Annotated in this window: 58 protein-coding genes (2 of these 58 cut by a window edge); 24 read left to right on the top strand and 34 right to left on the bottom strand. The window is 71.8% G+C overall.

Annotated features, from left to right (window positions below):
- Both NNW99_RS32955 and NNW99_RS32950 read right to left on the bottom strand, forming a co-directional pair.
- Positions 1–173, bottom strand: the beginning of a protein-coding gene (locus NNW99_RS32955) for a YbaK/EbsC family protein (RefSeq protein WP_215122791.1). 385 nt of this gene lie to the left of the window's left edge; only the first 173 of its 558 coding nucleotides appear in the window; the start codon lies at positions 171–173; its stop codon lies beyond the left edge, outside the window.
- A 43-nt stretch (positions 174–216) separates the two neighbouring features.
- Positions 217–789: an XRE family transcriptional regulator gene (locus NNW99_RS32950; RefSeq protein WP_215122790.1), complete on the bottom strand. Its 573-nt coding sequence runs from the start codon at positions 787–789 to the stop codon at positions 217–219.
- Between the two features lie 101 nt (positions 790–890).
- Here NNW99_RS32950 and NNW99_RS32945 point away from each other — a divergent pair, with 101 nt between their 5' ends.
- A complete protein-coding gene (locus NNW99_RS32945; RefSeq protein WP_215122789.1) occupies positions 891–1,748 on the top strand; it encodes a DMT family transporter in 858 nt (285 codons plus the stop codon).
- Between the two features lie 2 nt (positions 1,749–1,750).
- Here NNW99_RS32945 and NNW99_RS32940 read toward each other — a convergent pair whose 3' ends face one another.
- A complete protein-coding gene (locus tag NNW99_RS32940) occupies positions 1,751–2,548 on the bottom strand; it encodes an acyltransferase (RefSeq protein ID WP_215122788.1) in 798 nt (265 codons plus the stop codon).
- A 112-nt stretch (positions 2,549–2,660) separates the two neighbouring features.
- Between NNW99_RS32940 and NNW99_RS32935 the strand changes: the two genes are divergently transcribed.
- On the top strand, positions 2,661–3,188 hold the full coding sequence (locus tag NNW99_RS32935; RefSeq protein ID WP_215124538.1) for a gamma carbonic anhydrase family protein: 528 nt from the start codon (positions 2,661–2,663) through the stop codon (positions 3,186–3,188).
- Positions 3,189–3,250: 62 nt separating this feature from the next.
- On the opposite strand, the gene NNW99_RS32930 is transcribed toward NNW99_RS32935, so the two are convergent.
- From NNW99_RS32930 to NNW99_RS32915, 4 genes are all read right to left on the bottom strand, one after another.
- Positions 3,251–3,877 carry a DedA family protein gene (locus tag NNW99_RS32930; RefSeq protein WP_215122787.1) on the bottom strand — a complete coding sequence of 209 codons (627 nt, stop codon included), beginning with the start codon at positions 3,875–3,877 and terminating at the stop codon, positions 3,251–3,253.
- A gap of 71 nt (positions 3,878–3,948) precedes the next feature.
- On the bottom strand, positions 3,949–6,336 hold the full coding sequence (locus NNW99_RS32925) for a phosphoketolase (protein WP_215122786.1): 2,388 nt from the start codon (positions 6,334–6,336) through the stop codon (positions 3,949–3,951).
- Positions 6,337–6,449: 113 nt separating this feature from the next.
- Positions 6,450–8,939, bottom strand: coding sequence for a beta-glucosidase (locus NNW99_RS32920; protein WP_215122785.1), 2,490 nt, complete (start codon positions 8,937–8,939; stop codon positions 6,450–6,452).
- Positions 8,940–9,084: 145 nt separating this feature from the next.
- Entirely contained in the window at positions 9,085–10,932 is a 1,848-nt protein-coding gene (locus tag NNW99_RS32915) for an RICIN domain-containing protein (protein WP_251057990.1), read from the bottom strand.
- 349 nt (positions 10,933–11,281) lie between these two features.
- On the opposite strand from NNW99_RS32915, the gene galU reads away from it, so the two are divergent.
- A complete protein-coding gene (gene galU / locus NNW99_RS32910; RefSeq protein ID WP_215122783.1) occupies positions 11,282–12,271 on the top strand; it encodes a UTP--glucose-1-phosphate uridylyltransferase GalU in 990 nt (329 codons plus the stop codon).
- A gap of 71 nt (positions 12,272–12,342) precedes the next feature.
- Here the strand turns inward: galU and NNW99_RS32905 are convergent, their stop codons facing one another.
- A complete protein-coding gene (locus NNW99_RS32905; protein WP_189724504.1) occupies positions 12,343–12,795 on the bottom strand; it encodes a DUF4442 domain-containing protein in 453 nt (150 codons plus the stop codon).
- 174 nt (positions 12,796–12,969) lie between these two features.
- On the opposite strand from NNW99_RS32905, the gene NNW99_RS32900 reads away from it, so the two are divergent.
- Together NNW99_RS32900 and NNW99_RS32895 are read left to right on the top strand one after the other, a co-directional pair.
- Positions 12,970–13,977 (top strand): hypothetical protein, encoded by a 1,008-nt coding sequence (locus NNW99_RS32900; RefSeq protein ID WP_215122782.1) that lies wholly within the window; start codon positions 12,970–12,972, stop codon positions 13,975–13,977.
- Positions 13,978–14,062: 85 nt separating this feature from the next.
- A complete protein-coding gene (locus NNW99_RS32895) occupies positions 14,063–15,349 on the top strand; it encodes an MFS transporter (protein ID WP_215122781.1) in 1,287 nt (428 codons plus the stop codon).
- On the opposite strand, the gene NNW99_RS32890 is transcribed toward NNW99_RS32895, so the two are convergent.
- Together NNW99_RS32890 and tuf are read right to left on the bottom strand one after the other, a co-directional pair.
- A complete protein-coding gene (locus NNW99_RS32890) occupies positions 15,311–16,156 on the bottom strand; it encodes a spermidine synthase (protein WP_215122780.1) in 846 nt (281 codons plus the stop codon). The genes NNW99_RS32895 and NNW99_RS32890 overlap by 39 nt on opposite strands.
- Before the next feature lie 89 nt (positions 16,157–16,245).
- Positions 16,246–17,415, bottom strand: coding sequence for an elongation factor Tu (gene tuf, locus NNW99_RS32885; protein ID WP_215122779.1), 1,170 nt, complete (start codon positions 17,413–17,415; stop codon positions 16,246–16,248).
- 334 nt (positions 17,416–17,749) lie between these two features.
- Here tuf and NNW99_RS32880 point away from each other — a divergent pair, with 334 nt between their 5' ends.
- On the top strand, positions 17,750–18,541 hold the full coding sequence (locus NNW99_RS32880) for a TVP38/TMEM64 family protein (RefSeq protein ID WP_215122778.1): 792 nt from the start codon (positions 17,750–17,752) through the stop codon (positions 18,539–18,541).
- Between the two features lie 39 nt (positions 18,542–18,580).
- Here the strand turns inward: NNW99_RS32880 and NNW99_RS32875 are convergent, their stop codons facing one another.
- Positions 18,581–19,756 carry a thiolase family protein gene (locus NNW99_RS32875; protein ID WP_215122777.1) on the bottom strand — a complete coding sequence of 392 codons (1,176 nt, stop codon included), beginning with the start codon at positions 19,754–19,756 and terminating at the stop codon, positions 18,581–18,583.
- A gap of 113 nt (positions 19,757–19,869) precedes the next feature.
- On the opposite strand from NNW99_RS32875, the gene NNW99_RS32870 reads away from it, so the two are divergent.
- From NNW99_RS32870 to lnt, 5 genes are all read left to right on the top strand, one after another.
- Positions 19,870–20,340, top strand: coding sequence for a helix-turn-helix domain-containing protein (locus NNW99_RS32870; RefSeq protein WP_215122776.1), 471 nt, complete (start codon positions 19,870–19,872; stop codon positions 20,338–20,340).
- 159 nt (positions 20,341–20,499) lie between these two features.
- Positions 20,500–21,375 (top strand): undecaprenyl-diphosphate phosphatase, encoded by an 876-nt coding sequence (locus tag NNW99_RS32865; RefSeq protein WP_215122775.1) that lies wholly within the window; start codon positions 20,500–20,502, stop codon positions 21,373–21,375.
- Positions 21,376–21,471: 96 nt separating this feature from the next.
- Entirely contained in the window at positions 21,472–21,651 is a 180-nt protein-coding gene (locus NNW99_RS32860; protein ID WP_215122774.1) for a hypothetical protein, read from the top strand.
- Positions 21,652–21,743: 92 nt separating this feature from the next.
- Positions 21,744–22,214, top strand: coding sequence for a nuclear transport factor 2 family protein (locus tag NNW99_RS32855; RefSeq protein WP_215122773.1), 471 nt, complete (start codon positions 21,744–21,746; stop codon positions 22,212–22,214).
- 69 nt (positions 22,215–22,283) lie between these two features.
- Positions 22,284–23,858 (top strand): apolipoprotein N-acyltransferase, encoded by a 1,575-nt coding sequence (gene lnt / locus NNW99_RS32850; RefSeq protein WP_215122772.1) that lies wholly within the window; start codon positions 22,284–22,286, stop codon positions 23,856–23,858.
- Here the strand turns inward: lnt and NNW99_RS32845 are convergent.
- Together NNW99_RS32845 and NNW99_RS32840 are read right to left on the bottom strand one after the other, a co-directional pair.
- Entirely contained in the window at positions 23,782–24,687 is a 906-nt protein-coding gene (locus NNW99_RS32845) for a Gfo/Idh/MocA family protein (RefSeq protein WP_215122771.1), read from the bottom strand. The genes lnt and NNW99_RS32845 overlap by 77 nt on opposite strands.
- Positions 24,688–24,700: 13 nt before the next feature.
- Complete coding sequence (locus tag NNW99_RS32840) at positions 24,701–25,885, bottom strand: FAD-dependent oxidoreductase (protein ID WP_215122770.1); 1,185 nt, start codon at positions 25,883–25,885, stop codon at positions 24,701–24,703.
- A gap of 85 nt (positions 25,886–25,970) precedes the next feature.
- Here NNW99_RS32840 and NNW99_RS32835 point away from each other — a divergent pair, with 85 nt between their 5' ends.
- The 3 genes from NNW99_RS32835 to NNW99_RS32825 all read left to right on the top strand — a co-directional run bounded on the left by NNW99_RS32835 (position 25,971) and on the right by NNW99_RS32825 (position 27,735).
- Positions 25,971–26,561 carry a TetR/AcrR family transcriptional regulator gene (locus NNW99_RS32835; protein ID WP_215122769.1) on the top strand — a complete coding sequence of 197 codons (591 nt, stop codon included), beginning with the start codon at positions 25,971–25,973 and terminating at the stop codon, positions 26,559–26,561.
- 42 nt (positions 26,562–26,603) lie between these two features.
- Positions 26,604–27,116: a DinB family protein gene (locus NNW99_RS32830; RefSeq protein WP_215122768.1), complete on the top strand. Its 513-nt coding sequence runs from the start codon at positions 26,604–26,606 to the stop codon at positions 27,114–27,116.
- Between the two features lie 112 nt (positions 27,117–27,228).
- Positions 27,229–27,735, top strand: coding sequence for a hypothetical protein (locus NNW99_RS32825; RefSeq protein ID WP_215122767.1), 507 nt, complete (start codon positions 27,229–27,231; stop codon positions 27,733–27,735).
- A gap of 13 nt (positions 27,736–27,748) precedes the next feature.
- Here the strand turns inward: NNW99_RS32825 and NNW99_RS32820 are convergent, their stop codons facing one another.
- The 5 genes from NNW99_RS32820 to fabG form a co-directional block, all read right to left on the bottom strand.
- Positions 27,749–28,249, bottom strand: coding sequence for a hypothetical protein (locus NNW99_RS32820; RefSeq protein ID WP_215122766.1), 501 nt, complete (start codon positions 28,247–28,249; stop codon positions 27,749–27,751).
- A 127-nt stretch (positions 28,250–28,376) separates the two neighbouring features.
- Positions 28,377–29,060, bottom strand: coding sequence for a uracil-DNA glycosylase (locus NNW99_RS32815; protein WP_215122765.1), 684 nt, complete (start codon positions 29,058–29,060; stop codon positions 28,377–28,379).
- A 93-nt stretch (positions 29,061–29,153) separates the two neighbouring features.
- On the bottom strand, positions 29,154–30,740 hold the full coding sequence (locus NNW99_RS32810) for an ABC transporter substrate-binding protein (protein WP_215122764.1): 1,587 nt from the start codon (positions 30,738–30,740) through the stop codon (positions 29,154–29,156).
- 190 nt (positions 30,741–30,930) lie between these two features.
- Positions 30,931–31,689: an SDR family oxidoreductase gene (locus NNW99_RS32805; RefSeq protein WP_215122763.1), complete on the bottom strand. Its 759-nt coding sequence runs from the start codon at positions 31,687–31,689 to the stop codon at positions 30,931–30,933.
- A 12-nt stretch (positions 31,690–31,701) separates the two neighbouring features.
- Positions 31,702–32,463, bottom strand: a complete 762-nt coding sequence (fabG, locus tag NNW99_RS32800) for a 3-oxoacyl-ACP reductase FabG (RefSeq protein WP_215122762.1) — start codon at positions 32,461–32,463, stop codon at positions 31,702–31,704.
- A 229-nt stretch (positions 32,464–32,692) separates the two neighbouring features.
- Here fabG and NNW99_RS32795 point away from each other — a divergent pair, with 229 nt between their 5' ends.
- Positions 32,693–33,118, top strand: coding sequence for an excalibur calcium-binding protein (locus tag NNW99_RS32795; protein ID WP_215122761.1), 426 nt, complete (start codon positions 32,693–32,695; stop codon positions 33,116–33,118).
- 24 nt (positions 33,119–33,142) lie between these two features.
- On the opposite strand, the gene NNW99_RS32790 is transcribed toward NNW99_RS32795, so the two are convergent.
- Positions 33,143–33,556, bottom strand: a complete 414-nt coding sequence (locus NNW99_RS32790) for a DUF3037 domain-containing protein (protein ID WP_215122760.1) — start codon at positions 33,554–33,556, stop codon at positions 33,143–33,145.
- Complete coding sequence (locus NNW99_RS32785; protein WP_215122759.1) at positions 33,553–34,308, bottom strand: HipA family kinase; 756 nt, start codon at positions 34,306–34,308, stop codon at positions 33,553–33,555. Before NNW99_RS32785 ends, NNW99_RS32790 begins: the two co-directional genes overlap by 4 nt.
- A gap of 196 nt (positions 34,309–34,504) precedes the next feature.
- On the opposite strand from NNW99_RS32785, the gene NNW99_RS32780 reads away from it, so the two are divergent.
- Positions 34,505–34,972: a Rieske (2Fe-2S) protein gene (locus NNW99_RS32780; RefSeq protein ID WP_215122758.1), complete on the top strand. Its 468-nt coding sequence runs from the start codon at positions 34,505–34,507 to the stop codon at positions 34,970–34,972.
- Here the strand turns inward: NNW99_RS32780 and NNW99_RS32775 are convergent.
- Entirely contained in the window at positions 34,959–35,609 is a 651-nt protein-coding gene (locus NNW99_RS32775; RefSeq protein WP_215122757.1) for a cysteine hydrolase family protein, read from the bottom strand. The genes NNW99_RS32780 and NNW99_RS32775 overlap by 14 nt on opposite strands.
- A gap of 137 nt (positions 35,610–35,746) precedes the next feature.
- Between NNW99_RS32775 and NNW99_RS32770 the strand changes: the two genes are divergently transcribed.
- On the top strand, positions 35,747–36,217 hold the full coding sequence (locus NNW99_RS32770) for a pyridoxamine 5'-phosphate oxidase family protein (RefSeq protein ID WP_215122756.1): 471 nt from the start codon (positions 35,747–35,749) through the stop codon (positions 36,215–36,217).
- 27 nt (positions 36,218–36,244) lie between these two features.
- On the opposite strand, the gene NNW99_RS32765 is transcribed toward NNW99_RS32770, so the two are convergent.
- Positions 36,245–37,147: a LysR family transcriptional regulator gene (locus tag NNW99_RS32765; RefSeq protein ID WP_215122755.1), complete on the bottom strand. Its 903-nt coding sequence runs from the start codon at positions 37,145–37,147 to the stop codon at positions 36,245–36,247.
- Between the two features lie 75 nt (positions 37,148–37,222).
- Here NNW99_RS32765 and NNW99_RS32760 point away from each other — a divergent pair, with 75 nt between their 5' ends.
- Positions 37,223–38,182 carry a DMT family transporter gene (locus NNW99_RS32760; protein ID WP_215122754.1) on the top strand — a complete coding sequence of 320 codons (960 nt, stop codon included), beginning with the start codon at positions 37,223–37,225 and terminating at the stop codon, positions 38,180–38,182.
- On the opposite strand, the gene NNW99_RS32755 is transcribed toward NNW99_RS32760, so the two are convergent.
- The gene (locus NNW99_RS32755; RefSeq protein ID WP_215122753.1) at positions 38,173–39,534 is read right to left on the bottom strand and encodes an aminotransferase class I/II-fold pyridoxal phosphate-dependent enzyme; all 1,362 of its coding nucleotides are present in this window, start codon (positions 39,532–39,534) and stop codon (positions 38,173–38,175) included. The genes NNW99_RS32760 and NNW99_RS32755 overlap by 10 nt on opposite strands.
- 36 nt (positions 39,535–39,570) lie before the next feature.
- On the opposite strand from NNW99_RS32755, the gene NNW99_RS32750 reads away from it, so the two are divergent.
- Positions 39,571–40,257 carry a pyridoxamine 5'-phosphate oxidase family protein gene (locus NNW99_RS32750; protein ID WP_215122752.1) on the top strand — a complete coding sequence of 229 codons (687 nt, stop codon included), beginning with the start codon at positions 39,571–39,573 and terminating at the stop codon, positions 40,255–40,257.
- 63 nt (positions 40,258–40,320) lie between these two features.
- Here NNW99_RS32750 and NNW99_RS32745 read toward each other — a convergent pair whose 3' ends face one another.
- The 3 genes from NNW99_RS32745 to NNW99_RS32735 all read right to left on the bottom strand — a co-directional run bounded on the left by NNW99_RS32745 (position 40,321) and on the right by NNW99_RS32735 (position 43,248).
- Positions 40,321–41,292 carry a DMT family transporter gene (locus tag NNW99_RS32745; protein ID WP_215122751.1) on the bottom strand — a complete coding sequence of 324 codons (972 nt, stop codon included), beginning with the start codon at positions 41,290–41,292 and terminating at the stop codon, positions 40,321–40,323.
- Between the two features lie 218 nt (positions 41,293–41,510).
- On the bottom strand, positions 41,511–42,515 hold the full coding sequence (locus tag NNW99_RS32740) for a DMT family transporter (RefSeq protein WP_215124537.1): 1,005 nt from the start codon (positions 42,513–42,515) through the stop codon (positions 41,511–41,513).
- 139 nt (positions 42,516–42,654) lie between these two features.
- Entirely contained in the window at positions 42,655–43,248 is a 594-nt protein-coding gene (locus tag NNW99_RS32735; protein ID WP_215122750.1) for a Clp protease N-terminal domain-containing protein, read from the bottom strand.
- A gap of 181 nt (positions 43,249–43,429) precedes the next feature.
- Between NNW99_RS32735 and NNW99_RS32730 the strand changes: the two genes are divergently transcribed.
- Positions 43,430–43,858, top strand: coding sequence for an SRPBCC family protein (locus tag NNW99_RS32730; RefSeq protein WP_215122749.1), 429 nt, complete (start codon positions 43,430–43,432; stop codon positions 43,856–43,858).
- Between the two features lie 67 nt (positions 43,859–43,925).
- Here the strand turns inward: NNW99_RS32730 and NNW99_RS32725 are convergent, their stop codons facing one another.
- From NNW99_RS32725 to NNW99_RS32715, 3 genes are all read right to left on the bottom strand, one after another.
- Positions 43,926–44,561, bottom strand: a complete 636-nt coding sequence (locus NNW99_RS32725) for a PadR family transcriptional regulator (protein ID WP_215122748.1) — start codon at positions 44,559–44,561, stop codon at positions 43,926–43,928.
- Between the two features lie 94 nt (positions 44,562–44,655).
- Positions 44,656–45,660, bottom strand: coding sequence for a HEAT repeat domain-containing protein (locus tag NNW99_RS32720; RefSeq protein WP_215122747.1), 1,005 nt, complete (start codon positions 45,658–45,660; stop codon positions 44,656–44,658).
- A 7-nt stretch (positions 45,661–45,667) separates the two neighbouring features.
- A complete protein-coding gene (locus tag NNW99_RS32715) occupies positions 45,668–46,336 on the bottom strand; it encodes a HEAT repeat domain-containing protein (protein WP_215122746.1) in 669 nt (222 codons plus the stop codon).
- 158 nt (positions 46,337–46,494) lie between these two features.
- Between NNW99_RS32715 and NNW99_RS32710 the strand changes: the two genes are divergently transcribed.
- On the top strand, positions 46,495–47,313 hold the full coding sequence (locus NNW99_RS32710) for a PhzF family phenazine biosynthesis protein (RefSeq protein WP_215122745.1): 819 nt from the start codon (positions 46,495–46,497) through the stop codon (positions 47,311–47,313).
- Positions 47,314–47,375: 62 nt separating this feature from the next.
- Here the strand turns inward: NNW99_RS32710 and NNW99_RS32705 are convergent, their stop codons facing one another.
- A complete protein-coding gene (locus tag NNW99_RS32705; RefSeq protein ID WP_215124536.1) occupies positions 47,376–48,179 on the bottom strand; it encodes a CPBP family intramembrane glutamic endopeptidase in 804 nt (267 codons plus the stop codon).
- Between the two features lie 95 nt (positions 48,180–48,274).
- A complete protein-coding gene (locus tag NNW99_RS32700) occupies positions 48,275–49,792 on the bottom strand; it encodes a glutamate-cysteine ligase family protein (protein ID WP_215122744.1) in 1,518 nt (505 codons plus the stop codon).
- A 563-nt stretch (positions 49,793–50,355) separates the two neighbouring features.
- On the opposite strand from NNW99_RS32700, the gene NNW99_RS32695 reads away from it, so the two are divergent.
- The 3 genes from NNW99_RS32695 to NNW99_RS32685 all read left to right on the top strand — a co-directional run bounded on the left by NNW99_RS32695 (position 50,356) and on the right by NNW99_RS32685 (position 52,782).
- Positions 50,356–50,940: a hypothetical protein gene (locus NNW99_RS32695; protein ID WP_215122743.1), complete on the top strand. Its 585-nt coding sequence runs from the start codon at positions 50,356–50,358 to the stop codon at positions 50,938–50,940.
- 388 nt (positions 50,941–51,328) lie between these two features.
- Complete coding sequence (locus NNW99_RS32690) at positions 51,329–51,535, top strand: DUF5999 family protein (RefSeq protein ID WP_215122742.1); 207 nt, start codon at positions 51,329–51,331, stop codon at positions 51,533–51,535.
- Positions 51,536–51,747: 212 nt separating this feature from the next.
- On the top strand, positions 51,748–52,782 hold the full coding sequence (locus NNW99_RS32685; protein WP_215122741.1) for a LacI family DNA-binding transcriptional regulator: 1,035 nt from the start codon (positions 51,748–51,750) through the stop codon (positions 52,780–52,782).
- A gap of 27 nt (positions 52,783–52,809) precedes the next feature.
- Here NNW99_RS32685 and NNW99_RS32680 read toward each other — a convergent pair whose 3' ends face one another.
- The 3 genes from NNW99_RS32680 to NNW99_RS32670 all read right to left on the bottom strand — a co-directional run.
- Positions 52,810–53,874, bottom strand: coding sequence for an endo-1,4-beta-xylanase (locus NNW99_RS32680; RefSeq protein ID WP_215122740.1), 1,065 nt, complete (start codon positions 53,872–53,874; stop codon positions 52,810–52,812).
- A gap of 56 nt (positions 53,875–53,930) precedes the next feature.
- Positions 53,931–54,695, bottom strand: coding sequence for a carbohydrate ABC transporter permease (locus NNW99_RS32675; protein ID WP_251058150.1), 765 nt, complete (start codon positions 54,693–54,695; stop codon positions 53,931–53,933).
- Positions 54,696–54,760: 65 nt separating this feature from the next.
- Positions 54,761–54,896: the 3' end of a carbohydrate ABC transporter permease gene (locus NNW99_RS32670; RefSeq protein WP_215122738.1), read on the bottom strand. Its footprint extends 863 nt past the window's final position; 136 of the gene's 999 nt are visible here — the last part of the coding sequence; its start codon lies beyond the right edge, outside the window; the stop codon is at positions 54,761–54,763.

Below are 54,896 nucleotides of genomic sequence, written 5' to 3'. Positions count from 1 at the left end.
TCCACGAAGACGGCGGTGTCGGCCCACTCCGGGTCGGTGTCGACGTAGAGGATCTGGTCGGCGGGGACACTGCCCGGCCAGTGGCGTACGGCGTCGGAGACCGGGCCGGTGAGTTCGTCGAGGCAGGAGGGGGCCGGACGGGCGTCGTCGAAGTGTCCGATGGGTGCGCGCATGACCGCACGCTAACAACAGCGGACGGCCTCGGGGCCGGGCGTCTCAGGACACGGGCGGCACCGAGACGGCCATGACCATCTGCATCGGTACGTCGCCGGTGTTGCCGTACGTGTGCGGGACGTTGGCCTCGAAGTGGACGCTCGAGCCCGCGGGCACGCGGTACTCCACGCCGTCGGCGGTGAGGGTCAGCTCCCCCGCCGTGACATGGAGGAGTTCGGTGGTGCCGGCGGGGTGCGGGTCCGAGGGGCTGCTCTCGCCGGGCATGAGCAGCCAGTCCCACATCTCCAGCGGGCCGGGCGCCTCGGTGCCCGCGAGCAGCCGGTTGTAGCTGCCGGCGTCGGTGTGCCACAGCCGTACGGTCTGCTCGGCGGGGACGACGTGGACGTTCGGGCCCTTCTCGTGGTCGAGCAGAGTGGTGATGCTGACGCCGAGCGCGTCGCCGATCTTGACGACGGTGCCGAGGCTGGGGTTGGTGCGGGCCTGCTCGATCTGGATGAGCATGCCGCGGCTGACGCCCGCCCGGGCGGCGAGCACGTCCAGGGTGAAGCCGCGCACCGCGCGCCAGTGCTTGACGCTGCGCGCCAGGGACTGGGTCAGCAGCTCGAGGTCCGACACATTCCGTCCAATATTTTGTATGACACAGTGCAGCCGATTGCACTATGGTGTGGGTGGTTGACCTGATCGTTCACTGAACTGTACTGCGAGGCTTCCGGACCATGACAGCGCTCTTCGCCCTGGCCACCAGCCTGCTGTGGGGGCTGGCCGACTTCGGCGGCGGGCTGCTGACCCGGCGCACGCCCGCGCTGACGGTGGTCGTGGTCTCGCAGTCGATCGCGGTGGTCGTGCTCGGCGCGCTCGTGGTGGCGACCGGCGGCTGGAGCGAGGCGGGGCCGCAGCTCTGGTTCGCCGTGGCGGCCGGACTCGTCGGGCCGGTGGCGATGCTCGCCTTCTACAAGGCGCTGGCGCTGGGCCCGATGGGCGTGGTCTCACCGCTGGGTTCGATCGGCGTGGCCGTGCCGGTCGGCGTCGGCCTGGTGCTGGGCGAGCGCCCCGGCCTGCTGCAGTTCGTCGGCATCCTGGTGGCCGTCGCCGGTGTCTGTCTGGCCGGCGGCCCCCAGTTCCGCGGCGCGCCCGTGCAGCGCCAGGCGATCGCCCTGACCCTGCTCGCGGCGTTCGGTTTCGGCGCGGTGATGGCGCTGATCGCGGAGGCGTCGACCACGCTCACCGGGCTCTTCCTCGCGCTGTTCGTGCAGCGGGTGACCAACGTGACCGCCGGAGGAATCGCGCTGCTGGTGTCGGTGCGACGCGGATCGCCGGCGCTCCCGGCGGACGGCTTCCCCTGGCGCTCGCTGCCCGCGCTCGCCTTCGTCGGCCTCGCGGACGTCGCCGCGAACGGCACCTACTCGATCGCGGCGCAGCACGGCCCGGTCACCGTCGCGGCCGTACTGGCCTCCCTCTACCCGGTGGTGACCGCCGTGGCCGCGCGGGGACTCCTCCGGGAACGGTTGCGGGCGATCCAGGCCGCCGGTGCGGGACTGGCCCTGGTGGGGACCGTCCTCCTGGCGTCGGGCTGAGGTCAGGACCCCGGTTCCAGCTCCGCGAGACCGGTCGCCGCGTCCTCGTCCAGTTCGGCCAGCCGGGCCACCGTCTCCTCGTCCAGGTCGGAGAGCGCCCGCAACTGCTCGGGCGTGACGCCCTCCGGTATCGGTACCGGCGGCGGGGTGCGCAGCGGCGGCTGCCAGCCGTCGGCGGGGGTCCAGCGCCGTACGACACGGGCCGGCGCGCCCGCCACCACGGCATGGTCGGGCACCGTGCCCCGCACCACCGCGCCCGCGGCCACGACCACGTTCCGCCCGATCCGGGCGCCCGGCAGGATCACCGCGCCCGTGCCGATCCAGCAGCCGGGCCCGATCTCCACCGGTTCCATCCGCGGCCACTGCTTGCCGATGGGCTCGTGCGGATCGTCGTAGGAGTGGTTCGTGGACGTGACGTAGACGTACGGGCCGAAGTAGCAGTCGCTGCCGATGGTCACCGTCGTGTCCGCGATGACATGGCTGCCGCGGCCCAGGACGACGCCGTCACCGAGGCGCAGGATCGGGTCGGGGCCGAGATCGAGGTCCGGCATCAGGCCCGCCGTGAGGGTGACCTGCTCGCCGATGATGCAGTGGGAGCCGAGGTGGATCCAGGGCTCGCCGAAGACGGTGCCGAGCGGGAAGGCGAGTCTGGTACTGGTTCCCATCGCGCCGAAGCGGTAGCGCCCGGGGTGCTCGGCCGTCACGGAGCCCGTGCGCTGCGCCCAGGCCCAGCCCGCGTGGACGGCGCGCTGCACTAGGCCCCGCCGCCAGGATGAGAACGTGTTCTTGCGCTTCGGCACGAGGTCACCGTACTCAGCGGTAGCTCACCTCGCGGTGTCGGAGGCCTGTGATCTTCGCCCCACCGGGTGTCGTACGGTTTGCGCGTTGTCTACGACGTTTCTGGAGGCGGACATGGCGCAGCGGGCGATGATCACGGGGATCGGCGGCAGGGAGCCGCAGGTCGATCCGGAGGCGTTCGTGGCGCCGACGGCCTCGGTGATCGGCGGCGTGACGCTGGGTGCCGGGGCGAGTGTCTGGTACGGGGCCGTGGTGCGGGGCGACGTCGAGTCGATCTCGGTCGGCGCCAGCAGCAATGTCCAGGACAACTGCACGCTCCACGCCGACCCGGGGTTTCCCGTGACGGTGGGTGAGCGGGTGTCCATCGGGCACAACGCCGTGGTGCACGGGGCGACCGTCGAGGACGACTGTCTGATCGGCATGGGCGCGACCGTGCTGAACGGGGCCGTGATCGGCGCCGGGTCCCTCGTCGCCGCGCAGGCCTTGGTGCCGCAGGGGATGGTCGTGCCGCCCGGGTCCCTGGTGGCGGGCGTCCCCGCGAAGGTCCGCCGGGAGCTGTCCGAGGAGGAGCGGCAGGGGGTCACCCTCAACGGCACGATGTACGCCGAGCTGGCGAAGGCGCACCGCGAGGTGCACGCGTAGGTCGCGCGGCGGGTGCGGGGCCGTGGTGGCTTGTCGCGCAGTTCCCCGCGTCCCCGAGCGCGCTACTCCCCGGCGGCGACTGCCGGTGCTGCCTTCTTCGCCTTGCGCTTGAGCACCAGCATGGACGTGACACCGACCAGGACCGCCGCCACCAGGCCCAGCCACGAGAAGCGCTTCAGCCAGGACTCGGCGACGATGCCCACGTAGTAGATGACGGCCGTCGTGCCGCCGGCCCAGACGATGCCGCCGAGGACGTTGGCGATGAGGAACTTCCAGTACGGCATCCGGAGCACACCGGCCAGCGGGCCCGCGAAGATGCGCAGGAGGGCGACGAAGCGGCCGAAGAAGACCGCCCACATGCCCCACTTCTCGAAGGAGCGCTCGGCGGTGGCGATGTGGCCCTCGCTGAAGTGCCGGGGGAACTTCTTGCCCAGCCAGGCCAGCAGGGGCCGACCGCCCTTGCGGCCGATGGCGTAACCGATCGAGTCGCCGATGATCGCGCCGGCCGTGGCGCAGGCGCCGAGGACGACGGGGTCGATGTCGCCGTGCTGGGAGGCGAGCAGCGCGGAGGAGACCAGGATGATCTCGCCCGGCAGCGGGATGCCCAGGCTTTCCAGGCCGATGACCACTCCCACCAGTGCGTATACGGCGACGGCGGGTACGGTTTCGAGCCACTCCTGGACGTGCAACGCGGGTTCCTTTCCCTGAGCTTCCCTGCGGGCACGGGAAGCCTACCGGGTTGCAGGACGTGCCCCGCGACTCACGCGTTCCACGTCCACTCGGCGACTTCCGGCAGGTCGGTGCCGTGCTCGCGGATCCAGTCGTGATGGCGGGTACGGGCGTCGGCCATGCGCTGGCGTACGGCCGTGGCGCGCACCGCGAGGCCCGGGACGCGGTCGATGACATCCATCACCAGGCGGTAGCGGTCCAGGTCGTTGCGGACGACCATGTCGAAGGGCGTGGTCGTGGTGCCGGACTCCTTGTAGCCGCGCACGTGCAGCTGCGGATGCCCGGCGCGGCGGTAGGCGAGGCGGTGGATCAGCCACGGATAGCCGTGGTACGCGAAGATCACCGGCTTGTCGGTGGTGAAGAGACCGTCGTACTCGAAGTCGCTCATGCCGTGCGGATGCTCCTCGCGGGGCAGCAGCCGGGCCAGGTCGACGACGTTCACCACGCGGACCGCCAGGTCGGGCAGGTGCCGGCGGAGCAGGTGCGCGGCGGCCAGGACCTCCTGGGTGGGGACGTCACCGGCACACGCCAGCACCACGTCGGGTTCCCGGGAGCCGTCCTCGGTGCCCGCCCATTCCCAGGCGCCGGCGCCGCGGGCGCAGTGGACCCGGGCCTCGTCCATGGACAGCCAGTCGAAGCAGGGCTGCTTGCCGGCCACGACGACATTGACGTAGTCGCGGCTGCGCAGGACGTGGTCCGCGACGGACAGCAGGGTGTTGGCGTCCGGCGGGAGGTAGACCCGGACGGCCTCGGGGCTCTTGTTGAGGATGTGGTCGACGAAGCCGGGGTCCTGGTGGGAGAAGCCGTTGTGGTCCTGCCGCCACACATGTGAGGTCAGCAGGTAGTTGAGGGAGGCGATGGGGGCGCGCCACGGCAGTCGCCGGGAGGTGCGCAGCCATTTGATGTGCTGGTTGACCATCGAGTCGACGATGTGCACGAACGCCTCGTAGCAGGAGAACAGCCCGTGCCGGCCGGTGAGCAGATAGCCCTCCAGCCAGCCCTGGCAGAGGTGTTCGGAGAGGATCTCCATCACCCGGCCGTGCCGGTCGAGGTCCTCGTCGACGGGCAGCGTCCCGGCCTGCCAGGCCTTGCCGCTGGCCTCGAAGACGGCCTGGAGCCGGTTGGAGGCGGTCTCGTCCGGGCCGACCAGGCGGAAGTCGCGGCGGTCGGCGGTGTCCCGCATGATCCGGGCGAGGAGGTCGCCCAGGACCCGGGTGGGCTCGTGCGTGGTCGTGCCGGGCTTGTCGACCGGGACGGCGAAGTCGTCCAGGGACGGGACCGGCAGATCGCGGAGCAGCAGTCCGCCGTTGGCGTGCGGGGTGGCGCCGAGCCGCCGGGTGCCCTCGGGGACGCAGTCGAGGACGTCCGCGACCGGGCGGCCGTCGGCGTCGAACAGTTCCTCGGGCCGGTACGAGCGCAGCCAGTCCTCCAGCTGCCGCAGGTGTTCCGGGTTGTCGCGGACGCCGGACAACGGGACCTGGTGGGAGCGCCAGGTGCCCTCGACCGGCTCGCCGTCGACCTCGGCCGGGCCGGTCCAGCCCTTCGGGGTGCGCAGCACGATCACCGGCCACCGCGGGCGTTCGGTCGCGCCCTCCTCGCGGGCGGCGCGCTGTGCGTCGGCGATGCGGTCGAGGGCGGTGTCCAGGGCGTGGGCCATCGCACGGTGGACGGCGGCCGGGTCGTCGCCGCCGACATGGATGGGCTCGTGGCCGTAGCCGCGCAGGAGCGAGTCGAGTTCCTCCTCCGGGAGGCGGGAGAGCACGGTCGGGTTGGCGATCTTGTAGCCGTTGAGGTGGAGGACCGGCAGGACGGCGCCGTCGTGGACGGGGTCGAGGAACTTGTTGGCGTGCCAGGACCCGGCGAGCGGGCCGGTCTCCGCCTCGCCGTCGCCGATCACGCAGGCGACCAGCAGGCCCGGGTTGTCGAGGGCGGCGCCGTAGGCGTGGGCGAGGGAGTAGCCGAGTTCGCCGCCCTCGTGGATCGAGCCGGGGACCTCCGGGGCGACATGGCTGGGCACGCCGCCGGGGAACGAGAACTGCCGCATCAGCAGCTCCATGCCCGGCGCGTCCCGGGTCGCGTCCGGGTACTTCTCGGTGTAGCTGCCCTCCAGCCAGGAGTTGGCCAGGACCGAGGGCCCGCCGTGGCCCGGACCCCAGACGCACAGGGCGTCCAGCTCACGGTTCTTGATCACGCGGTTGAGGTGGGTGTGGACGAGGTTGAGCCCGGGTGAGGTGCCCCAGTGCCCCAGCAGTCGCGGCTTGATGTGCTCGGGCTTGAGCGGCTCGGTGAGCAGGGGGTTCGCCAGCAGATAGATCTGACCGGCCGCCAGGTAGTTGGCGGCCCGCCAGTGGGCGTCCAGCCTGCGCAGCTCCTCGTCGGTCGGTGCGGTCCTGCTGTCCTGGCGCGGGGCCTCGGGCATGAGTGACTCCCTGGGGTTTCTGCGACGGCCTCAGGAGGAGTACCAGTTTGTTCCGGTTCGATGCCAGGCGCCCGTCGGCCATGCGGCGGGGGCCGTTCGGCACCCGTCGTGTTTCAGCCGCCCACCCGTACGCTCGTGCGCAGCCGCCGATCCCGTGACGACGCCCCGATCCAGAGGATGCGCCGGCCGGTGCCGAGCACCCAGTCGTGCATCTTCGGGTCCCAGGAGGAGAGGGCGCGCGGCTCGACGCGTACGGTCACGCGCCGCTTTTCCCCCGCCCGCAGGGAGAGCCTGCGGTACCCGGCCAGGACGCGGACCGGCTGGTCGAGCCGGAGGTCCGGGGCCGGTCCCGCATACACCTGCGGCACGGCGACACCGTCACGCGGGCCGGTGTTGCGGACGGTGAAGGCGACATCGAGTCCGTCGGCGGTCCAGCGCGCGTCCGGATCCGTGTAGGCGAAGGTCGTGTACGACAGTCCGTGGCCGAAGGGGAACAGCGGCGCCACGTCCTCGGCGTCGTACCAGCGGTGGCCGACGTGGACGCCCTCCGTGTAGTGCTCGGTGCCGTTCACGCCGGGGTAGCGGCGGGGGTCCCCGGCGACGGGATGGTGGTCGTCGTCGGCGGGGAAGCTCTGGGTGAGGCGGCCGCCGGGATCGCGCTCCCCGAAGAGGACGGCGGCGGTGGCGGCCGCGCCTTCCTGGCCCGGGTAGTACATCTGGAGCACGGCGCCGGTGCGTTCCAGCCACGGCATCGACGTGGCGGAGGAGGTGTTGAGGACGACGGTGGTGCGCGGGTTGGCCGCCGTCACGGCCTCGATGAGCCGTTCCTGGTTGCCGGGCAGGGCGATGGTCGTACGGTCCTGGCCCTCGATGGCGTCCTCGTAGGCGAACAGGACGACGTCCCGGGCGGAGCGGGCGGCTCGTACGGCCTCCGCGACATCCTCGGCCCGGGTCGCGGCGGTGACGCGGCGCAGCCGGAACAGCTGGCCGGTGTCTCCGCCCGGTGCGGTGATCTTCAGCCGGTGCGTTCCCTTGGCCGGTTTCAGGGTCCTGCGGCGGACGGACAGGCCGTCGGCCGCGTGGGTGAGCAGGCCGCCCATGAAGTACTCGTCCCAGCCGGGCACCAGGGGGAACAGTTCCTCTCCGTCGAGGAGGACCTTCGGGCGGAGCGGGGGCGTGCCGGAGTAGTGGAGGACGAACGTCCAGTCGTCTCCGGCCTCGGCTTCGGTCACCGTGAGGGTGCCGTCGTACGTCCAGGTGCGGCCGGCGTCGACGCGCCGGCCCTCGGTGTCGAAGGCGGGGTCGAGCGCGCTGGGCGGGAGGGGCTTGCCGAAGGCGTCCTCGCCGAGGGCGTAGGTCACCCGTGCGGCGCGCGTCCGGATGCCGTCGAGGGGGCTGTCGGCGTGCTCGGGCACGACATGGGCGCTGCCGCCGCCGCTGACCAGGGGCCGGGCGCCGGTCGGCCCGATCACCGCGATGCTCCCGCCGGCGGTCAGGGGCAGGGTGCCGTGGGCGTTGCGCAGCAGGGTGGCGCCCGCCTCGGCGACCTCGCGTGCGACGGCCGCGCCCGCCTTCGCGTCGCGGTCGGGGCGGCGCGGGACGGTGTCGCCGAGCAGTCCGAAACGGTCCATGACGGTCAGGACGCGGCGTACGGCCCGGTCGACGTGGCGTTCGGGCACGCCGCCGTCGCGCACGGCCGAGGTGAGCGGCGTGCCGAAGTGGGTGCCGTCGGGCATCTCCATGTCGAGGCCCGCCATGAGGGCCTCGCGGGTGCTGTGCGCGGCGGACCAGTCGGTCATCACCCAGCCGGTGAATCCCCACCGCTCGCGCAGGACGCCGGTGAGCAGCTCCTCGTTCTCGCAGGCGAAGGTGCCGTTGACCTTGTTGTACGCGCCCATCACCGCGCCCGTGCCGGCCTTGACGGCCGCTTCGAAGCCGCGCAGCTCGGTCTCGTGCAGGGTCCGTTCGTCGACGCGCACATCCACCGAGGTGCGGTCGCGCTCCTGGTTGTTGAGCGCGAAGTGCTTGACGGTCGCGATGAGTCCCTCACCCTGGATGCCCTCGATCTCGGCGGCGACCAGATGCGCGGAGAGCAGCGGGTCCTCGCTGAAGGTCTCGAAATTGCGGCCCGCGTACGGGGTGCGGATGAGGTTGACCATCGGGGACAGCAGCACGTCCTGGCCGAGGGCACGCCCCTCCCGTCCGATGACCTGGCCGTAGCGCCTGGCCAGGTCGGGGTCGAAGGCGGAGGCCAGCAGGACGGGGGCGGGCAGGGCGGTGGCGTGCCGGGTGACACGGACACCGGCCGGGCCGTCGGCGAGACGCAGGGGCGGGATGCCGAGCCGTGCCACTCCGGGGACGTAGCCCGCCTGGCCGAGCGGGCGCGGGTCGGTGGCGCCGTGCAGCAGGGAGATCTTCTCGTCGAGGGTGAGCCGGGCGAGCAGCTCCTCGACCCGGGCGTCGGCGCTCCGGCCGCGTCCCTCCCGCGCGTGCGCACGGGAAGCCGGGGCGAACCCGCCGGTGGCCGCCGCGACCACGGCGACCGCCCCGCCGAGCAGACGAAGGGCGGACCGCCGGGGGAAACGGGAGACGGAGTCGGTCATGAACGCACTATGCGCCCGCCTCGCCGTCACCTTTCGCCGGACACCCGGTCAGGTCGGGTGAACTCACCTCTCGTACCGGGGCCGGGGTCACCCCGCCGGGTGACCCGCGGCCTGCCGACGGGTCACCCACCAGATGCCCCGGGCGCTACGGAAGCGTCGCGGCGTGCAAGGTCAGCGCGGTCCTTGCCACGTCGGCGGTCACCCGCCCGACCACCTCGGAGCCGGGCGCCGCACGCGGGTCGGGCTCGTCGCAGCAGCCCACCTGGGCGATCCGTGGCTCGTAGCGGTCCGGCGGTGGCTGCTGCTCGGACTTGGCCCGCGGGGACTCGGGCGGGTGTGCCGAGGGGGCATCGGCGTAGGGCCCCTTCTTCTCCTGGCCGTTCTCCCGCTTCTCTTGGCCGTTCTCCCGCGGTACGGCCCGGGAGTCCTCGGACCGCTCCTTCCGCGACTCCCCCGCCTCCTCGCGGGAGACCGCCGGTTCCAGCGCCCAGCGTTGCGCCTCGGATCCGTCGCGCCCGGTGACGATCACATGCCGGTTCTTTCCGGGGGCGACGGCCAGTCCCTTGCCGCCGCGCGGCAGGAGTTCGCCGCGCACGGTCAGGTCGTAGCGCACGACCCCGGCGTGCACGAGACATCCGGCCAGGCCGACCGACCGCTCGGCGGTGTCGGAGCCGAGGCAGAGCGTCGGGTCGGCGGCGCTGGTCAGCAGGCCGTCGTCCCGGTACGACCACAGCGGGGACCCGTCGGAGCAGGCGGTCAGCAGGACACGGGCGTCGCTCCGGAGCCGGCCGCCCCGGACGTCGAGGCACAGCCCGGCGTCGAGGTTGCGCAGCCGCCCGCGGGCCACTTCGGCGGGGTTGCCCGCGGACGCGGCCGACGGAGCGCCGTCGGCCGAGGACGACTCCCGGGACGACGCCCCCGCGCCGCCCGCGTCGACCGAATGACCGCTGACCGCTCCCCAGGTGACCTCGGGGCCGGCGGTACCGCCCTCCTCCGACCAGCCCCGGGCCGCGAGCAGGGTCGCGAGCAGCACGAGGGAGGTCAGCCCGACCGCGGCGGCCAGCGCCTTCGTGTGTTTCCTCGGGGTCCCGAGCCGGCCGCCCGCCGGCAGGGCGTGGGCCCGCGAGCGGTGCCGGCCACCGGCCGGGGATGCCGGAAGGGCGCTGGGGCCTCCGTCCCGGCCCGGCCGTGATGCGAGGTAGCGGCGGGCGCCCCAGCCGAGCACGGTCTCGACGAGCAGATCCTCCAGACCGCCCTCGAAATGGCTGAGTTGCTCGGCGGCGTGCCGGCAGTAGCGGCAGGCCATCAAATGCCGTTGCACATCCGGCAGCAGAGCCCCGCCGCGGCGCATGGGAACGTCCAGCAAGCGGTTGTAGTACCGGCATTCCTGTGTCGGCGCGAGTTCCCGGTGCGCCCGTACGCACCCCGTCCGGAATTGCTCGCGCGCCTGTTCCAGAGCGGCCGACGCGGTGCGGGGGTCGACCCCCAGCAGACCGGCCGGTACGGATATGGGCTCGGCCTCGACCTCCGTGTGCCAGAGCAGGCATTGGGAAGCCGCGGGAAGAGACCGGAACGCGCGTTCCGCCAGGCGCCGCCTTTCGGCTGTCGTGGACCGGGCGGCGCGCAGCCCTCGGGCGCCGACGGGTTTGCGGAGTTCCGGCAGTACGACGGAAATGCCGTCGTCGGCGGCCCACTCCCCGACCAGGTCCCGCACGGCCGCGAGCAGCCGGGGTCGCAGTGCGCCGACGCCCGGTCCGGCGAGCTCCCGGCGGAAAGCGGCCGCGGCCGCCATCGACGCCGAGTCCGCCGAGGACGCCAGACAGATCACGGCGTACTCATGGACGGCCCGCCAGTGCCGCGAGAGCAACAGCGCGACGGCGCGCGGGCCTTCACCGGGTTCGCCGACCCGGGCGAGAAGATTGCGGTCGGACTCCGCCGGCCCCGCTCCGGGTCGCGGCGGGTACGGCGGGCGTGGGGGGTACGGGGATTGCACGGAACCATTTCCTTCCAGCCGCAGACGGCATGCGAATTGCGCGTCCGTCGGAAAGCAGGGGCGTGATTGGTGCATACCTGGCCGCGTGAGCTGCGGACTCGGGTGTGAGGCGGCTCACCTTCGCACATGCGACTCACAGGTAACAAGGCGTTCGGATGACCCGAGTTCAAAACGCCGGCAATTCAGATATGTTACCGGCGGTATCCGTACCGGCATTCGAAATCCGCGCCGCTCAAGGCCTCAAGTTGTGTGCACACAAAGGCGGTTGGTCCACGAAATCTCCAACTCCACAGCGGACTCCCATGCGACTCTCGGCCCGCTCTCATCTCCGCGGGTCAGCATGGGCCGCATGATCGACCCCCACGCTTCCACGCCGGTCACCCCCGCCCGAACCACCGGCACCGCCCGCACCGTCCGCAAGGCGGTCGTCCCCGCCGCCGGCCTCGGCACCCGCTTCCTGCCCGCCACGAAGGCGACGCCCAAGGAGATGCTGCCGGTCGTCGACAAGCCGGCCATCCAGTACGTCGTCGAGGAGGCGGCAGCGGCGGGACTCGACGACGTCCTGATGGTCACCGGCCGGCACAAGCGGGCCATCGAGGACCACTTCGACCACGCCTTCGAACTGGAGCAGACCCTCGCCGCCAAGGGCGACACCGTACGGCTGGACGCGGTGCGCGACCCCGCCCTGCTGGCGAGCATCCACCACATCCGGCAGGGCGACCCGCTCGGCCTCGGCCACGCCGTGCTCTGCGCCCGCCGCCATGTCGGCGACCAGCCCTTCGCGGTCCTCCTCGGCGACGACCTGATCGACCCGCGCGAGACCCTGCTCAGCCGGATGCTCGACGTCCGCGACCGCCGGCTCGGCAGCGTGGTCGCCCTGATGGAGGTCCCGCTGGAGCAGATCCACCTCTACGGCTGCGCCGCCGTCGAACCGGCCGGCGAGGAGGACGTCGTCCGTGTCACCGGCCTGGTGGAGAAGCCGGCCCGGCAGGACGCGCCGAGCCGCTACGCCGTCATCGGGCGCTACGTCCTCGACCCGGCCGTCTTCGGTGTCCTGGAGCGCACCCCGCCGGGCCGGGGCGGCGAGATCCAGCTCACCGACGCCCTCCAGGAGCTGGCCGCGGGCGGCACGGTGCACGGAGTCGTCTTCAAGGGCCCGCGCTACGACACCGGGGACAAGGCCGACTATCTGCGCACGGTGGTCCGGCTGGCCTGCGACCGGCCCGACCTGGGGCCGGAGTTCGTGACGTGGCTCAAGGGGTTCGTCGCGGAGCTGGACGGCGCCCCCACCGTCCCCGCGCCCACCGTCCCCGCCCCCGCACGGCACATCGCCGCCTGAGGCAACGCGAGGGCCCCGGCCCGGGGTTCAACTCTCCCCTCGGCCGGGGCCTCAGTCACGCGAGGGCGGGCTCAGCCGTTGGGACGCAGCGTCCAGACGACCGTCATCTCACCGGTCACGGCGCCATCGGCCCGCTGGATGGCGATGGCCACCGGGAACTCGGGACGCCCGCCCGCGTCCAGTTCCGCGACGACCTCGGCGGCCGGGCGGCCGAGGGTCGCGGTCGCCGTGACCGCGCCCATCGCCAGCTTCTTGTAGGCGATCTCGGCACTGACGGCGAGCGGCACGGCACGCGAGAGCTGGTCCCCGAACGCGGCCAGCACGATCGCCCCGCTCGCGGACTCGCCGAGCGTGAACATCGCGCCGGCGTGCGGGCCGCCCACATGGTTGTGGTAGTCGCTCTGGTCCGGCAGGGACACCACCGCCCGCTCCGGCGTGGTCTCGAGGAACTCGAGGTTGAGGGTCCGGGCCATGGGCACCGTGGCGGCGAGCATCTCGCCGATGGACATCTGGTCTGCGCTCATGCCCGCATGTTACTCACGAGTAGAGACGACTGACCAGGCCTTGACCAGGCCGTGTGACGACCGCCGCATCGGTCCGCCGTACGCCGGTTCGCACCGCGTCGTCGCCGTGTTGCTACGGCTCCGTCCACAGGCGGTGACCGAATCGTGTCCGGAGCGCGGCTAGGGTGACTGCCCATGTGGCCAGGACAGCAGCCGCCCGGGGGCGAGCAGAACCCGCAAGCGAACAACCCGTACCAGCAGCCGGGGTACCAGCAGCCGAATCCGTACCAGCAGCCGGGCTATCAGCAGCAGCCCGCCTACGGGCAGCAGCCGCAGTGGGGCGCCCCGGCGCCGGCCGGCGCGCCCCAGCCGCCGCCGGGCGGTGGCGGCGGCAACCGGACGAAGCTGGTCGCGATCATCGCGGCCACGGCGGTGGTGGTGGCCGCCGGCGTCACCGGCTTCCTGGTGCTGGGCGGCGACAAGGACGACACGGCCGGCGGGAAGGACAAGAAGCCGGTCAAGGCCGCCTCCAAGGAACCCTCCACCGAGCCGAGCGCCTCCGCTTCCGGGAGCAACCCGCGCGGGGGCGAGGGGGAGAAGGCGACCATCCCCGGCTGGAAGGTCGTCACCAACACGCGCTTCGGCACCCAGTTCGACGTGCCCGCCGACTGGGAGATCGAGACTCCCGGTACGAGCGTGGGCTTCGAGTGGGAGAAGAAGGACGGCGAGATGGACCGCACCAGCGTCACCGCCCCCGCCTATCTGAAGTCCAAGTGGTGCACCAGCGACTCCGACAAGGACGGCCGCGAGGAGGACACCGCCCTGGCCACCGTCGGCACGCGCGGTGAGGACGGCGCGAAGACCACGGACGAGGCGGCCGAGACCCGTGTGCCGTGGTGGATCTTCGGCGGCTACACCCAGCCGGACAAGAAGAGCGTGAAGTTCACCAAGCCCAAGCCGTACACCACCAAGTCGGGCATCAAGGGCAGCGTCGCCACGGCGCACTCGGAGAACACCCCGCAGAACGGCAAGTGCGACAGCGACGGCAAGGCGATCACCTTCGCCTTCAAGAACGGCGCGGGCGACTTCGTCACCTGGAACCTGTACGGCGCCAAGGGCGTCAAGGGCGAGCTGGCCGAGGCGACCGTCCAGAAGATCCTCGGCACCGTGCGCCTCACCAAGGAGGGCCCCCAGGGGGCGTGACCGGCGACGGCCCGGGCGAGCGTGACCGCGCAAGGCCCGCGTAAATCGCTTGGCAGGGCGACCGTGCCCCGCCGATAGTCACCGGGTGCCCACCACCACCCGTCGCCCCGCCTGGGCGGGCCGCAACTACTCCCTGCTGACCGCCGCCGCGGTCGTCACCAATCTGGGCAGCCACGGCGCCCTGGTCGCGGCGGCGTTCGCCGTTCTCGAAACGGGCGGTGACAGCGGTGACGTCGGCCTGGTCGCGGCGGCACGGACACTCCCGCTGGTGCTGTTCCTGCTGATCGGCGGCGCCGTCGCGGACCGGCTGCCCCGGCACCATGTGATGGTCGCGGCCAACGCCCTGAACTGCCTGTCCCAGGCCGCCTTCGCCGCGCTCGTGCTGACCGGGCAGCCCCTGCTGTGGCAGATGATGCTGCTCGCCGCCCTGGGCGGAACCGGCCAGGCCTTCTTCGGCCCGGCCGCCGAGGGCATGCTGATGTCCTCGGTCGACGGGGAGCAGGCGGGCCGCGCGTTCGCGGTGTTCCGGATGGCGATGCAGGGCGCGGCCCTCGGCGGTGCCGCGCTCGGCGGGGCCATGGTCGCCGCGATCGGGCCCGGCTGGGTGCTCGCGGCGGACGCCGCGGCCTTCGCGCTCGCCGGTGCGCTGCGCGCCTTCCTCGACGTCGGCCACATCGCGCCGCGCGCACCGGGCGGCGGGATGCTCGCCGATCTGCGGGAGGGCTGGCGGGAGTTCGCCGGCCGGCCCTGGCTGTGGGCCATCGTCCTGCAGTTCTCGATCGCCAACGCCGTGGTGGCCGCCGCCGAAGCGGTGTACGGCCCCCTCGTCGCCCGCGACCATCTCGGCGGCGCGGGCCCCTGGGGTCTCGCCCTGGCGGCGTTCGGGGCGGGCACGGTCGCCGGTGCCCTGCTGATGACCCGCTGGAAACCCCGCCGCCTGCTCCTCGCGGGCACCCTGTGCGTGTTCCCGCTGGCCCTGCCCGCGGCCGCGCTCGCCGTCCCGGTCCCCGTCGGGGTCCTGTTCGCGGTGATGTTCGTCGCGGGCGCGACCGTCGAGGTGTTCGGCGTCTCCTGGATGACGGCACTGCACCAGGAGATCCCCGAGGACAAGCTCTCCCGCGTCTCGGCGTACGACTGGTTCGGCTCCGTCGCGCTGTCACCGCTCGCCACGGCCGGGGCGGGCCCGGCGGAGGAGGCGTTCGGCCGTACGACGGCGTTGTGGGGCTGCGCGGGCCTGGTCGTCCTGGTCACGGCCGCCGCGCTGTGCGTACCGGACGTACGTGACCTCCGACGGAGGACCACCTCGGTGGCCCAGAGCGGCAGCGAACGCGCGTCAGCCGATGCCGAACGACCCGTCGGGGGGCTCGGGTGACGGCACGGCGTCCTCGTCCCGCACCGCCGGCGCTCCCCCGATGAACCGCCGCAGAGAAGCGCCGTGTTCGACCCGGGCCGGAAAGGCGTCGGCGGCCGTGAGCCGCGCCAGGGCGGCGATGTCGAGGGCGTGATGCCCGGCGGCGAGCACCGCGTTCCCGAACCGCCGCCCCCGCAGCACTCCCGGCTCGGCGATCAGCACCAGCTCCTCGAACTCCGTGGCCAGAGTGGCGAGCTGGGACCGCAGAAAGGCGAACGGCGCGGCGTCGGGAAGGTTGGCGAGATAGACCCCGTCGCCGCGCAGCACCCGCGCGGCCTCACGGACGTAGGGAACGGACGTGAGATGCGCCGGCACCCGCGAACCGCCGAACACATCGGCGACGATCACATCGGCCGAGTCCGCCGCGGCCTTCTCCAGCCACTCCCGCGCGTCCGCCGCGTGCGGCGTGACCCGGGCGCCCTCCGGCAGCGGCAGATGCTCGGCCACCAGCTCCAGCAGCCCCTTGTCCGCCTCGACGACCTCCTGCCGGGACCCGGGCCGCGTCGCCTCCACGTACCGGGGCAACGTGAGCGCCCCGCCCCCGAGATGCACCACGTCCAGCACCCGCCCCGGCTCCGCCACGACGTCCAGCACATGCCCGAGCCGCCGCGTGTACTCGAACTCCAGATGCGCCGGATCATCCAGATCGACATACGACTGAGGCGCCCCGTCGACGGTGAGCAACCAGGCCCTTTCCCTGTCGACATCGGGCATGAGCTTGGCGGTGCCGTGATCGACATCGAGGGTTACGGGGATGGACTCGTTCACCATCTCATTGTGCCTGGGCTACGGCGCCCCTTCAGGGGGCGCGGGGAACTGCGCGACCAGCCACAGCCAGCCGGCAGTCCCCCACCACCTCAACCCACCACGGTCACGGTCCCCGCCCCCACAGTCCTGCCACCCTCACGAATGGCGAAGCCAAGCCCGGCCTCCAACGGCACCTCCCGCCCCAACTCCACCGTCATGACAACCGTGTCACCGGGCCGCGCGACCCCCCCCTCACCGAGGTCGACATCCCCCACCACATCCGCCGTACGGATATAGAACTGCGGTCGATACCCACTGGACACCGCGGTCGTACGCCCACCCTCACGCGCGGACAGCACATACACCTGCGCGGTGAACCGACGACCGGGCACGACACTCCCCGGCGCGGCGACCACATGCCCCCGCCGGACGACATCCCGCGCCACCCCCCGCAGCAGCAACGCCACGCTGTCCCCGGCCTGCGCCTCCTCCATCGGCCTGCCGAAGGTCTCAAGGCCCGTGACCACCGTCTCGACGGACGCCCCGAGCACCTCGACCCGGTCCCCGACCCGCACCGTGCCCCGCTCCACCGCGCCGGTCACCACGGTCCCCCGCCCGGTGATGGTCAGCACGTTCTCCACGGACAGCAGGAACGGCGCGTCCAGATACCGCTCCGGCATCGGCACATACGTGTCGACGGCATCGAGCAGCGCCTCGACGGACGCCGTCCAGCGCGGGTCGCCCTCCAGCGCCTTCAGACCGGAGACGCGTACGACGGGTACGGAGTCACCGCCGTAGCCGTGCGCGGTGAGCAGGTCGCGTACCTCCAGCTCGACCAGGTCGGTCAGCTCCTCGTCACCGGCGTCGGCCTTGTTGAGGGCGACGACGATGTGGTCGACGCCCACCTGCCGGGCGAGCAGGACGTGTTCGGCGGTCTGCGGCATGATCCCGTCGAGCGCGGAGACGACGAGGATCGCCCCGTCCAGCTGGGCGGCGCCGGTGACCATGTTCTTGACGTAGTCGGCATGGCCCGGCATGTCGACGTGCGCGTAGTGCCGTGTGTCGGTCTCGTACTCCACGTGCGCGATGTTGATGGTGATGCCGCGCGCCGCCTCCTCGGGCGCCCGGTCGATCCGGTCGAACGGCACGAACGTGCCGCTGCCGCGGTCGGCGAGGACCTTGGTGATGGCGGCGGTCAGGGTGGTCTTGCCGTGGTCGACATGACCCATCGTGCCGATGTTGAGATGCGGTTTCGTGCGGACGTAGGCCGTCTTGGACATGGCTGTACCTCGAAGCGTCTAGTCATGAAGTGGGACCCCGAGGACCTGCCCGACCCTCCCCTTGCGGGGTCCGACCGGACGAACCGGAGAGGGTCAGCTTCGGGCGCCGTCTGCAACGGCTGTGAGAGCTACGACGGCAGCCTTCGGGGCACCCGTGACCACGGATGCTGCGAGGGTGAAGGTCTGCCGGAACATGACGCCGATCCTTGCCGACGCTTCACCGCACGTCGAATGGTTTTCGGGGGGCCGCACGCCGACAAGCGTTCAACTGTCTGTGACGCTGGTGAGACGAACCATACGGCGATCACACACATATGTCGGTTAGTGTCGCCGGATGCTCGATGCCACCACCCGCTCTGGGGGCACCGCCACGGCCTCTCCCCGGGCCAGCACCGCGGAGCTCGCCGTCGCCGCTTCCCCGGCAACGACCGCCTCGCCCGCCGCACCGACCCGTTTCGCCGCTCGCTGCACGAGAGTGCTGCTCTCCCCGTGGTCGCGGCTGTCCCTGCTCGTCACCCTGCTCGCCGCGGCCGGCTGCGCGGTGCTGCTGTTCGAGCCGCAGCGGCTGCTGACGGAGGGCTGGCCGCCCCAGCTCGGCGGAGCCGCGGCGGCGGTGGTGTTCGCGGTGGCGTACGGCGTGTGCACCGTGGCGTTCGTGCCGAGGCCGCTGCTGAACCTCGCGGCGGGTGCGCTGTTCGGTTCCCAGCTCGGCACCGGCACAGCCCTGGCGGGCACGGTGCTGGGCGCCGGCATCGCCTTCTGCCTGGGCCGGGCGCTGGGCCAGGACGCCCTGCGGCCGCTGCTGCGCGGACGCTGGCTGAAGGCCGCGGACGGCCAGCTGAGCCGGCACGGTTTCCGCTCGATGCTGGCGATCCGGCTGTTCCCCGGTGTGCCGTTCTGGGCCTCGAACTACTGCGCCTCCTTCTCCCGTATGGGCCTGCTCCCGTTCCTGCTGGCGACGGGCCTCGGCTCGATCCCGAACACCGCCGCCTACGCCGTCGCGGGCGCCCGCGCCTCCACTCCGACCTCCCCCGCCTTCCTGATCGCCCTGGCATGCATCGCCGTACCCGCGCTCGCGGGCGTGGTGCTGGCCTGGCGCAAGCGACACCAGCTGCGCCGCCTCTGACGGGCCGTTACTCCTGACCGGGGCCGCGCCCCGGTCAGGTCACACCCGTTCGAGCACCATGGCGTTGGCGAGCCCGCCCGCCTCGCACATCGTCTGCAGCGCGTACCGCGCGCCCCGTTCCCGCATCGCGTGCACGAGCGTCGTCGTCAGGCGGGTGCCGCTCGCGCCGAGGGGATGGCCGAGAGCGATGGCCCCGCCGTGCACGTTGACGCGGGCGAGGTCGGCGCCGGTCTCCTGCTGCCAGGCCAGTACGACACTGGAGAACGCCTCGTTGACCTCGAACAGGTCGATGTCGTCTAGGGCCAGCGACGCCCTGCGCAGCACCTTCTCCGTCGCCGGTACGACGCCGGTCAGCATGAGCAGCGGGTCGGAGCCGGTGACGGCGAAGCTGTGCAGCCGGGCGAGCGGGCGCAGTCCGAGCCGGGCCGCGATCTCGCTCGACGTGATGAGCACCGCCGAGGCGCCGTCGTTGACCGGGCTGGCGTTGCCCGCCGTGACGTTCCACTCGATCTGCGGGAAGCGTTCGGCGAAAGCGGGGTCGTAGTAGGCGGGCTTGAGCCCGGCGAGGATCTCGGTGGTGCTGCCGGGCCGTACGCACTCGTCGCGTGTGACGCCCTCCAGCGGCGCGACCTCCGCGTCGAAGAGCCCGTTCTCCCAGGCCGCGGCGGCCTTTTGGTGGGAGGAGACCGCGAAGGCGTCCATCCGCTCGCGGCCGATCGACCACTGGGCGGCGATCAGTTCGGCGCTGATGCCCTGCGGGACGAGCCCCTCGGGGTACCGCTCGGCGACACCGGGGCCGAAGGGGTCCTTGCCCGGGGGCACGTTCGACCACATCGGCACCCGGCTCATCGACTCGACCCCGCAGGCCACGACGAGGTCGTACGCGCCCGAGAGCACGCCCTGCGCCGCGAAGTGCACGGCCTGCTGCGAGGAGCCGCACTGGCGGTCCACGGTGGTCGCGGGCACCGACTCGGGGAAGCCCGCCGAGAGGACGGCGTAGCGGGTGGTGTTCATGGCCTGCTCGCCGACCTGGTCGACGGTGCCGCCGATGACGTCGTCGATCAGCGCCGGGTCGACGCCGGAGCGCTCGACGAGGGTGCGCAGGGTGTGGGCGAGCAGTTCCACGGGGTGGACGTGCGCGAGGGCGCCGTTCTCCTTGCCCTTGCCCTTGCCGATCGGGGTGCGTACGGCTTCGACGATGACTGCGTCACGCATGGTGCGGGCCTCCATGACTGCCCCGGACCACCGGGGCTACCAGTGAGTAGGAAATCCGAACTCACCGTAACCTGGTGGGTTGGAAAATCCAACCCTCTCCTAGACTGGGATCCATGGCCGCCAGCAAAGACCCGCGCCCCTGCTCCATCGCCGACACCCTCGCGCTCGTGGGCGAGAAGTACTCCCTGCTCGTACTGCGGGAGGTGTGCCTCGGCAACGGCCGTTTCGATCAGCTGGTGCGCAACATCGGCGCCCCGCGCGACATCCTCGCCACCCGGCTGCGCCGGCTCGTCGACGCCGGGATCCTGACCAGGCAGCCCTACAGCGAGCGCCCGCAGCGCTTCGAGTACCGGCCGTCGCAGGCGGGACTGGAGCTGGAGCCCGTGCTGATGACGCTGATGGCGTGGGGCGACCGCCATCTGCGGACGGACGGCGACCGGCCGATGATCCTCGAGCACTCCTGCGGCCGGGCGCTCGCCCCGGCCGTCACCTGCCGGGCCTGCGGGGACGAGGTGCGCCACGAGGACCTCACGGCCCGCCCCCAGGCGCCCGGCTGGACGGTGACCGGCCCGACGGCGGCCTGATCCGGCCCCCGCGGAGCGCCTGCCGAACCCCTGCGTCCCAGGGGTTCATCCGGGGACGCTACGCTTCCCCCTCGGCGCACCTGATCCCACGGTCATCTCATACGTCGGACGGGTGTGCCCGTCGTCCGTCCCGCATCGGCACTTGGACTCCGTTACCTCATGTCTTGGTTCGAATCACTCATCCTCGGACTCGTCCAGGGGCTGACCGAGTTCCTCCCCGTCTCCTCCAGCGCGCATCTGCGGCTGACGGCGGCCTTCCTGGACTGGAAGGACCCGGGCGCGGCCTTCACGGCGATCACCCAGATCGGCACCGAGGCCGCCGTGCTGATCTACTTCCGCAAGGACATCGGGCGGATCCTGTCCGCGTGGACGCGCTCGCTCACCAACAAGGAGCTGCGCGGCGACCCCGACGCGCGGATGGGCTGGCTCGTCATCGTCGGCTCGATCCCGATCGGCGTGCTCGGCGTGACGCTGAAGGACCAGATCGAAGGACCGTTCCGCGATCTGCGGCTCACGGCGACGATGCTGATCGGCATGGGCATCGTCCTGGGCATCGCCGACCGGCTCGCCGCCCGGGACGAGAAGAGCGGCCGCCACCGCGCGCCCAAGCAGCGCAAGGCCCTGGAGGACCTCGGCGTCCGGGACGGACTGATCTACGGCGCCTGCCAGGCCATGGCCCTGATCCCGGGCGTCTCCCGCTCCGGCGCCACCATCAGCGGCGGCCTGTTCATGGGCTACACGCGTGAGGCCGCGGCCCGTTACTCCTTCCTGCTCGCCATCCCCGCGGTGCTCGCCTCCGGCCTGTTCGAGCTCAAGGACGCGACGGAGGGCGGCCATGTCTCGTGGGGTCCGACGGTCTTCGCGACGGTCATCGCCTTCGCGGTCGGATACGCGGTGATCGCGTGGTTCATGAAGTTCATTACGACCAAGAGCTTCATGCCGTTCGTCTACTACCGCATCGCCCTCGGCATCCTCATCATCGTCCTCGTGTCGATGGGTGAGCTGAGCCCGCACGCGGCCGAGTCGGCGGGCTGACCCCGCGGCCTGTGAGCCGCGTCTCGTGACCAACCGCATAGCGTTCCCGTAGCCGTCCGGTAGCGGTCTGTCAGTGGGTGCCCCTAGGCTGTCCGCATGTCCCCCGATTTCTCGATCCCTGGTTCCGTGCGGTCCGCTGCCGAGGTCAACGAGGAGATCCGTGCGCTGTGGCTGCGCACGGGCGGCAAGCTGTCCGCCGAGGAGCGCGCGGAGTACGAATTCCTGGTCGTCGAGTGGGCGGCCGCGATCCGCGGCGAGGTCGTCGAAGCGGCCTGATCGCCCCGGCTCCCCGCCCTCGCCACTCCCACTCAGCAGCCCGTTTCGTCACACCCCTTGGCTCCACCCCCTCCATGCCCAACACTGAGCCGATGACGCAGCGCGTGGAGCTCGCTACCGTGAGAGACCGGCTGGCCGTCGACGAACTGATCACCGACTACGCGGTGGCGGTCGACGACGGCGACTGGGAGGCATACCGAGGCCTGTTCGTGCCCGACGGGCGGGCGGACTACCGCTCGGCCGGCGGCATCGAGGGAGAGGCCACGGCGGTCGCCGCCTGGCTCGCCGAGAGCATGCGGCTGTTCACCATGCGCCAGCACCTGATCGTCAACCGGCGGGTCCGCTTCGGGATCTGGGAACAGGACACCGGCGACACGGCCCAGGTCCGGGCCGACTACGTCAACCCCATGGCCACCGCGGGCCCCGCACCGGACTTCGTGTGCGGCGGCCGGTACTCCTTCGCCCTGCTGCGCACGGGCGACGGCTGGCGACTGGGCGCGGTGGTCGTCCAGGAGAAGTGGCGGCGCCTTCCCGAGCGGCAGAAGACACCTGTGGTCAACTGACCCGGCGTCCGCTGTCCTAGATCGTCCGCAGGGCGCACACTGGAGGCACCAGCGGGGTAGGAGGCGCCTATGAAGACGCTCGGCCACTGGCTCGCCTCCCCCTGGCGGCGCTCGGCCGCCGCCGTGCTCGCGGGCGCCCTTCCCGTACTCGCCTATCCCGCCCCGTCCCTGTGGTGGTGGGCCTACGTCGCCCTGGTCCCCTGGCTCCTGCTGCTGCGCACCGCGCCCACCGGCAAGAGGGCGGCGTACGACGGCTGGTGCGGCGGCTTCGGCCTCATGCTGGCGATGCACCACTGGCTGCTGCCCTTCCTGCACGTCTTCACCTTCGTCATCGCCGCGCTGCTCGGCGCCCTGTGGGCCCTGTGGGGCCGGCTCGCCCACCGGCTGCTGGCGGGCGAGCCCTCGCGGCGGCGGATCGCGGCCGCACTCCTCGTCCTGCCCTCCGGCTGGCTGGCCATCGAGCTGGTCCGCTCCTGGCAGGGCCTCGGCGGCCCCTGGGGGATGCTCGGCTCCAGCCAGTGGGAGGTGGAACCGGCACTGCGGCTCGCCTCGGTCGGCGGGGTGTGGCTGCTGAGCTTCCTGGTCGTCGCCGTCAACGTCGCCGTGGCCGTCCTGGTGGCGGTCCGCCGGGCCCGGGTGCCCGCCGTGGCCGGTCTCGTCGCCACGGCCGCCGCCACCTCGGCGGCCTGGGCCTTCTCGCCCCGCCCGGACATCGACGGCGAGGTCAGGATCGCCGTGGTCCAGCCGGGCGTCGTCGACGGCGGCAAGAGCGCGGACCGCCGCTTCGACCGGGAGGAACAGCTCACCCGCCGGCTCGCCGGGCAGGACGTCGACCTGATCGTCTGGGGCGAGAGCAGCGTCGGCTTCGACCTCGGGGACCGGCCCGACCTCGCCCGGCGGCTCGCGGCGCTGTCCCGCGCGACGGACGCCGGCATCCTGGTCAACGTGGACGCCCGGCGCTCCGACAAGCCCGGCATCTACAAGAGTTCGATCCTGGCCGGCCCGGACGGCCTGACCGGCGAGCGCTACGACAAGATGCGGCTCGTGCCGTTCGGCGAGTACGTCCCGGCCCGCTCCCTGCTCGGCTGGGCCACCTCCGTCGGCAAGGCGGCTGGCGAGGACCGCAGGCGCGGCACCCAGCCGGTCGTGATGAACGTGGGGAACGGGCTGCGCGTCGGGCCGATGGTGTGCTTCGAGACCGCCTTCCCGGACATGACCCGCCACCTCGCCCGGGAAGGCGCCGACGTGCTGATCGGCCAGTCGTCGACGTCCACGTTCCAGCAGAGCTGGGCGCCCGAGCAGCATGCCTCACTGGCCGCGCTGCGGGCCGCCGAGACCGGCCGTCCGATGGTCCACGCGACGCTGACGGGTGTCTCGGCCGTCTACGGCCCGAGCGGACAGCGGATCGGGCCGTGGCTCGGGACGGACGCGTCCGCCGCGCACGTCTACGAGGTGCCGCTCGCGCACGGCACGACGCCCTATGTCCGCCTCGGCGACTGGACGGTGTACGCGGCCCTGCTGATCCTCGCCGCCTGGGTCGCCGGCGAGGGCGTACGGTCCCTGCGGCTCAGGCGGTCCGCTCCTGAACCGCGCGTACGACCCGCTCGCACAGCTCATGGGTCTCCAGCGCGTCCCGGGCGCTGAGCACCTTCCCCGCGCGGACCGCGTCCAGGAACGCAAGCACCGCCTGCTCGATCCCGCGCTGCCGCGCCACCGGCACCCAGTCGCCGCGCCGCCGGACGGTCGGCTGCCCCTTGTGGTCGACGACCTCGGCGAGGTTGACCACCTGCCGCTTGGTGTCCTGCCCGGACACCTCGAGGATCTCCTCGGCCGAACCGCTGAGCCGGTTCATCACCCCCAGCGCCGTGAAACCGTCCCCGGCGAGCTGGAGCACCAGATGGTGCAGCAGGCCGTCCCGGACGCGGGCGCGCACGGTCACGTCGTCGACCTCGCCGGGCGCCAGGAATCGCAGGGTGTCGACGACATGGATGAAGTCGTCGAGGATCATCGTGCGCGGCTCCTCCGGCAGCCCGATGCGGTTCTTCTGCATCAGGATCAGCTCGCGCGGATGGTCGGCGCACTGCGCGTAGCCGGGGGCGTAGCGCCGGTTGAACCCGACGGCGAGGCTCACGTCCCGCTCCTCGGCGAGCGCCACCAGCCGTGCGGAGTCGTCGAGTTCGTAGGCGAGCGGCTTGTCGACGTACGTCGGTACGCCCGCTTCCAGCAGCCGCGTCACGATCTCCGGGTGCACGAGCGTCGGGGCGTGCACGAAGGCGGCGTCCAGTCCTTGGCCGAGCAGGGAGTCGAGGGTGGTGTGGCGCCGCTCCCGCGGGATGTGGAGGCCGTCGGCGACCCGGTCGAGGGTGGCGGGCGTGCGGGTCTGCAGGTGCAGTTCGACCCCGGGCTGGAAGGCGAGGACCGGGAGGTAGGCCTTCTGCGCGATGTCGCCGAGTCCGATGCAGCCGACCTTCACGGGGTGTTCTCCTCTAACGGTTGCCTGCCGGTGTCTGCCCGGAAGCATACGGCGGCTGCGGGGGCCGCCAGTCGGCGATGCCGTCGAAGCCGCGCAGGAACAGGGCAGGCCCGGCCTTCGACAGCGCGGCCACGGCCGTGTCGCGTACGGCGATCCCGGCGCGACTGGTCATGAGGTTGAGGCGGGCGACGTTCACGGCCTTCCGTGCGACGGCGGTCGTACGGGGAAGCCGGGCCGCGGTGTAGGCGGGGAGGTCGTCGCAGTGGTGGGCGAGGACGATCGCGTCCTCGATGGCCTGATTGCCGCCCTGGCCGAGGGTCGGGGGCATGGCGTGCGCGGCGTCGCCGACGAGGGCGACGCGGCCGTGGTGGTAGGCGGGCAAGGGCTCGGCGATGTGGTGGACGTCGTGGCGCAGGACGTCGTCGGGGCGGGCGGCGGCGAGCACGGCGGCGATGGGGTCGTGCCAGTCGCCGAAGAGGCGCAGCAGCTCGGCCCTCTCGTCGTCGGGCGCGTGTCCGTCGGCGGGTGTCATGGCGGCGGCGTAGGCGTAGACGCGGCCGTCCTTGAGTGGGTGCGTGCCCCAGATGCAGCCCCTCCCCCACGTCTCGTGCGAGGCGAACTCGGCACCGGGGACGGGGATCACGACCCGCCAGGTGGTGAACCCCGAGTACACCGTCCCCGGGTGGCCGGGGAAGAGCGCCCGGCGTACGGCGGACCGGACTCCGTCTGCGCCCACCACCAGGTCGGCCTCCAACTCGCCGTCCGCGGTCCTGACCATGGCGGGTCGGCCAGGGTCGCCGCTGTCGGCCAGGGTCGCGGCGGCGTCCGTGCGGACGGCGTCCGGCGGGAGCTGTGCGGCCAGGCGCTCGACGAGGGTGGCGCGAGGCAGCAGCACGAGAGGGCCGCCGAAGCGCTCGGCGGCGGCGTCGGCCGAGGAGCGCGAGAGCCACCGGCCGGACGGGGTGCGCAGCCCGCCGTCCCCCGCCCAGGCGGCGAGGGCGCGGATCTCCTCGCCGAGGCCGATGACGTCCAGTGCGCGCAGGGAGTTGGGGGCCAGGGAGATGGCGGCGCCGACCGGCTCCAGCGAGCGGGCGCGCTCCAGCACGGTGACCTGCCAGCCGCGCCGGTGCAGAGCCGCCGCCGCGGTCAGGCCTCCGATACCGCCGCCGATCACGACGGCCCGCCTCGGCTGTGCCATGGCTCCTCCTCGAACCCGCGTCGACTACATCTGTAGTTCCCTCTCGACTTTACTACAGCCGTAGTGAGACGGGTAGCGTGAGCCCATGTCCGTACGCACCACCGGCCCCTCCCGCGCCGACCTCGTCGCCGACACCGCCCTCGCCCTGCTCGCCGAGCGCGGAATGCGGGGCCTCACCCACCGGGCGGTCGACGAGACGGCCGGACTCCCCCAGGGCTCCACGTCGAACCTCGCGCGAACCCGGCAAGCGCTGCTGGAACTGGCCGTGCGGCGCCTGGCCGACCGCGAGGCCCGGGTGCTGGCCCTGCACGAGATGCCGGACCCGCGGTCCGGGACCGACTCCCTCACGGACGCCCTGGCCCTGGCGACCCACCGCGCCCTGACGAGCAACCGCGCCCTCACGCTCGCCCGCTACGAACTGGCCCTGGAGGCGACCCGCCGCCCCGAACTGCGGGCCTACTTCGACGCGACGGGCGCCCGCTTCAGGGACCAGCTCACCGCCCTGGTCACGGGAATGGGCTCGACGGACCCGGCCCGGCACACACTGTCGCTGATCGCCTGGGCGGACGGGCTGATGTTCAGCTGCGTCGCGGGGTCGTTCGGTTCCGATACGCCGAGCCTGGAGGAGGTACGGGCCGGGCTGCGGGAGCTGCTCGCGGGGATGCTCGGGGGCTGAAAACCCCTGGGCGGTGCGGGCGAGTTGGGAAAGGATGCGGACATGACCATCGAGCGCACCGAACCCGCCACCGACGCCGCCGAACGCACCATGCTGGAAGGCTGGCTCGACTATCACCGCAATACTCTCGCCTGGAAATGCGAGGGCCTGAGCGACGAGCAGCTCAGGACAGCCTCCGTGGAGCCCTCCGAACTGTCCCTGATGGGGCTGGTGCGGCACATGGCGGAGGTGGAGCGGGGCTGGTTCCGCAAGGTGCTGACGAACGAGGACGCGCCGCCGATCTACTACAGCGACGAGGACCAGGACGGCGAGTTCCATCTGACCGAGTCGGACACCTACCAGGAGGCGTTCGCCACCTGGCAGGCGGAGATCGAGACCGCCCGGCGCAACGCCGCCCGCTTCGCCCTGGACGATCTCTCCGAGGGCAAGCACCGCCGCACCGGCGAGCAGTTCAACCTGCGCTGGATCTACACCCACATGATCGAGGAATACGCCCGGCACAACGGCCACGCCGATCTGATCCGCGAGCGCCTCGACGGCTCGACCGGCGACTGACGTCACCCACGGCCCACCGGCGACCTCCGTACGGGGCGGGACATCACCCGTGCGGGGCATCCTCCGCCCGTCCGCTGTCCCACCCGGGGCCGGACGCACCAGAGTTGCGCGGGTGCATCGAACGACGACCACAGCGACGCTCCTGGTGACCGTGGCGGTCTCGGCCCTCTCCGGCTGTGTGACGGTCCAGGATCCTCCCGTTCCCGAGCCACCGACGGCTCCGTCCCGGCCGTCGCCGCCCCGACCGGAGGAGCAGGTCGTGCAGGCACCGGCCCGGGAGGCCCTGGAACTCATCGAGGGGTCCCGCCGCCCGGAGCCGGCCCCGACCGCGTCCCGGCGGGCCACGCCCCCGGCGGCCTCACCGGAGCAGGGACAACCGCCGTCCGGCTCCCGCGACACCGGCCCGCGCCCCGCCCGCCCGGAACGCCGGGCACCGGCCCAGCGCACCCCACAGCGGCCACCCGCCGCCGAGCTGCCCGACGTCCCGGAGTCCGTAGGGCAGGACGTCCGCAAGAACGTCCCGAAGAACGCGGACGTGTGCGCGCTGGGCACGCGCTACGGGGGGTGGCCGGCGGACAGCCCGCAGGCGACCATCTGCCGCGACACATACCGGCGTTGACCGGCTCACTCCTTCAGGGCCGCTGCCTCGGCGGTGTCCACGCCCCGCCGCCGCCTTCGTCCAGCCTGGACTCCAGCCGCTCGATGGCGGCCCACACGCCGTCGCCGTACCTGTCGTCGGCGAGGGCGGCGGCCGCAGCCCTGGCCCGTCGCAGATGGGTGCGGGCCGCGTCGCACTGGCCGAGCCTGAGGTAGTCCTCGGCCAGATTCAGGTGCAGGGAGGGGTAGAACGCGCGCACCGCCTCGCCGGAGGGGAGCCCGTCCTCGGAGGTCTCCTCCGCCGCCGTCAACGCGCGCAGGTCCCAGGCCAGTTCGTCCCCGGGGTCGTCCTGTGTGTCGGCCAGGTAGTGGGCCAGGGTGCAGCGGTGCAGGGGATCGCCGTGCTCCCCGATCTCCGCCCAGAGGTCCAGGAACCGGTGCCGGGCCTCCTCGCGGTCCCCTGCGTGGTGCAGCATGACGACCTGCCCGATCCGCGTCAGCACGGTGTCCGGCGCCGTCTGCTCCTGTCGCTCCATCGCCACGCCCTCCGCGCACTCGCCGGCTGATCCTCCGACGCTAGCCGGAGACGAAGGCGATCCGGCTCAGGCCGGTCCGTACGCGCGGGGCCTTCCGGGAGGAGGACCCCGCCGTACGCCGCCCGCCTCAGCCCAGGTTCGGGATGGTCCAGTCGATCGGCTCGTGCCCCTGCGCGGCCACCGCAGCGTCGATCTGCGTGAACGGACGCGAGCCGAAGAACTTCTTCGCCGACAGCGGCGACGGGTGCGCGCCCTTGACCACCACATGCCGCGACTCGTCGATCAGCGGGAGCTTCTTCTGCGCGTAGTTCCCCCACAGCACGAACACCGCCGGGTCGGGCCGGTCGGCGACCGCGCGGATCACGGCGTCCGTGAACCTCTCCCAGCCGCGGCCCTTGTGCGAGTTGGCCTCGCCGCCCCGGACCGTGAGCACCGCGTTGAGCAGCAGGACGCCCTGTTCGGCCCACGGCATCAGATAGCCGTTGTCCGGGATCGGCGCGCCCAGCTCCTGGTGCATCTCCTTGTAGATGTTCCGCAGGGACGGCGGGATCCGCACACCGGGCCGGACCGAGAAGCACAGCCCGTGCCCCTGGCCCTCGCCGTGGTAGGGGTCCTGACCGAGGATCAGGACCTTCACCTTCTCGTACGGCGTGGCGTCCAGCGCGGCGAAGACCTCCTCGCGCGGCGGATGCACGGGACCCTTCGCCCGCTCCTCCTCGACGAACTCCGTCAGCTCCTTGAAGTAGGGCTGCTGCAGCTCGTCGCCCAGAACCCCGCGCCAGGACTCGGGCAGCATGGCGGTGTCGGTCACGTCAACGTCCTCACGATGTGCGGTCACTTCCAGGCCTCAGAACCTACAGGCGACCACTGACAACGTGCCCGGCGAAGCCCGGGACCGACCCGTCTACCAGGCGGTCTTGCGGTGCAGCTCCCACAACATCATGATCGTCGACGGGTCCAGGGCGCGCTCGGCGCCCGAGACGTCCCGGCTGGCGGCCACGTACTGCCTGCCCTGCCACAGCGGCAGCAGGCGCGCGTCGTCCACCAGGATCCGCTGGGCCTCCTCGAACTCCTTCTCCACGTTCGCGCGGTCGCTCTCGCGGCGCGACCGGGGCAGCAGGTCGCCGGTGATCTCGGGGGCCGGGTAGGGCGTGCCGAGGGCGTTCTGCTCGCCGACGAAGGGCGCGATGAAGTTCTCGGCGTCGGGGAAGTCGGGGAACCAGCCACGTCCGAAGACCGGGTACTCGCCCTTCTGGTAGCCCTCGACGTACGTCTTCCAGGGGCGGCTCTTCAGGTTGATCGTGAAGAGGCCGGAGTCCTCGAGCTGGCGCTTCAGCTCCTTGAACTCCCCGGCGGTCTCGGAGCCGTAGCGGTCGCTGGTGTACCAGAAGGTGAGCGGGACGCGCTGGTTGATGCCCGCGTCGCTGAGGATCTCGCGGGCCTTGTCGACGTCGGGGTCGCCGTAGTCGTCGAAGAAGCCCGTGGTGTGGCCGGTGAGGCCCTTGGGGACCATGGAGTACAGCGGGTCGACGGTGTCCTTGTAGACCTTGTGGGTGATCGCCGCCCGGTCGACGACCTGCGCGATGGCCTGGCGCACGGGCTTGCGCTTGGCCCAGGAGTCCTTCGGGTTGAACACCAGGTAGTTGATGTCCGTGCCCGTGCCCTCGACGAGCTGGATCTCCTCCTCCTTGGAGGACTTGCCCTGGAGGTCGACGACGTCGCCGGCGGCCAGACCGCGGTAGGTCACGTCGATCTGCTCGTCGCGCAGGGCCTTGACCATGGCGCCGGAGTCCTGGAAGTAGCGGATGGTCACCGCGTCGTTCCGGCGCTCCGCGTAGCCCTTGTAGCCGTCGTTGCGGACGAGGGCGGCCTCCTTGCCCTCCTCGTACGAGTCGAGCGTGTAGGGCCCGGACCCGACGGCGTCGTTCTCCTTGCGCAGGGAGCCCTCCGGGTAGGCCTGCGGGGAGACGATCGACATCGCGGGGGTGGCGAGCACGAACGGGAAGGTGGCGTCGGGCTTGTTGAGGTGGAAGATCACCTCACGGTCGTTCGGCGCCTGGACCCGTTCGAGGCTGCCCAGCAGACCGGCGGGGCCGCCGTTGACGTTGATCTTGCGGATCCGGTCGAAGGAGTATTTGACCGCCTGCGCGTCGAGCGCGTCGCCGTTGGAGAACTTCAGGCCCTCGCGCAGCTCGCAGCGGTACACCTGGTTCGAGGAGTCGCTGAAGCCGCACTGCTCGGCGGCGTCCGGCTGGGGTTCGCTCGCGCCCGTCGGGTAGCTCAGCAGCGTCTGGTAGATGTTGCGGAACAGCTCCCAGGAGCTGTCCCACGACGCCGCGGGATCGAGCGTGCTGGGCGCACTGGTGGTGCCCACGACGATCGGCCCTTCGTCCTCCGGGGTGTCGGACGACAACACGCCACACCCGGCGAGAAGGGACGATATGGACGCGATGGCCGCCACCTGCCGCAGGCATCGGTTCCGGTTGAACACGCGCACGCTCCTCGATCTGCCATACCAAGGGTCGGCAGACCATACCGCAGTGCCCGGCCGGCTGACCCGCCCCGGTCCATGACTCCTTGATCGATAAACCTTTGACGACGTTGTCATCGCCCTTTGCGAGGGCTTTACGTGGGTACGGGCGCCTCGTGAGTCCACGGGCGCCCGCACCGAGCCTCTTGCCTCAGCCCGTGCCGGCGTTGAGGAAGATACCGCCGTCCACGACGAGCGTCTGACCGGTGACCCAGTCGGACTGCTCGGAGGTGAGGAACGCGGCCGCGCCGCCGATGTCGGAGGGCACACCGAGCCGGCCGAGCGGGTAGGCCGCGGCGGCCTCCTCCTCCCGGCCCTCGTACAGGGCCTGCGCGAACTTGGTCTTCACGACGGCCGGGGCGATCGCGTTGACCCGCACCTTGGGCGCGTACTCGTGCGCGAGCTGCACCGTCAGGTTGATCATCGCCGCCTTGCTGATGCCGTAGGCGCCGATGAACGGCGAGGGCGAGAGGCCGGCGACCGAGGCGATGTTGACGATGGCGCCGCCGTTGTCCTTCTGCCAGGCGTGCCAGGTCTTCTGGGCGAAGCCCAGCGCGGAGACCACGTTGGTCTCGAAGACCTTGCGCGCGACGTTCAGGTCGAGGTCGGCGATCGGCCCGAACACCGGGTTCGTACCGGCGTTGTTGACCAGGAAGTCGACGCGGCCGAAGGCCTCCATCGTGCGCTCGACGGCGACGGCCTGGTGGGCCTCGTCGTGCGCCTTGCCCGCGACGTAGATCGCGCGGTCGGCGCCGAGCTGCTCGACGGCCTCCTTGAGGGAGTCCTCGTTGCGGCCGGTGACGCACACGCGGTCGCCGCGTGCGACGAGCGCCTCGGCGACGCCGTAGCCGATGCCGCGGCTGCCGCCCGTGACGAGGGCGACCTTGCCGGAGAGTTCCACGGAAGTCATGTCTGTCGTCCTCTAGTCGAGCGGTCCGCCGGCCACGTACAGCACCTGGCCGGAGACGAATCCGGCCGCCTCGCCCGTGAAGAAGGCGATGGCGTTGGCGATGTCCTCCGGCTCACCGACGCGGGCCACCGGGATCTGGGTGGCGGCGGCGGCCTTGAAGTCCTCGAAGCCCATGCCGACGCGGTCGGCGGTGGCCTTGGTCATCTCGGTGGCGATGAAGCCGGGGGCGACGGCGTTGGCGGTCACGCCGAACTTGCCGAGTTCCTTGGCGAGGGTCTTGGTGAAACCCTGCAGACCCGCCTTGGCCGCGGAGTAGTTCACCTGGCCGCGGTTGCCCAGCGCCGAGGACGACGAGAGGTTGACGATCCGGCCGAATCCCGCGTCCACCATGTGCTTCTGACAGGCCTTGGACATCAGGAAGGCGCCGCGCAGGTGCACGTTCATGACGGTGTCCCAGTCGGAGACGCTCATCTTGAACAGCAGGTTGTCGCGCAGCACGCCAGCGTTGTTGACCAGGATCGTCGGCGCGCCGAGCTCCTCGGCGACACGGGCGATCGCGGCCTCGACCTGGGCCTCGTCGGAGACGTCGGCACCGACCGCGATGGCCTTGCCGCCCGCCGCGGTGATCTTCTCGACGGTGTCCTTGCAGGCCGCCTCGTCGAGGTCGATCACGGCGACCGCGCGGCCCTCTGCGGCCAGTCGTACGGCGGTGGCGGCACCGATACCGCGCGCGGCACCGGTGACCACGGCGACCCGCTGCTCAGTGGTGGACATGGCTGCTTCTCCTCAGGTGAGCGACCGCTTAGTACCTTCAGTGGGTGTGACGCTAGAAGCCCTGGCACGCGGTGTCAACGGCCACGGCGTGTGTGTGATCCATTACCCGCACGCCCGTCACCGACGGCATCCCCCGGGACACCCGATCGGCCTACGGCCACGCGCCGCAGCGACCCTCGGACCCTAGCGTCGAAGCCCGAGCCACTCGTGGCCGGAAGGGAGGCGCTCCATGCGCCGTCACACCGGTGCCCTGGGCACGCTGTTCGCGATCGCCTCGATCGTGCCCATGGCCGACCCCGCTCACGCCCGACAGGACCTGGACTGCCGCGACTTCTCCTTCCAGGAGGACGCGCAGGCCGTCTTCGACGCGGATCCGAGCGATCCCAACAGACTCGACGAGGACCAGGGCCCGGACGACGGCATCGCGTGTGAGGTCCTGCCCCGCCGTGGCGTCATCTCCCCCACCAGCTCCGCCACCCCGTCCGCTCCTGTCACCACCACGCCCACCACCGCCACCCCGTCTCAAGGCGTACGAGGCGGACTCGGGGGCGCGGCGGTCACGGGGCCGAGCGACTGGGATGTGGCCATCGGCGTGACCTTCGCGGCGGGCGCCGCGCTCTCGGCCGGCTACGTGGTGAAGCGCCGACGGCACTGACAGCGCGGCGGAGCCGGGTATCCGCTACCTCACCAGCACGTCCAGCAACCGCTCCGTCTCCGCCGCCGGATCCGTGGTCAGCCCGGTGTGTACGGGCCCGGGCTGGACGATCGTCGAGCGGGGGGCGACGATCCAGCGGAAGCGGCGGCCCGGGTCGTCGGGGGCGGCCTGGCCGGCCGCGGGGCCGCCCGTGCAGATGTTCTCCACGGCGCGCAGCGCGGCCCGGACGCCGGCCACGTCGGCATGGGGGTCGAGGGCCAGCAGCCGGGCCTCGTCGAGGTGGGTGCGCGCGCCGACGTAGGACTCGGCACGGCAGTAGACGAGGACACCGGCGTTGATGCACTCGCCGCGCTCGACGCGCGGGACGACGCGCAGGACGGCGTACTCGTAGATCTGGCGGTCCCGTGCACCGCCCCTGATGATGTGCCGGTCGCTCACTTCGCCCCCTGGATGCGGTCGTGGATGACGGCTGCGCGCGCGAGCAGCGGCCGCGCGTAGGCCTGCCTCAGGTCGTCCGGCGTGTCGAAGCCGGGCTCGTCGGCCAGCCAGGCGTCCGGGATTCGCGCGGTGACCTCGGCGAGCAGTTCCTCGGTGACCAGGGGCGCCAACTCGGCCGCGGCGGAGGCGACATCGGGCGCGAAGGGCGCGAGGGCGTGGTCGGAGGCGTCGTAGGGGCGGTCCGCCGAGGCCTGCGCGCCGGGCCAGTTGTGGTGCCAGATCATGGTCGCGCCGTGGTCGACGAGCCACAGCTCGCCCCGCCACATCAGCAGGTTGGGGTTGCGCCAGGACCGGTCGACGTTGTTGACCAGCGCGTCGAACCAGACGATCCGCCCGGCCTCCTCGGGGCTCACCCGGAACGCGAGCGGGTCGAAGCCGAGCGCGCCGGAGAGGAAGTCCATGCCGAGGTTGGTGCCGCCGCTGGACCTGAGCAGGTTCTGCACCTCCTGGTCGGGCTCGCCGAGGCCCAGCTCCGGATCGAGCTCGACCGTGACCAGGCGCGGCACCCGCAGCCCCAGCCGGCGGGCGAGCTCCCCGCAGACCACCTCGGCGACGAGCGTCTTGCGCCCCTGTCCCGCGCCGCTGAACTTCAGGACGTACATCCCGTGGTCGTCTGCCTCGACGAGTCCCGGCAGCGAACCGCCCTCGCGCAGCGGCGCGATGAACCGGGTCGCGATCACTTCCTTGAGCATCGCCCCAGGTTACTGACGTGGACGGGGGCGCACGCGACGGCCTCGCGGCGGCGGGCCGCAACCCGACAGCGAACCGACAGCTCCGCTTTACCCACACCGTTCCGCGAACGGGTCAGGATCTCGACATTGTCTGAACAGCCGGTCCTCAAGGGCCGTACCTCTCCGCAGATCACGAATCCCCGGAAGGAACGTCAGCATGACCAGCGAATCAGTTCAGCCGAGGTCCGGACCGAGCCGTCGTGCCGTGGTGGCGGCAGCCGGCGCGGCGGGGCTCACCGTCGCGCTGACGGCGTGCGGATCGGACGACAAGGCCTCCGGCTCGTCCACCGAACAGGGCTCCGGCGGCAGCGCTTCATCGCCCGAGGCGGGCGCCGGTGGTGCGGCGCTCGCGAAGACCGCCGACATCCCCGAGGGCAGCGGCAAGATCTTCAAGGACGAGAAGGTCGTGGTCTCCCAGCCGGCCGCGGGCCAGTACAAGGCGTTCTCGACGATCTGCACCCACCGGGACTGTCCGATGGTGGACCTCAAGGACGACATCATCTCCTGCACATGCCACGGCAGTGAGTTCTCCGTCCTCGACGGCAGCGTGAAGAAGGGGCCGGCCGTCGAACCGCTGGCGGCGAAACAGGTGACCGTGAACGGCGACTCCATCACGCTCGCCTGACCTCACGCGCTCGTTTCAGACACGCCAGTACCTCGTCCGTGGTCGCGACCGTGGCGACCAACGCGAGGGTGTGGCGGATCATCGCGGGGGTGTAGTCGGACGGCACTCCCGCGATGGCGTCTGTCGGGACGACGACGGTGTAGCCGCGGTTCACGGCGTCGAACACGGCGTTGGGGACGGCCACGTTGGCCGATACGCCGGTGACGATCAGGGTGCGGCAGCCCAGGTTGCGCAGCAGCGGGTCGACATCGGTGCCCTGGAGGGGCGACAGCCCGTGCAGGCGTCGCACGACGAGGTCCTCCTCGGCGACCTCGATCGGGGCGGCGACCCGCACCGCCGGCGTGCCGGACAGCTGCTGGACGGGCAGGCGCGCGGCGGCCCGGAAGAGGCGGGCGTTGCGGTTGGCGCCGCGCCCGTCGGGACGGCGTTCGGCGACGGCGTGCACGACCTGGACGCCGCTTTCGTGGGCGGCGGCCACCAGGCGGGCGATGTTGGCGAGCACGCCGCCGGAGCGGGCCTCGGCGGCGAGTTCGGGCAGTGCGCTGTCCGCTCCGACGACGCCTTCCTGGCACTCGACGGTGAGCAGCACGGTGGTCCGCGGATCGAGGAGTTCGCTGAGCTCTTCGTACGAGGGCACGGTTCCCCCTGGGCGCCGGCGGCGGGTCGGGGGAGCGTAGCCACCGTTGCGCACGGAGGGAAGAGCACTCATTCTTTTCTGACGTGATGTCAGAGGATCTCCTCTGACACGACGTGGGAAGAAGAAAGAGGGGGAGCATGACCGTCACGCAGCAGCGCCGGGGCCGGAAGATCATGATGACGCCGGGCGAGCTGGACGATTTCCTCACCACGCAGCGCACCTGCCGGGTCGCCACGATCTCGGCGGACGGCGCTCCGCATGTGAGCACGCTGTGGTTCGCCTGGGACGGCGCCTCGATGTGGCTGTACTCGGTCGTACGCAGCAAGCGGTGGACCGACCTCAGGCGCGACCCCCGGGTGGCGATCGTGGTCGACACCGGCGAGGAGTACGACGAGCTGCGCGGTGCCGAGCTGTCGGGGGCCGTCGAGTTCGTGGGCGAGATACCGCGCACCGGCGAGCTGCGCGCCGAACTCGACGTCCCGGAGACGCTGTTCGCCCGGAAGAACTTCGGCCTGGAGGAAATGCCGCACGACGGCCGGCACGCCTGGGTACGCCTGACACCGCAGAAGATCGTCTCCTGGGACTTCCGCAAGCTCGGGCCCGCCTGAGAAAGCGCGGAATCCGGCGCGGAGCGCTCAGGTGAGGCTCTCCCCCGCCGCCCGCAGGGCCTTGACCGCGGCCCTGATCGACGGGCGGCGGTCGGCGTCCGCGCGCCAGACGACGTAGACATGCCGCCGCACCCGCTGTCTGACCGGGACGGTCACGACCCCGTCGGGCACCGGGTGGCGGCCGAGCAGCGGGGCGATGCACACCCCGAGGCCCGCGGCGACCAGCCCGAGCTGTGTATGGGTCTCGGCGGCGCGATGGCCGACGATCGGCTCGATGCCCTTCGAGCGGAGCGTGAACATCAGCCACTCGTGGCAGAACTCGCCCTCGCCCCAGGTGATCCACTCGTCCTCGGCGAACTCGGCGAGGTCCACCTCGTCACGCCCCGCGAGCCGGTGGTCCACCGGCATGGCGACATCGGCGGGGTCGTCCAGGATCGATGCCTTGACCAGGCCGTCGGGCAGCGCCATCGGCTTGTTGTACCAGTCGAGCACCACGGCGAGGTCGAGGTCGCCGCGGACGACTCCGGCGATGCCGTGCTCCGGTTCCAGCTCGCAGGAGCGCAGCCGGAGCACGGGGTGCCGCTCGCGCAGCGCGGACAGCGCGTGCGGGAACAGGCCGCGGGCGGCCGTCGGGAACGCCGACAGTCTGAGCTCGCCGACGACCTCCCCCCGCTGCGCCTCCAGGTCGGACCGGGCGAGTTCGACCTGGGACAGGATGCGCGCGGCGTGCTCGGCGAGCAGCCGGCCCGCGTCGGTGAGCCGCACGCCCCGGCCGTTCTTGGCGAGGAGCTGCCGGCCGACCTCCCGCTCCAGCTTGGACATCTGCTGGGAGACGGCGGAGGTGGTGATGTGCAGGCTCTCGGCCGCGCCGCTGACCGAGCCGTGCCGTGCGAGGGCGTCGAGGGTGCGCAGGCGCTCCAGATTCAACACGTAAGCGATGCTACGCAATATCGAGTGCGAAATCTCGATTGTGCTACGCGGTTCCGCTCCCGCATCGTGACTGCCATGACCACCGCCACCTCCACGCCCGGCCAGGCCACCACGGCCTCGCCCGACCGGCCCCGGCGCCGCCTCGACTGGCGTCTCCGCTTCGCCGCGCTGTCCCTGATCTGGGGCTTCAGCTTCCTGCTCATCAAGGTGGGCACCCAGGGGTACGCGCCGTTCCAGGTCACGCTCGGCCGGCTGGCGTTCGGTACGGCGGTGCTGGCCGCCGCGATGGCCGTGCGCCGCGAGCGGCTGCCGCGCGGTGCGCGCACCTGGGGGCATCTGGCGGTCGCCGCGTTCCTGCTCAACGCCCTGCCGTTCTCGCTGTTCGCGTACGCCGAGCTGACCATCCCGTCCACCCTGGCGGGCATCTGCAACGCGACCTCACCGCTGTGGGGCATGGCGCTGTCCCTGGTCGCCCTCTCGGAGGACCGCCCGACCCGGGTGCGGGTCGCGGGGCTGGGCCTCGGCTTCCTCGGGGTCCTCACGGTGCTGGGCGCCTGGCAGGGCTTCCACGGCCTGGACGCCACCGGCACGGCCCTGGCGCTGCTGGCGTCCCTCAGTTACCCGGTCGGCTGGATCTACGTCCGCCGTACCCTGGCCGGCACGAGCCACTCGCACCTGTCGATGACCGGCGCGCAACTGCTGCTCGCGACCGCCCAACTGGCCGTCGTGACCCCGCTGTTCACCACCCTGCCCGACGGTCTGCCCGTCGTGCCGCTGCTGGCGATCGCCGCGCTCGGCGCCCTGGGCACCGGCCTCGCCATGCTCCTGCAGTACGGCCTGGTCGCCGAGGTCGGCCCGACGACCGCCCAGATGGTCACGTACCTCGTCCCGGTCATCGCCACGGCCGCGGGCGTCGCACTCCTCGGCGAGTCGCTCGCCTGGTCGACTCCGGTCGGCGCGGCGATCGTACTGACGGGCGCGGCCCTCACCCAGGTCCGGCCGAAGCCCCGTGCGCGGCCGAGGCCTCAGACGTAACCGCGCGCCGGGGCAGGGCCGAGCGCCGAGGCGATCGCGTCGGCCAGCGCCTCGATCTCGCCCTCCTTCCGCCCCTCACCCCCGCTGTCGTTCTCGGCGAGCGTCGAGACGGTGACCCGGATGCCGGGCGGTGCGCTCAACCGGAAGCGGACGCCCGGTGCGACCGCCCAGCCGGCGTGCTGCAGCCGGGCGACGGCTCCGGTCTCGTCCGGCACGGGCACCCACACATTCATCCCGCTGCGCCCGTGCGCCGCGACCCCACGCCGCGCAAGCGCCTCGATCAGTGCGTCCCGGCGCCGCCCGTACGCCGCCGCCACCGCGCGCGTGTCCACCGCTCCGTCGGCCAGCAGCCGTACCAGGGCCCGCTGCGTCAGCAGGCTGACCCAGCCCGGGCCGAGGCGCTGCCGGCCACTGACCCGGTCGACGGTGACGGCGTCGCCGGTGAGCAGGGCGAGGCGCAGATCGGGGCCGTAGGCCTTGGCGGCCGAGCGGACGAAGGCCCAGTGCCGGGTGGTGCCGGCGAGGGGGTGGAGGGGGAGGTCGACGATGCCGTGGCCGTGGTCGTCCTCGATCAGCAGGGTCTCCGGGTGCTCCCGGAGCACGGACCGCAGGGCACGCGCGCGTGCGGCGCTCACCGCGGCGCCGGTCGGGTTCTGCGCCCGGTCCGTGACGATCAGGGCCCGGGCCCCGGCCTCCAGCGCCCGGCGCACGTCCTCGGCGTAAGGCCCGTCGTCGTCGACGCCGACGGGGACGGTCCTGAGCCCGAGCGCGGGCACGAGGTCGAGGGTGCGGCCCCAGCCGGGGTCCTCGACGGCGACGGTGTCACCGGGCTTGAGGTGGGCCGCCAGGACGCGTTCGACGCCGTCGAGTGCTCCGGAGACCACCGCGAGCGGCCCGTCCGGCACCCCGTCGGCGTCGAGGCCGGCCCGTGCGATCCGGGCCAGTTCCGGCTCCACGGGGGTCTCTCCGTAGAGCACGGGAGCACGGTCGGCCTCGGCGGCCGCCGCCGCGAACGCGGCCGCGAGCGGCGGGAGCAGCGCCGGGTCCGGATTGCCGGCCGCCACATCGCGCACGCCCTCGGGGACGTCCACCCTGATCTGGTCCCGCCCGGTCGTGGCCGGCGCGGACCGCACCCGGCTGCCGCGCCGGCCGGCGGTCTCGATGACCCCGCGCTCACGCAGGGTCCGGTACGCGGCCGCGACCGTATTGGGATTCACGCCCAGCCGCTCCGCCAACTCCCTCATGGGCGGCAGCAGTTGGCCCGGCAGCAGCTCACCGACCCCCACCGCCCGCTCGACGCTCGCGGAAATGTCCGCTGCGCGGCGCCCACTGATCGGATACTCTCCTAGCACAAAGCAGATTATGCACTAGTGCAATGGAGAGCGCCAATGCAGGAGACCGCACCGACCCCGTCGCACCCCGCCACCCCCTACACCCCGACCGACCGCACCGTCCCCACGCGCTCCCCGGGCCGGGCCTCGTACGACAGGGAACTGGTGCACGCGATACTCGACGAGGCCTACGTCTGCCATCTCGGCTTCGTCCGCGACGGCGCCCCGGTCGTGCTGCCCACACTCTTCGCCCGGGTCGGTGAGCGCCTCTACGTGCACGGCTCCACGGGCTCACGCCCGCTGCGCGCGGCCGGCCAGGCCGACCCGGGCCTTCCGGTCTGCCTGACCGTCACGCACGTCGACGGCCTGGTCCTGGCCCGCTCGGCCTTCCACCACTCGATCAACTACCGCTCCGTGGTGGTGCACGGCGTCGCCCTCGACGTCACGGACCCCGAGGAGAAACGGCAGGCCTTGGACGCGCTGGTCGACCACGTCGTGCCGGGCCGCGCCGCCGACTCCCGCCCGGCCAACCGAAAGGAACTCGCCGCCACCGCCGTGCTCCGCCTCGACCTGACGGAGGTCTCCGCCAAGCTCCGCACGGGCGGCGTGAACGACGAACCGGAGGACCTCACCCTCCCGCACTGGGCCGGCGTGGTCCCGGTCGGAAAGACTTACGGCACCCCGATCCCCGACCCGGACCTGGCTACCGACACCGAACTGCCTGACTACTTGCGGACCCGGTGACGCCGAACCTGCCTTGAGGGCGCGAGAAAATGCGCGACCAGCCGCACAACCCGCGGCCGCCGGTCACACAAGGACCCCTGGCTCCGACCGCGCGCTCCGCGCCTCCCCCACCGCAAGCCCCGCCACGGAGCCCAACAACAGCAGGGTTCCAGCCACTGTCGCCACCGTAAGCCGCTCTCCGAGCAGCACAACCGCAAGCCCCGCCGCACTCACCGGCTCGAGCAACATGATCACCGAGACGGTGGCCGACCGCACCACGGCGGCTCCGGCAAAGTAGAGGCCGTAGGCAAGGGCCGTCGGCACGGCGGCGACGTACGCCAGCAGCGCCAGGAGCCGCCCTGGCTCCTCGGTGTGCGGCAGCAGCCCTTCCGCCCAGGCGAACGGCAGCAGGCACAGGCTCGTGACGGCGAAGGCCCCGACAGCCGTCCGGGACGCGTCGGCCTCACCGCCGCGGCCCCACCGGCGAGTCAGCAGCGTCGTCGCGCTGTACCCGGTCGCGGACAGCAACGCGAGCAACACGCCCCACAGGCGTACGGCCGTACCCCCGCCACCGAGGACGAGGACCGCGAGCCCCATGAGGGCACCCGCGACGGCGGTGATGCCGCCCCGGCCCAGACGTTCGGCCAGGGTCAGCCGGGCACCGAGCGCGATGAGTACGGGACCGGCGCCCAGGGTGACGACGGTGGCGACGGTGGCGACGGTGGCGACGGTGGCGACGGCGAGGCCGGTGGCGGAGACGGCCGCGAAGTAGGCCGTCTGGAAGACCGCGAGCCCGAGCCCGGTGACCCCGGTCCGCAGCGCCCGGCGGCCGAGCGGCTCGCGTACGGCCGTCCCGGCGCGCGGCCGCACGAGGCGGACGGCGAGCAGCAGCACGAGACCGGCCGCGCAGCGCCAGAAGGAGAGGGCGACGGGCCCCATGTCACTGGTCCGGTAGACCAGGGAGGCGGCCGCGCCCGCGGTGCCCCAGGCGACACCGGCGACGATCAGATAGAGGAGGCCTCGCCCGATGGGCAGGCCGGAGGCAGTGTTCGACACGTGTTCTCTCCGCAGACGCGCACGACGCGCCGCGCGGAACGGGCGGCGGTGGGTGCGCGGAAGTTCGGGAAGGACCCCGGCTCAGCGAGGTCCGCGGACTTCGTCTGCGGGCAGCACCGTTCGGCCCGGCGGCGACATGCCGGGCTCGGTTTCCGGAGGGCCCGCCTCAGGCGGCCGGAGGCGGAAGAACGAGTGCGTCGGACGGCATGATCGGCACCCTAAGCAGCCGTTCCGGGTGTGGACAACTCCCTTTCCGGGCCACCGCTCGCCACCGGCTGTTCGGAGCCCTTCGCGGGCGTCGAGGACTGTGCGATGAACGCGCCCAGCAGCACGATGGCGCCACCGGCGATCTGCGGTGCCGACAGGTGCTCACCGAGCAGGACCCAGGCCAGGACGGTCGCGATGACCGCTTCGAGACAGGCCACGACACCGGCGACCTGTGGGGAGAGCCGGCGTACGGAGACCACGCCGGTGACATACGCGACGACCGTGGCGACCAGGACGATCCAGGCCAGCAGGACGACGGCGGCGACGGGTGTGCCGTCCATGCGCGCGGTGCCCGTGAGCACGGACCAGTCCATGGTCCAGGGCCGGGCGACGACGGTCAGCACGGCCGCGCCGACGAGCAGGCCGTAGGCGATGACACCGAGCGGGTCGGGCGCCTCGTCTCCGGCGTCGCTGCCCTGGTCGGAGAGGACGAAGTAGCCGACCTGGCAGCAGGCCGCGCCGAGCGCGAGCAGCAGCCCCAGGGCGTCGAAGCCGAGGCCCGACCACACCTCGACGACACACGCGAGCCCTCCGACCGCGAGGACGACTCCGACGGCGGCGGCACGTGTCACCGGCCGCCGCTGCACGAACCGCACCCAGCCGAGCACCAGCGCGGGCGCCAGGTACTCGATGAGCAGCGCCACCCCGACGGGGATGCGGGAGAGCGCGGCGAAGTAGCAGGCCTGGACACCGGCGACGGCCAGCAGCCCGAATCCGGCGAGGAGTCCGGGGCGGCGGCGCAGCAGCGCGCGGTGGCGTACGGCGAGCGGCAGCATCACCAGGGCGGCCCCGGTCACGCGCAGCCACACCACGTGCAGCGGGTCGAGGCCCGCCTCGATCAGCGGCTTGGCCGCGACTCCGGATCCGCCGAAGGCGACCGCGGACAACAACGCGAGGCCGAGCCCCACGCCCCTGCCGCGCTTGCTCGGACTGCTCTCAGAGGTACGCACCGGCACATGATGACAGGCCATGACAGGAGCGTCACCCCTCATGGCACCTGTCTCACTGCCTGGACGGGGCGAACGCTCGGGACGGGGCGAACGCTTGGGACAGAGCCAGCACCCCGGGCAAAGCCGACACCCCGGGCAGGGCCGGTCAGTACGCGGCTTCGGAGCCCCCGGCCCACTCCCCGGGCAGGCCGGGCCCGCCGTCGAGCCGGGCCAGCACCTCGTACGGGTCGATCCCGGCGCGTGCGAGCACCTCGACCGCGCGCGCCTGCGCGTCGACGACGATCGCCGCGAGCAGGTCGATGCCGCGGGCCGGTCCGCCCCGGCGGGCGGCACGCTCGCAGGCGTACTCCATCGATGCCGCGGCCAGCGGCGAGAAACCCGCGCACTCGGCCACCACGGGGACGGCGCCGGAGTCCTCGACACCGCTCTGCCAACGCAGGCCGTAGCCGATGCTGCGCTGGACGAGATAGCCGAGCAGTCGCGCGATGCGCGGTCCGTCTCCGAAGACGGCACGCGCCTCGGGGTCGGACTCCAGCAGGGAGTGGAGCAGATGGGCGGTGTCGATCTGCCGGTCCCCGTCCCTGACCGCCCGGCGACGGGCACCGCCGATCACCGACGCCAGCTCGTCACTGAGCCTGGCATCGTTCTCCGCGCGGTGGATGCCGTGCTCAGGGGCCGACTGCCTGGGGATACGGTGGTGCACATCCCCTACCCCATCAGTCCCGCGAGCCCGGGTCATCCCCGAGGGGGAGCATTTCGGCGTCCCACAGGAAGTGGACTCCCCCGGCCGGAATCTCCTCCTTACGGAGGAGATCAGGCTGTTTCGTGCGCGGACCCACCACGCCTGACTGTTCGTCAGTATTGAACATTGCGGCCGACGCGGCTACGTTCCGCGACACCCGACTCGAAGAGGTGGTCGCATGGCCGAAGTCAGCGCGGAGGCACGCATCGGGGCGCCCGCCGAGAAGGTGTGGGCCAGACTCACGGACTGGTCCACCCACGGCGAGTGGAACGCGACCCACACCAGCTTCCCGTCGGGCGGCCCCAAGAGCCTGGAGGTGGGCACGACCTTCCGGGAGAACATGCGGCTGATGAACTTCCCGGCCGAGGTGGAGTGGACCGTCGAGGAACTCGAATCGGCCCGGCTGCTGGCCATCCGCGGCCAGGGCCCGATGGGCGTGACCGTCGCGACGCGCTACACCCTCACGCCCGACGGCGACGCGACGACGGTCCGCATCGACGGCGAGTTCACGGGTGCGGCGGTGTCGTTGATGGCGGGCAAGCTCAGAGACTCGGCCACGGCGGCCCTGAACGAGTCGCTGCGCAAGCTGAACGAACTGGTCGCCTGACGCCCCGGCACGAAGAAGCGCCCCCCGGATCACTCCAGGGGGCGCCAGCGCCACGAGGGGCCGTCGCTCAGTCCTCGTCGGCGAGGATCAGGTACAGCTTCTTGCGGGCTTCGTTGATGACGCCGAGCGCCTTCTCCTTCTGCTCCTTGCTGCCGGTCTTCCAGACCTGACCGAAGGCCTCCATCAGCCCGAAGCCGGCCTGGCGGATCTCGCCGAGGGCCTCCCAGTCGACCCCGCGGGACGCTTCCTCCCAGGGCGCCTCGGGCCCCTCTTCGGCCGCCGTACGACCCGCCTCGGTGAGCGAGAACAGCTTCTTGCCGCCCTCGGACTCACTGATGATCAGACCCTCGTCCTCCAGCAGTTGAAGGGTGGGGTACACGGAACCCGGGCTGGGCTTCCACGCCCCGCCGCTGCGCTCGGCGATCTCCTGGATCATCTCGTAGCCGTGCATGGGCCGGTCCTTCAGCAGGGCGAGGATCGAGGCCCGCACATCACCGCGCCGCGCCCTTCCCCTCGGCCCGCCGCGTCCTCGTCCGCCCCAGGGGCCGGGGCCGAAGCCCGGACCACCGGGCCCTCCCCAGCCGGGACCACCAGGACCGCCGGGCCCGAACGGACCGAAAGCCGCACGCAGTCCCTCGAAGCCGCCCCGACCGCGCCGCGGTCCGCCGTGGCCATGTCCGTGCTCGTAACCGTGGGTACGCATCGCAACCACTCTCCATTCCATCGTTGATCTGTCGCGATGCGTCAACGATATATCGGTAGTGTTCTTATGGCAAGGCCCTGCCGGACCAGCGGCTTCAGCGGGCGTCGCGCATCCCGAGAATGTAGGTGGCGGTCTGTGCGACGACGCGGTCCTCGTCCCGGGCCAGATCGGCGAGGGCACGGGACGCCGTGGGGCCCGGGATGTCCGCGAGCGCCTGGGTCAGCCGTCGGCGCGCGGACGGTTCGGCGGTGCCGCCGGCGAGGCGGTCGACGAGCCCGGCGGCGATCCGGTCCGCCGACGCGGGATCGCTCGCCAGCGCGCTCAGCGCATCGGCCGCGTCGACGTCGTTCACGGCCTCGACGACCATGTCGATGAGCGTCGGGACCGCGTCGGCCACTCCCCGCGCCCCGAGTTCCAGAGCCGCATACCTGCGGACCACGATGTCGGGATGCTCGAGAGCGCCCTTCAGCAGTGCGGTCGCCGCAGCGTCCGGCATCTCGACGAGGGACCGCACGGCACGTTCGCGCACCTCGGCCGCGGGTGAGCCGAGGCCCTCGGCGAGCAGGGCCGACCCGCCCTCGCCCGATTGCGCCAGAGCCCATCGAAGGGCTCCGGCGACATTCGGGTCCGTCTCGCTCAACGCCGCCTCGACGAGGGCCTCCACCGGCCACGGGACCTCCTCGACCGAGGACAGGGCCGCGCGCTGACGCGTTCCGGCGCTCTTCGATCCCAGCGCGTGGAGGAGTCCGACGATCTGGAGGACGTCCTCCCAGCCGGCGGGCTCCGCGGCACCGATCCGACGGAGCCGCGTGAGCAGCTCGGTCTCCGCCGCGATGCGCTCCCGCGTCCGGTGGACGAGGTCGTCGACGAGCTCCGCGGGCCGGAAGCCGGGATCGTCCAGCGCGCGCCCCACCTCACGCAGCGACAGCCCCAACGACCGCAGGCTCTCGATGTGGAAGATCCGCCGGATGTCGTCGCCGGAGTACGCGCGATAGCCGGCGTCGGTCCGGCCCGTCGGCCGCACCAGGCCGAGCGACTCGTAGTGTCTGAGCATGCGGGCGCTGACCCCGGACCGCCGTGCCACCTCACCGATCAACACCGCCCTGTCATCCCTCCTGGCCGATCGCGTCGAGGGCCACGACCCGCTTCGCCTCCTCGATCGCGAACCCGAATCCGGCGTCCGGGTCGCGCCACAGCCGTTCTGTGGCGATCGCATGCTGACGCACGCGAGGGTCGGCATCCGTCATCCCCGCGTGCAGGGTCGGCATGATCACCTCACCGAGCGCGATCAACGCCCGGCTGAGGCTCAACTGCGTCTCGTGCTCGCCGCGTCCGAGCTGTGCCGCCAGCACCCCGGCCAGCCCGGCCGCTTCACCTTCGGGTACGAGCACGACCGCCGCCCGCCAGGCACTCCGCGCCACCTCGTCGTCGGGGTCGGTCAGCAGCGCCCGGGTGATCGCAGGCCACGCCCGCCGGTCACCGATCTTGGACAGCGTGTGCAACGCCTGGCTTCGTGCCTGCGGACGCTCCGCGCGGAGTTCATCGATGAGCCTGGGGACCGTCAGGGACGACGAGTGGCGGGTGAGCGCCCACGTGAGCATCTCGCGCACGGAGAACTCGGGCTCGATCGCGCACCGTTCGACGAGCTTGTCGACGAACCGGGGATCCGGGGTCGTGCCGGCCGCCAGCGCCGCCCGCAGCCGGACCGACGAGCCGTTGTCCTCCAGCCCCCGGAGAGCCGGCATCGGGTGTGTGTCCTCTTTCGGCATGGTCATCGCGACCACCTCCTCGGCCACAGTGAAGACCTTGTCATCGTGTCAAGGTCAAGCGGAGCCGCGCCGAGTGAGCCGCTGCCGGCCAGGACCGGTGAATCGGGCCAGGACTCGTGAATTGGCCTTGGTCCGCGGCCTGGACGGGCCTCTAGCGTCGGGGCATGCGGATTCGAATCGTCGACGCCTTCACCGACCGTCCCTTCACCGGCAACCCGGCCGGGGTCATGCTCCTGAACGACGCGGAGGCCTTCCCGGACGACAGCCGGCTGCAGGACATCGCCCTGGAGGTCAACCACGCCGAGACGGCCTTCGCCCATCCCCTCCCCGAGGGCGGCGAGGCCGACTGGGCGCTGCGCTGGTTCACGCCCGCCGCCGAGGTCGCGATGTGCGGCCACGCCACCCTCGCCACCGCCCATGTCCTGCACACCACCGGTGCCCACGAGGGGCCGGTGCGGTTCGCGACCCGCAGCGGTGTCCTCGTCGCCACGCCCACCGGCGACGGCTCCATCACGCTGGACTTCCCGACGGCTCCGCTCACCCGGGTCGACCCGCCCCGCGGCCTCGCCGAGGCCCTGGGAGCCGAGCCGCTGACGGTCCTCGACACCGGCCCGAACGTCGGCGATCTGCTCGTCGAGCTCTCCGACGAGAAGACGGTGCACGGCCTCACCCCCGACCTCAAGGCCCTCGCCGCCCACTCCGCGCGCGGCGTCATCGCCACGGCCCGAGCGGAGGACCCGGCCCAGGGCTACGACTTCGTCTCCCGCGGCTTCTTCCCGAACATCGGCATCGACGAGGACCCGGTCACCGGCAGCGCCCACACCGCCCTCGCCCCGTTCTGGTCCGAGCGCCTGGGTCGCGCCGGCCTCACCGGCCTCCAGGCCTCACGCCGCTCCGGCCGCATCCGCACCGAACTGCGCGGCGACCGCACCCTGCTGACGGGCAGGGCGGTCACGGTCATCGAGGGCGAGCTGCTGGCCTGAGACGGCGAGGGCGCATAGAGCGAGGGGCGTACGACACCGCCGTACGCCCCTCCCCCGGTCCTTCACGCCGTCGGGAGCCACCCGACCTTGCCCGCCAGCAGCGCGTACCCGATGAACGCCCCGATGTCGAGCAGCGAGTGGGCCACCACGAGGGGGCCGACGCGGCCCCAGCGGCGGTACAGATAGACGAAGACGACGCCCATGGCCAGGTTCCCGATGAAGCCGCCGATGCCCTGGTAGAGGTGGTACGAGCCGCGCAGCACCGAGCTGCCGATCAGCGCGGCCGTCGGGGTCCAGCCCAGCTGCCCGAGGCGGCGCAGCAGATAGCCGACGACGATCACTTCCTCCAGCACCGCGTTCTGGATCGCGGAGAGGATCAGCACCGGGTATTTCCACCACACGCCGGGCAGCGCCTCCGGCACCACGGTGAGGTTGAAGCCGAGGCCGCGGGCCGCCAGATAGAAGGCGATGCCGGTGCTGCCGATGACCGCCGCGATCGCCGCGCCGCGGCCGAGGTCGGGCCAGGGGCGGCTGCGGTCGAAGCCGATGGTGCGCAGACTCGCGCCCTCGCGCAGCAGGAAGTGCGCGACGAGCGCGACGGGCACGAGCGCCGTGGTGATCCCGAAGAGCTGCCAGGCGAGGTCGAGCCAGGGACGGCCGGGCGCGGCCGAGGCGTTCATCGTGGCCGCCTGGTCCTTGAGCCCGCCGGGCTTGGTGACCGAGCCGATGAAGCTGATCAGGGCGGAGACTCCGCTCGCCCCCAGCGAGAGCGCCAGGACGAGCAGGGTCTCGTTGCGCAGCATCCGCCGCGAGAGCCGCTGCTGGGGAATGGAATCGTCCGCCACCGGGCCCGCCTCCGCCTGCACACCTGCCTCCACTTCACCGACCTGCCGGAAACGATCGCTCGAACACGATCTGTCGGATCAGTATGAAGGCAGCAGGATGTCACCCCGGCGGCGCGTCAGCCCAGCGGCACCGGCTCCGGCAGGCCCACCGGCCAGGTGTGGACCGGATCCCCCTGGTGCATCAGCTCGCGATAGCGGCGGGTGGTGGCGGCCAGCGCGGCCTCCCGCGTGTGGCCGGCGTCCAGCGCCTTGTGGAAGGTCGCGGCCTGCCAGCTCGCCCCGTTCACCCGGCGCCGGCACCGTTCCTCGATCACGCCCAGGTACAGGTCGCGGTCGGCCGGCTCGACACCCCACGCGTCCAGTCCGGCCTCGGCGAGCGGCAGCAGTTCGTCCCGTACGAGGCTGACCGCGTCGACCTGTGTGGTGCCGCCGTAGCGGCCCCGCCGGGGCCAGGTGAAGCGGGCGTCGATGCCGTCCTTGCAGGCGGCGTCGAAGTTGGCGGCGGCCGCCTCGAACGGCAGCCGGGTCCACACCGGCCGGGGCTCCTCGGCGAGGGCGCGGACGACGCCGTAGAAGAACGCCGCGTTGGCGACGACGTCGGTGACGGTGGGCCCGGCGGGCAGGACGCGGTTCTCCACGCGCAGATGGGGGACGCCGTCGGCGATGCCGTAGACCGGGCGGTTCCAGCGGTAGATCGTGCCGTTGTGCAGGACGAGTTCGGCGAGGGAGGGCGTGCCGCCCCGGTCGAGCACCTCGAGCGGGTCCTCGTCGTCGCAGATCGGCAGCAGCGCCGGGTAGTAGCGGAGGTTCTCCTCGAAGAGGTCGTACGCCGAGGTGATCCAGCGCTCCCCGAACCAGGTGCGCGGCCGGACGCCCTGGGCCTGAAGCTCGGGCGGGCGGGTGTCGGTGGACTGCTGGAACAGCGGGGGCCGCGACTCGCGCCACAGCTCGCGGCCGAACAGGAAGGGCGAGTTGGCGCCGACGGCGATCTGCGCGGCGGCGACCGCCTGGGCCGCGTTCCACACGTCGGCGAACCGGCCCGGGGTGACCTGGAGATGCAGTTGCACGGAGGTGCAGGCGGCCTCCGGCGCGATGGATTTCGAGGTGCAGGTGAGGTGCTCCACGCCGTCGATGTCGAGGGTGAACTCCTCGCCCCGGGCGGCCACGATCTGGTCGTTGAGGAGGGTGTAGCGGTCGACGTCGGAGAGGTTCGACGAGACGAGGTCATCCCGGTCGAGGGTCGGCAGAATGCCGATCATCACGATTCCCGCGTCGACCTCGCCCGCTTTTCGGTCGGCATATGCCAGTGACGTGCGGAGTTCCTCACCGAGCCGGTCGAAAACCCGGCCACCCAGACGGTGTGGAGGAATGTTCACTTCCAGATTGAACATGGCGAGTTCTGTTTGGAAGTCCCGGCTCGCGATGCGTTCCAGGACTTGCGCATTCAACATTTTCGGCATGCCGTCGGAGCCCGCGAGATTCAATTCGATCTCCAGCCCCATGAGGTTCTTCGGGCGATCGAACCGCTTCTCCGCCAGGAGCCGCTCCAAGCCCGTCAGACACCGACGGAGCTTGTCGCGGTAGCGCTGGCGATCGGACAGGTCGAACCGCCCTGCCACGACCTTCTCCCCCATCGAAGCGTCCCTCCTCGGATGATACGGGCCTCAAGATCCGGCCGCCGGGGTCACGGTCAGGTGGAGGATGCCCAGCGAAAGCGATCGATAACGTCCCGGAGGGGTCCGCCGACCGCTACGCTGGTCGCGTGTGACCAGTGGCACATTCACTCGGCATGTCGCACGGGACAGATTTTGATGTCCACCCGGTGTCCGCGAACTCGTGAAAAACGCCGACGAGAATGGGCCTACCGGTTCTCGGACATTCACCGAGGTCATCACCTCGCACCCCCGCCTGGAATCGGGATAATTCTCGCGTATCGCCGACCGAATGTACCCTTGTTCTTCTCACCGGAAACGGCTAGGCGAAACCCAGTCTGATCCCGTGTCGTATAAACTCCGCGAACAAGGCAGAAGGTTGGCGCCCACGGTCGATGGGTCCTGCCGTCGAGTCGATGTTCGGCGGACCCCACCCCCCTCTCGTTCATGAGACCCGGCCCTGCCTCTGCCGACCCCCGTGAGCAGACAGCGCCGTCCGCCCCCGCCCTCGTGCCACCGTGCCTTTGAATGAGAGGCGACCCACCATGCCGCTGCATGTCCCCCCGGCTCCCGCGCCCGCACTCCGTACCGTCCTGACCGCGCTCTCCTCGCCCACCGCGGTCCGGGAGGCCCGAACCCCCTCCCTGCTCCGCGCCCAGGGACCTGTCGCAGCGGAACTCCCGCTTCCCGTCCACGTCCTCGACCGGGTGACGGCCGAGGGGGTGTCGGCCACCCGGCTGGCCGGGTGGCGCTTCCTGATCCGCTCCGGCGAGCGGGCCGTGGCCGCGGCGGAGACGATGCTGACTCCCGACGGCTGGGCCTTCTCCCACTTCTTCGAAGGCCCGTACATCACCTCCACCGAGCGCGCCCTGCGCCAGGCCGAGACGATGCCGCAGTCGTATCAGCCCCGCCTGCTGTCGGTGCCCGGCCTCTACATGCTGACCCTCTGGCTGCACGAGGACTGCACCGCGGACGGCGCCGCCGGCCACCCCGCCGCCACCGATCTGCTCGTCCCGCTGGCGCCCGCACCCCCCGGCATCGCGGCACATCGCCCGCACCGCGTCGCCGAACTCCTCCCGGTACTGACCCACCGCGCGACTCCCACGCGACTGCTCGGCTCACCCGCCTGAAACGCCACGCGTGAAGCCTTTCCGCACCCCGTCGCCGAATTCCCGGCGTCGGGGTGCGGGCTTTCTATCGCTCGTACGAGCACCTAACAGCTCGTACGAGCCGAAAAGGCCCCCGACCCGATCTGACTAGCCCTATCCGACCACTGCGAACCACCCGAAGTGACAGCCCAGTTGGGATGAACCGTCCGGGCGGGTGACGCGTCCTGAATCTGTGAGAAGCGGTGCCGCGAAATCCCTGCGGAATGACGCCCGTGGGGCAACACTGGGTTCCGACCACTTATCACGGGGGGCGGCCATGAACGACACTTCTAGCCGCGGAACACACACGACGACCGATTCAGACGACTCAGTCGCCTCATCCATCACGACAGAGCGAAAGATCCCACCCATGTGCCAGCACCAGACACCATGCCCCTCAGCCGAATCCGCCGACCGGGAGTCCGCCCATCTCGTGGCGCACCACCCGGAGCAGGGGTGGAGCCTGCTGTGCAACGGCGTGGTGCTCTTCGAGGACACCGGTGAGCTTCTGCCGGACGGCAGGGTCATCGCCCCGCACCGTCCGCTGGCCGGCAGCCAAGTGGTGACGGCTGCCTGAGGGCCGCCGGGCGGGGTGACGCCCCGCTCGCAGATATGAGGGGCCGGCCGCAGGACACCCTGCGAACCGGCCCCGACGCATGTCCGGGGGCGGTCACTCCCCGTCACCCGCCGCGACTTCTCCGTTCCCGGCCCGTACGCCTTCCCACGGATGCCCGACTTCCGGAAGACTCCTGGAAGTTTCGCGGTCACCCGTCGACGGAGGTGGGGCAAGTGGCAGCACGTGAGGCCGACGCCGGGGGCAAGGTCACGATCACGGAGATCGCCCGGCAGGCGGGCGTGTCCGTGCCGACCGTGTCCCGGGTCGTCAACGGCCGGTCCGACGTGTCGCCGCAGACCCGGGCCCGGGTCGAGGAACTGCTGCGCCGGCACGGCTACCGCAAGCGCCCCGCGCCCCCCGGCACCCGTGCGGCCCTGCTCGACCTCGTCTTCAACGACCTCGACAGCCCCTGGGCCGTGGAGATCATCCGCGGGGTCGAGGAGGTCGCGCACGCGGCCGGGGTCGGCACGGTGGTGTCGGCCATCCACGGGCGCTCGGGCGATGCCCGCGAGTGGATGCGCAACCTCCGGGCCCGTGCCTCCGACGGCGTCATCCTCGTCACCTCGGCGCTGGAGCCGATGCTCCACGAGGAGTTGCGGATCCTCGGCGTCCCGCTGGTCGTCGTCGACCCGGCGGGCTCCCCCGCCCTGGACTCGCCCACGATCGGCGCCGCGAACTGGTCGGGGGGCATGGCCGCCACCGAGCATCTGCTCTCCCTCGGCCACCGCCGGATCGGCCTGATCGCCGGCCCGCCGCGCCTGCTGTGCTCCCGGGCCCGGCTGGACGGCTACCGAGCCGCCCTAGAAGGCGCCGGTGTGGCGCCGGACGCGTCCCTCGTCGTCCCCGGCGACTTCCGCCCCGAGTCCGGCTTCACCGCCTGCAACACCCTGCTCGACCTGCCCGAGCCGCCGACCGCCGTGTTCGCGGCCAGCGACCAGATGGCACTAGGCGCGATCGAGGCACTGCGGCGGCGCGGGCTGCGGGTCCCGCAGGACATGAGCGTGGTCGGTTTCGACGACCTCCCGGAAGTCCGCTGGTCGGCTCCACCCCTGACCACGATCCGCCAGCCCCTCGCCGACATGGGCAAACTGGCCGCCCGCACGGCCCTCCGCCTGACCCGCGACGAACAACCGGACTCGCCTCGAGTGGAGCTGGGGACGGACCTGGTGGTGCGATCCAGCACCACACCTCCGGCCGGGCGGGGCTGACGGGCCCGCGCCGCCTGCCTCCCCCGCCTACTTCGCTCCGAGCGCCTCACGCAGCGCGAAGTACGCCGGCTTCGGCCTGAGCTGCTCGTCCCACGGCAGGGCCGCGCCCTGGCCCGGGAAGAAGGCGGGGATCCACGAGTACTTGTCCGTGTAGTCCCAGAGGGTGACACCGACGCAGCGGCGTACCGCCAGGCACGCCTCGGTCAGGTCGCGGTACCACTCGGCCTGCTGGGCCAGCTTCTCCTCCGTCGCGGGCAGGATCATCCGTACGTCGACCTCGGTGAGCGAGGTGTCGAGGCCGAGCCGGGAGAAGCGCCGGAGGTTGTCCTCCAGGGTGGTGGGATAGCCGTACTGAAGGGCGAGGTGGGCCTGGAGGCCGATGCCGTGCAGGGGGACGCCGTCGGCCTTCAGTTCCTTGGCCAGCTTGTAGTACGCGTCGCTCTTCGGGCCGATCCCCTCGATGTTGTAGTCGTTGAGGTACAGCTTCACGCGCGGATCGGCCTGATGCGCCCAGCGCAGCGCGTCGGCTATGTACCCGGGCCCGAGCGTCTTGTAGAAGACGGACTCCCGGTACGTACCGTCCTCGTTGAACGCCTCGTTGACGACGTCCCAGGCGAACACTTTGCCCCGGTAGTGCCGTACCTCCGCCTGGACATGCCTCTTCAGCACGGCCCTCAGCTCCGGCGCCGTCCACTCCCGCCCCGTGAGCCACCCGGGCAACTGGCTGTGCCAGACCAGGGTGTGGCCGCGCACCTTCTGCCGGTTGGCGCGCGCGAGGTTCACGATCTCGTCGCCCTTGGAGAAGTCGAACACCCCCTGCTGCGGCTCGGTCGCGTACCACTTCATGCCGTTGCCGGGCGTGATCTGGTCGAACTCGCTGCCGAGCAGGGCCTTGTACGGCGAGTCGACGAGCTCGGGATTGTCCGTCGCGCTCCCGAAGTAGCGGCCGTGCCGCTGGGCGAGATCGGCGAGCGTCGGTTCCTTGCCGTGCTCCTCGCCGGCCTGTGCCGCCGGGCCGGTGGCGATACCTCCGGCCACCAGCACGGCGGCCAGCGCCCCAGCGAGTCTGAGCCGTATGGCGGTCCTGCGCATGGTGCGACTCCTCAGCGTCGAAACGGATGGGTGAGCCGTACGTCCGCGGGCGCGTGTCAGCCCTTCGTGGCGCCCGCGGTGAGGCCGCCGACGAGCTGCCGCTCGGCGACCGAGTAGAAGGCCAGTGCCGGGACCATCGCCAGCACCAGATAGGCGAAGACCTTGGCGTACTCCGCGGAGTACTGCCCCTGGAACTGTTGCACCCCGATCGGCAGCGTCCACCACTGCGCGTCGGTGAACACCAACAGCGGCAGGAAGAAGTTGTTCCAGCTGGTGACGACGGCCAGCACCGAGACCGTGCCGAGCGCGGGCCGCGCCATGGGCAGCAGCACCCGCCAGAAGAAGCCGAACGAGCTGCACCCGTCGAGCGTGGCCGCCTCCTCCAGCTCACCGGGGATCTGCCGGAAGAAGCCCCGCAGGATGATGATGGTCATCGGCAGCCCGAAGGCCGCCTGCGGAAGGATCACCCCGAGGGGGTTGTCCAGCAGGCCCAGGGAGCGCAGCAGCAGGAACAGCGGCAGGGCCGCCACCGCGAACGGGAACATCAGCCCCATCGTGAACAGCGTGAACAGCACCTCCCGGCCGCGGAAGGCGAACCGCGCGAAGGAGAAGGCCGACAGGGCGGAGACCGCGACGACCAGGACGGTCGTGCCCACCGCGATCAGCGTGCTGTTGCCGATCAGCCGCCAGAAGTCCCCCGAGCCGAGGATCTGGGTGTAGTTGGAGGTCACCCACGACTCGGGCAGACCGACCGGGTTGCGGGACAGCTCGTCGGTGGACTTGAACCCGGAGAGCGCGGCGTAGACCAGCGGGACGGCCATGAACGCGCCGACGGCGATCAGGACGAGGTGCAGCGGAAAGTTCCGGCGGCTCTTCTGATGAGCAGTCACTTTCCATCACCCCGCATGGTCGTGGTGGCCCCTTCCAGATCGCGCCGGAGCACGAACCGCTGGTAGGCGAGGGCGAAGACGAGGCTGATGCCGAACATGGCCACGCTGATCGCGCTGGCGTAGCCGACCTGG

This window comes from Streptomyces sp. CRCS-T-1 (genome assembly GCF_024442335.1).
GTDB lineage: Bacteria > Actinomycetota > Actinomycetes > Streptomycetales > Streptomycetaceae > Streptomyces > Streptomyces koelreuteriae.
Note: the sequence above shows the minus strand (reverse complement) of the source record. Positions and strands in the feature narration are given on the sequence as shown.

What these genes read in the sequence shown, in the direction of transcription:
- NNW99_RS32820 (WP_215122766.1), bottom strand. Translation starts at nt 28,249, where the DNA reads ATGGAGCGACAGGAGCAGACGGCGCCGGACACCGTGCTGACGCGGATC.
- NNW99_RS32900 (WP_215122782.1), top strand. Translation starts at nt 12,970, where the DNA reads ATGTGGCCAGGACAGCAGCCGCCCGGGGGCGAGCAGAACCCGCAAGCG.
- NNW99_RS32935 (WP_215124538.1), top strand. Translation starts at nt 2,661, where the DNA reads ATGGCGCAGCGGGCGATGATCACGGGGATCGGCGGCAGGGAGCCGCAG.
- NNW99_RS32840 (WP_215122770.1), bottom strand. Translation starts at nt 25,885, where the DNA reads ATGGCACAGCCGAGGCGGGCCGTCGTGATCGGCGGCGGTATCGGAGGC.
- NNW99_RS32735 (WP_215122750.1), bottom strand. Translation starts at nt 43,248, where the DNA reads ATGACCCGGGCTCGCGGGACTGATGGGGTAGGGGATGTGCACCACCGT.
- NNW99_RS32830 (WP_215122768.1), top strand. Translation starts at nt 26,604, where the DNA reads ATGACCATCGAGCGCACCGAACCCGCCACCGACGCCGCCGAACGCACC.
- NNW99_RS32770 (WP_215122756.1), top strand. Translation starts at nt 35,747, where the DNA reads ATGACCGTCACGCAGCAGCGCCGGGGCCGGAAGATCATGATGACGCCG.
- NNW99_RS32750 (WP_215122752.1), top strand. Translation starts at nt 39,571, where the DNA reads ATGCAGGAGACCGCACCGACCCCGTCGCACCCCGCCACCCCCTACACC.
- NNW99_RS32710 (WP_215122745.1), top strand. Translation starts at nt 46,495, where the DNA reads ATGCGGATTCGAATCGTCGACGCCTTCACCGACCGTCCCTTCACCGGC.
- NNW99_RS32700 (WP_215122744.1), bottom strand. Translation starts at nt 49,792, where the DNA reads ATGGGGGAGAAGGTCGTGGCAGGGCGGTTCGACCTGTCCGATCGCCAG.
- tuf (WP_215122779.1), bottom strand. Translation starts at nt 17,415, where the DNA reads ATGTCCAAGACGGCCTACGTCCGCACGAAACCGCATCTCAACATCGGC.
- NNW99_RS32760 (WP_215122754.1), top strand. Translation starts at nt 37,223, where the DNA reads ATGACCACCGCCACCTCCACGCCCGGCCAGGCCACCACGGCCTCGCCC.
- NNW99_RS32835 (WP_215122769.1), top strand. Translation starts at nt 25,971, where the DNA reads ATGTCCGTACGCACCACCGGCCCCTCCCGCGCCGACCTCGTCGCCGAC.
- NNW99_RS32695 (WP_215122743.1), top strand. Translation starts at nt 50,356, where the DNA reads ATGCCGCTGCATGTCCCCCCGGCTCCCGCGCCCGCACTCCGTACCGTC.
- NNW99_RS32880 (WP_215122778.1), top strand. Translation starts at nt 17,750, where the DNA reads ATGCTCGATGCCACCACCCGCTCTGGGGGCACCGCCACGGCCTCTCCC.
- NNW99_RS32875 (WP_215122777.1), bottom strand. Translation starts at nt 19,756, where the DNA reads ATGCGTGACGCAGTCATCGTCGAAGCCGTACGCACCCCGATCGGCAAG.
- NNW99_RS32905 (WP_189724504.1), bottom strand. Translation starts at nt 12,795, where the DNA reads ATGAGCGCAGACCAGATGTCCATCGGCGAGATGCTCGCCGCCACGGTG.
- fabG (WP_215122762.1), bottom strand. Translation starts at nt 32,463, where the DNA reads ATGTCCACCACTGAGCAGCGGGTCGCCGTGGTCACCGGTGCCGCGCGC.
- NNW99_RS32865 (WP_215122775.1), top strand. Translation starts at nt 20,500, where the DNA reads ATGTCTTGGTTCGAATCACTCATCCTCGGACTCGTCCAGGGGCTGACC.
- NNW99_RS32870 (WP_215122776.1), top strand. Translation starts at nt 19,870, where the DNA reads ATGGCCGCCAGCAAAGACCCGCGCCCCTGCTCCATCGCCGACACCCTC.
- NNW99_RS32805 (WP_215122763.1), bottom strand. Translation starts at nt 31,689, where the DNA reads ATGACTTCCGTGGAACTCTCCGGCAAGGTCGCCCTCGTCACGGGCGGC.
- NNW99_RS32690 (WP_215122742.1), top strand. Translation starts at nt 51,329, where the DNA reads ATGTGCCAGCACCAGACACCATGCCCCTCAGCCGAATCCGCCGACCGG.
- NNW99_RS32725 (WP_215122748.1), bottom strand. Translation starts at nt 44,561, where the DNA reads ATGCGTACCCACGGTTACGAGCACGGACATGGCCACGGCGGACCGCGG.
- NNW99_RS32925 (WP_215122786.1), bottom strand. Translation starts at nt 6,336, where the DNA reads ATGCCCGAGGCCCCGCGCCAGGACAGCAGGACCGCACCGACCGACGAG.
- NNW99_RS32675 (WP_251058150.1), bottom strand. Translation starts at nt 54,695, where the DNA reads ATGGCCGTCCCGCTGGTCTACGCCGCGCTCTCCGGGTTCAAGTCCACC.
- lnt (WP_215122772.1), top strand. Translation starts at nt 22,284, where the DNA reads ATGAAGACGCTCGGCCACTGGCTCGCCTCCCCCTGGCGGCGCTCGGCC.
- galU (WP_215122783.1), top strand. Translation starts at nt 11,282, where the DNA reads ATGATCGACCCCCACGCTTCCACGCCGGTCACCCCCGCCCGAACCACC.
- NNW99_RS32715 (WP_215122746.1), bottom strand. Translation starts at nt 46,336, where the DNA reads ATGACCATGCCGAAAGAGGACACACACCCGATGCCGGCTCTCCGGGGG.
- NNW99_RS32945 (WP_215122789.1), top strand. Translation starts at nt 891, where the DNA reads ATGACAGCGCTCTTCGCCCTGGCCACCAGCCTGCTGTGGGGGCTGGCC.
- NNW99_RS32785 (WP_215122759.1), bottom strand. Translation starts at nt 34,308, where the DNA reads ATGCTCAAGGAAGTGATCGCGACCCGGTTCATCGCGCCGCTGCGCGAG.
- NNW99_RS32780 (WP_215122758.1), top strand. Translation starts at nt 34,505, where the DNA reads ATGACCAGCGAATCAGTTCAGCCGAGGTCCGGACCGAGCCGTCGTGCC.
- NNW99_RS32860 (WP_215122774.1), top strand. Translation starts at nt 21,472, where the DNA reads ATGTCCCCCGATTTCTCGATCCCTGGTTCCGTGCGGTCCGCTGCCGAG.
- NNW99_RS32730 (WP_215122749.1), top strand. Translation starts at nt 43,430, where the DNA reads ATGGCCGAAGTCAGCGCGGAGGCACGCATCGGGGCGCCCGCCGAGAAG.
- NNW99_RS32920 (WP_215122785.1), bottom strand. Translation starts at nt 8,939, where the DNA reads ATGACCGACTCCGTCTCCCGTTTCCCCCGGCGGTCCGCCCTTCGTCTG.
- NNW99_RS32855 (WP_215122773.1), top strand. Translation starts at nt 21,744, where the DNA reads ATGACGCAGCGCGTGGAGCTCGCTACCGTGAGAGACCGGCTGGCCGTC.
- NNW99_RS32680 (WP_215122740.1), bottom strand. Translation starts at nt 53,874, where the DNA reads ATGCGCAGGACCGCCATACGGCTCAGACTCGCTGGGGCGCTGGCCGCC.
- NNW99_RS32795 (WP_215122761.1), top strand. Translation starts at nt 32,693, where the DNA reads ATGCGCCGTCACACCGGTGCCCTGGGCACGCTGTTCGCGATCGCCTCG.